General features: G+C 63.3%; 53 protein-coding genes (1 of these 53 only partly in view). 18 read left to right on the top strand and 35 right to left on the bottom strand.

The features are described from left to right. The 3 genes in view from parE to EV688_RS14490 are tightly spaced (at most 21 nt apart) and all read right to left on the bottom strand, a layout consistent with a single transcriptional unit that may run on beyond the window. Positions 1 to 88, bottom strand: partial view of a DNA topoisomerase IV subunit B gene (gene parE / locus EV688_RS14500; RefSeq protein WP_117319133.1) — the beginning only. 1,802 nt of this gene lie to the left of the window's left edge; 88 of the gene's 1,890 nt are visible here — the first part of the coding sequence; its start codon is at positions 86 to 88; its stop codon lies off the left edge, out of view. A 21-nt stretch (positions 89 to 109) separates the two neighbouring features. Then, the gene (gene cpdA, locus EV688_RS14495) at positions 110 to 937 is read right to left on the bottom strand and encodes a 3',5'-cyclic-AMP phosphodiesterase (protein ID WP_117319134.1); all 828 of its coding nucleotides are present in this window, start codon (positions 935 to 937) and stop codon (positions 110 to 112) included. 14 nt (positions 938 to 951) lie between these two features. Then, positions 952 to 1,398, bottom strand: a complete 447-nt coding sequence (locus EV688_RS14490; protein ID WP_117319135.1) for a DUF1249 domain-containing protein — start codon at positions 1,396 to 1,398, stop codon at positions 952 to 954. 171 nt (positions 1,399 to 1,569) lie between these two features. Here EV688_RS14490 and EV688_RS14485 point away from each other — a divergent pair, with 171 nt between their 5' ends. Next, positions 1,570 to 2,988 carry a TolC family outer membrane protein gene (locus EV688_RS14485; RefSeq protein ID WP_117319136.1) on the top strand — a complete coding sequence of 473 codons (1,419 nt, stop codon included), beginning with the start codon at positions 1,570 to 1,572 and terminating at the stop codon, positions 2,986 to 2,988. Positions 2,989 to 3,003: 15 nt separating this feature from the next. Here the strand turns inward: EV688_RS14485 and waaA are convergent, their stop codons facing one another. Then, positions 3,004 to 4,296, bottom strand: a complete 1,293-nt coding sequence (gene waaA, locus EV688_RS14480) for a lipid IV(A) 3-deoxy-D-manno-octulosonic acid transferase (protein ID WP_117319137.1) — start codon at positions 4,294 to 4,296, stop codon at positions 3,004 to 3,006. A gap of 116 nt (positions 4,297 to 4,412) precedes the next feature. Here waaA and EV688_RS14475 point away from each other — a divergent pair, with 116 nt between their 5' ends. Beyond that, on the top strand, positions 4,413 to 5,030 hold the full coding sequence (locus EV688_RS14475; RefSeq protein ID WP_117319177.1) for a class I SAM-dependent methyltransferase: 618 nt from the start codon (positions 4,413 to 4,415) through the stop codon (positions 5,028 to 5,030). 5 nt (positions 5,031 to 5,035) lie between these two features. Here the strand turns inward: EV688_RS14475 and EV688_RS14470 are convergent, their stop codons facing one another. Genes EV688_RS14470 through EV688_RS14460 form a run of 3 tightly spaced genes read right to left on the bottom strand, consistent with a single transcriptional unit; the run spans position 5,036 to position 8,119 of the window. Then, a complete protein-coding gene (locus EV688_RS14470; protein ID WP_117319138.1) occupies positions 5,036 to 6,118 on the bottom strand; it encodes a prenyltransferase/squalene oxidase repeat-containing protein in 1,083 nt (360 codons plus the stop codon). Beyond that, complete coding sequence (locus EV688_RS14465; protein WP_117319139.1) at positions 6,115 to 6,828, bottom strand: class I SAM-dependent methyltransferase; 714 nt, start codon at positions 6,826 to 6,828, stop codon at positions 6,115 to 6,117. The genes EV688_RS14470 and EV688_RS14465 overlap by 4 nt, the downstream gene beginning before the upstream one ends. Continuing rightward, positions 6,815 to 8,119, bottom strand: a complete 1,305-nt coding sequence (locus EV688_RS14460; protein ID WP_341539184.1) for a glycosyltransferase family 4 protein — start codon at positions 8,117 to 8,119, stop codon at positions 6,815 to 6,817. The genes EV688_RS14465 and EV688_RS14460 overlap by 14 nt, the downstream gene beginning before the upstream one ends. A 230-nt stretch (positions 8,120 to 8,349) precedes the next feature. Here EV688_RS14460 and rfbA point away from each other — a divergent pair, with 230 nt between their 5' ends. The 4 genes from rfbA (at position 8,350) to EV688_RS14440 (ending at position 14,547) form a co-directional block, all read left to right on the top strand. Further along, positions 8,350 to 9,258 carry a glucose-1-phosphate thymidylyltransferase RfbA gene (gene rfbA, locus EV688_RS14455; RefSeq protein WP_117319140.1) on the top strand — a complete coding sequence of 303 codons (909 nt, stop codon included), beginning with the start codon at positions 8,350 to 8,352 and terminating at the stop codon, positions 9,256 to 9,258. Then, the gene (rfbC, locus tag EV688_RS14450) at positions 9,248 to 9,796 is read left to right on the top strand and encodes a dTDP-4-dehydrorhamnose 3,5-epimerase (protein ID WP_117319141.1); all 549 of its coding nucleotides are present in this window, start codon (positions 9,248 to 9,250) and stop codon (positions 9,794 to 9,796) included. Before rfbA ends, rfbC begins: the two co-directional genes overlap by 11 nt. Positions 9,797 to 9,919: 123 nt before the next feature. After that, positions 9,920 to 10,861, top strand: a complete 942-nt coding sequence (locus EV688_RS14445; RefSeq protein WP_165876894.1) for an ABC transporter substrate-binding protein — start codon at positions 9,920 to 9,922, stop codon at positions 10,859 to 10,861. Positions 10,862 to 10,866: 5 nt separating this feature from the next. Beyond that, complete coding sequence (locus EV688_RS14440) at positions 10,867 to 14,547, top strand: EAL domain-containing protein (RefSeq protein WP_240624428.1); 3,681 nt, start codon at positions 10,867 to 10,869, stop codon at positions 14,545 to 14,547. Positions 14,548 to 14,550: 3 nt separating this feature from the next. On the opposite strand, the gene rfbB is transcribed toward EV688_RS14440, so the two are convergent. From rfbB to tfpB, 6 genes are read right to left on the bottom strand one after another with little or no spacing between them, the layout of a single operon-like run. Further along, a complete protein-coding gene (gene rfbB / locus EV688_RS14435; RefSeq protein ID WP_240624418.1) occupies positions 14,551 to 15,621 on the bottom strand; it encodes a dTDP-glucose 4,6-dehydratase in 1,071 nt (356 codons plus the stop codon). Beyond that, the gene (gene rfbD / locus EV688_RS14430) at positions 15,608 to 16,507 is read right to left on the bottom strand and encodes a dTDP-4-dehydrorhamnose reductase (protein ID WP_338065956.1); all 900 of its coding nucleotides are present in this window, start codon (positions 16,505 to 16,507) and stop codon (positions 15,608 to 15,610) included. The genes rfbB and rfbD overlap by 14 nt, the downstream gene beginning before the upstream one ends. A 1-nt stretch (position 16,508) precedes the next feature. Further along, the gene (locus tag EV688_RS14425; protein ID WP_240624419.1) at positions 16,509 to 17,414 is read right to left on the bottom strand and encodes an alpha/beta hydrolase; all 906 of its coding nucleotides are present in this window, start codon (positions 17,412 to 17,414) and stop codon (positions 16,509 to 16,511) included. After that, positions 17,393 to 18,319: a branched-chain amino acid transaminase gene (locus EV688_RS14420; protein WP_117319144.1), complete on the bottom strand. Its 927-nt coding sequence runs from the start codon at positions 18,317 to 18,319 to the stop codon at positions 17,393 to 17,395. The genes EV688_RS14425 and EV688_RS14420 overlap by 22 nt, the downstream gene beginning before the upstream one ends. A 10-nt stretch (positions 18,320 to 18,329) precedes the next feature. Further along, positions 18,330 to 21,227: a bifunctional [glutamate--ammonia ligase]-adenylyl-L-tyrosine phosphorylase/[glutamate--ammonia-ligase] adenylyltransferase gene (gene glnE, locus EV688_RS14415; protein WP_240624420.1), complete on the bottom strand. Its 2,898-nt coding sequence runs from the start codon at positions 21,225 to 21,227 to the stop codon at positions 18,330 to 18,332. Between the two features lie 37 nt (positions 21,228 to 21,264). Further along, positions 21,265 to 23,040, bottom strand: coding sequence for a type IV pilus assembly ATPase TfpB (gene tfpB, locus EV688_RS14410; protein WP_117319145.1), 1,776 nt, complete (start codon positions 23,038 to 23,040; stop codon positions 21,265 to 21,267). Between the two features lie 144 nt (positions 23,041 to 23,184). Between tfpB and argA the strand changes: the two genes are divergently transcribed. Beyond that, positions 23,185 to 24,507, top strand: coding sequence for an amino-acid N-acetyltransferase (argA, locus tag EV688_RS14405; protein ID WP_117319146.1), 1,323 nt, complete (start codon positions 23,185 to 23,187; stop codon positions 24,505 to 24,507). Here the strand turns inward: argA and EV688_RS14400 are convergent. From EV688_RS14400 to leuA, 3 genes are read right to left on the bottom strand one after another with little or no spacing between them, the layout of a single operon-like run. Then, a complete protein-coding gene (locus tag EV688_RS14400) occupies positions 24,496 to 25,332 on the bottom strand; it encodes a DUF6279 family lipoprotein (RefSeq protein ID WP_117319147.1) in 837 nt (278 codons plus the stop codon). The genes argA and EV688_RS14400 overlap by 12 nt on opposite strands. Positions 25,333 to 25,349: 17 nt before the next feature. Next, entirely contained in the window at positions 25,350 to 25,790 is a 441-nt protein-coding gene (locus EV688_RS14395; RefSeq protein ID WP_117319148.1) for a VOC family protein, read from the bottom strand. A gap of 51 nt (positions 25,791 to 25,841) precedes the next feature. Beyond that, positions 25,842 to 27,515 carry a 2-isopropylmalate synthase gene (gene leuA, locus EV688_RS14390; protein WP_117319149.1) on the bottom strand — a complete coding sequence of 558 codons (1,674 nt, stop codon included), beginning with the start codon at positions 27,513 to 27,515 and terminating at the stop codon, positions 25,842 to 25,844. A 191-nt stretch (positions 27,516 to 27,706) separates the two neighbouring features. On the opposite strand from leuA, the gene EV688_RS14385 reads away from it, so the two are divergent. Further along, positions 27,707 to 28,189 carry an Lrp/AsnC family transcriptional regulator gene (locus tag EV688_RS14385; RefSeq protein ID WP_117319150.1) on the top strand — a complete coding sequence of 161 codons (483 nt, stop codon included), beginning with the start codon at positions 27,707 to 27,709 and terminating at the stop codon, positions 28,187 to 28,189. A gap of 27 nt (positions 28,190 to 28,216) precedes the next feature. Here EV688_RS14385 and EV688_RS14380 read toward each other — a convergent pair whose 3' ends face one another. After that, a complete protein-coding gene (locus EV688_RS14380) occupies positions 28,217 to 29,980 on the bottom strand; it encodes a carboxylesterase family protein (protein WP_117319151.1) in 1,764 nt (587 codons plus the stop codon). 12 nt (positions 29,981 to 29,992) lie between these two features. Here EV688_RS14380 and EV688_RS14375 point away from each other — a divergent pair, with 12 nt between their 5' ends. Together EV688_RS14375 and EV688_RS14370 are read left to right on the top strand one after the other, a co-directional pair. Then, positions 29,993 to 31,294, top strand: a complete 1,302-nt coding sequence (locus EV688_RS14375; protein WP_240624421.1) for a multidrug effflux MFS transporter — start codon at positions 29,993 to 29,995, stop codon at positions 31,292 to 31,294. 30 nt (positions 31,295 to 31,324) lie between these two features. Then, on the top strand, positions 31,325 to 31,942 hold the full coding sequence (locus tag EV688_RS14370; protein WP_117319152.1) for an NAD(P)H-dependent oxidoreductase: 618 nt from the start codon (positions 31,325 to 31,327) through the stop codon (positions 31,940 to 31,942). A gap of 63 nt (positions 31,943 to 32,005) precedes the next feature. Here EV688_RS14370 and EV688_RS14365 read toward each other — a convergent pair whose 3' ends face one another. From EV688_RS14365 to EV688_RS14355, 3 genes are all read right to left on the bottom strand, one after another. Then, a complete protein-coding gene (locus tag EV688_RS14365) occupies positions 32,006 to 32,656 on the bottom strand; it encodes a thiol:disulfide interchange protein DsbA/DsbL (protein WP_117319153.1) in 651 nt (216 codons plus the stop codon). Positions 32,657 to 32,828: 172 nt separating this feature from the next. Continuing rightward, positions 32,829 to 33,458: a c-type cytochrome gene (locus EV688_RS14360; protein ID WP_117319154.1), complete on the bottom strand. Its 630-nt coding sequence runs from the start codon at positions 33,456 to 33,458 to the stop codon at positions 32,829 to 32,831. 30 nt (positions 33,459 to 33,488) lie between these two features. After that, a complete protein-coding gene (locus tag EV688_RS14355) occupies positions 33,489 to 33,788 on the bottom strand; it encodes a c-type cytochrome (RefSeq protein WP_117319155.1) in 300 nt (99 codons plus the stop codon). A gap of 108 nt (positions 33,789 to 33,896) precedes the next feature. On the opposite strand from EV688_RS14355, the gene yihA reads away from it, so the two are divergent. Further along, positions 33,897 to 34,565: a ribosome biogenesis GTP-binding protein YihA/YsxC gene (yihA, locus tag EV688_RS14350; RefSeq protein ID WP_117319156.1), complete on the top strand. Its 669-nt coding sequence runs from the start codon at positions 33,897 to 33,899 to the stop codon at positions 34,563 to 34,565. Positions 34,566 to 34,768: 203 nt separating this feature from the next. Here yihA and polA read toward each other — a convergent pair whose 3' ends face one another. Genes polA through EV688_RS14325 form a run of 5 tightly spaced genes read right to left on the bottom strand, consistent with a single transcriptional unit; the run spans position 34,769 to position 40,539 of the window. Then, entirely contained in the window at positions 34,769 to 37,492 is a 2,724-nt protein-coding gene (gene polA / locus EV688_RS14345) for a DNA polymerase I (RefSeq protein ID WP_117319157.1), read from the bottom strand. 21 nt (positions 37,493 to 37,513) lie between these two features. After that, on the bottom strand, positions 37,514 to 38,176 hold the full coding sequence (locus EV688_RS14340) for an SCO family protein (RefSeq protein ID WP_117319158.1): 663 nt from the start codon (positions 38,174 to 38,176) through the stop codon (positions 37,514 to 37,516). Positions 38,177 to 38,182: 6 nt separating this feature from the next. Further along, a complete protein-coding gene (cyoE, locus tag EV688_RS14335; protein WP_240624422.1) occupies positions 38,183 to 39,079 on the bottom strand; it encodes a heme o synthase in 897 nt (298 codons plus the stop codon). Between the two features lie 7 nt (positions 39,080 to 39,086). Continuing rightward, positions 39,087 to 39,782, bottom strand: a complete 696-nt coding sequence (locus EV688_RS14330) for a hypothetical protein (RefSeq protein ID WP_240624423.1) — start codon at positions 39,780 to 39,782, stop codon at positions 39,087 to 39,089. A gap of 1 nt (position 39,783) precedes the next feature. Then, entirely contained in the window at positions 39,784 to 40,539 is a 756-nt protein-coding gene (locus tag EV688_RS14325; protein WP_117319160.1) for an SURF1 family protein, read from the bottom strand. A gap of 102 nt (positions 40,540 to 40,641) precedes the next feature. On the opposite strand from EV688_RS14325, the gene EV688_RS14320 reads away from it, so the two are divergent. Further along, a complete protein-coding gene (locus EV688_RS14320) occupies positions 40,642 to 40,887 on the top strand; it encodes a DUF2909 domain-containing protein (RefSeq protein ID WP_117319161.1) in 246 nt (81 codons plus the stop codon). A gap of 4 nt (positions 40,888 to 40,891) precedes the next feature. Here EV688_RS14320 and EV688_RS14315 read toward each other — a convergent pair whose 3' ends face one another. The 4 genes from EV688_RS14315 to coxB are packed head-to-tail and all read right to left on the bottom strand — an operon-like array spanning position 40,892 to position 45,211. Next, entirely contained in the window at positions 40,892 to 41,863 is a 972-nt protein-coding gene (locus EV688_RS14315) for a cytochrome c oxidase subunit 3 (protein WP_117319162.1), read from the bottom strand. A 51-nt stretch (positions 41,864 to 41,914) separates the two neighbouring features. Next, entirely contained in the window at positions 41,915 to 42,475 is a 561-nt protein-coding gene (locus tag EV688_RS14310; protein ID WP_117319163.1) for a cytochrome c oxidase assembly protein, read from the bottom strand. Between the two features lie 11 nt (positions 42,476 to 42,486). Continuing rightward, positions 42,487 to 44,067 (bottom strand): cytochrome c oxidase subunit I, encoded by a 1,581-nt coding sequence (ctaD, locus tag EV688_RS14305; protein WP_117319164.1) that lies wholly within the window; start codon positions 44,065 to 44,067, stop codon positions 42,487 to 42,489. A 13-nt stretch (positions 44,068 to 44,080) separates the two neighbouring features. Continuing rightward, entirely contained in the window at positions 44,081 to 45,211 is a 1,131-nt protein-coding gene (coxB, locus tag EV688_RS14300) for a cytochrome c oxidase subunit II (RefSeq protein WP_240624424.1), read from the bottom strand. A gap of 307 nt (positions 45,212 to 45,518) precedes the next feature. Between coxB and EV688_RS14295 the strand changes: the two genes are divergently transcribed. Next, the gene (locus tag EV688_RS14295) at positions 45,519 to 46,883 is read left to right on the top strand and encodes an MATE family efflux transporter (RefSeq protein ID WP_117319165.1); all 1,365 of its coding nucleotides are present in this window, start codon (positions 45,519 to 45,521) and stop codon (positions 46,881 to 46,883) included. On the opposite strand, the gene EV688_RS14290 is transcribed toward EV688_RS14295, so the two are convergent. Further along, positions 46,791 to 47,120 (bottom strand): YheV family putative zinc ribbon protein, encoded by a 330-nt coding sequence (locus EV688_RS14290; protein WP_117319166.1) that lies wholly within the window; start codon positions 47,118 to 47,120, stop codon positions 46,791 to 46,793. The genes EV688_RS14295 and EV688_RS14290 overlap by 93 nt on opposite strands. Positions 47,121 to 47,189: 69 nt before the next feature. Here EV688_RS14290 and EV688_RS14285 point away from each other — a divergent pair, with 69 nt between their 5' ends. Further along, entirely contained in the window at positions 47,190 to 47,780 is a 591-nt protein-coding gene (locus tag EV688_RS14285; protein ID WP_117319167.1) for a gamma carbonic anhydrase family protein, read from the top strand. A gap of 32 nt (positions 47,781 to 47,812) precedes the next feature. On the opposite strand, the gene aroE is transcribed toward EV688_RS14285, so the two are convergent. The 5 genes from aroE to EV688_RS14260 all read right to left on the bottom strand — a co-directional run bounded on the left by aroE (position 47,813) and on the right by EV688_RS14260 (position 52,554). Beyond that, positions 47,813 to 48,652 carry a shikimate dehydrogenase gene (aroE, locus tag EV688_RS14280; RefSeq protein WP_117319168.1) on the bottom strand — a complete coding sequence of 280 codons (840 nt, stop codon included), beginning with the start codon at positions 48,650 to 48,652 and terminating at the stop codon, positions 47,813 to 47,815. A gap of 70 nt (positions 48,653 to 48,722) precedes the next feature. Then, a complete protein-coding gene (gene hemF / locus EV688_RS14275) occupies positions 48,723 to 49,634 on the bottom strand; it encodes an oxygen-dependent coproporphyrinogen oxidase (protein ID WP_240624425.1) in 912 nt (303 codons plus the stop codon). 24 nt (positions 49,635 to 49,658) lie between these two features. Then, positions 49,659 to 50,213, bottom strand: coding sequence for an L-threonylcarbamoyladenylate synthase type 1 TsaC (gene tsaC, locus EV688_RS14270; RefSeq protein WP_240624426.1), 555 nt, complete (start codon positions 50,211 to 50,213; stop codon positions 49,659 to 49,661). 166 nt (positions 50,214 to 50,379) lie between these two features. After that, positions 50,380 to 51,492 (bottom strand): DNA-processing protein DprA, encoded by a 1,113-nt coding sequence (gene dprA, locus EV688_RS14265; protein WP_117319171.1) that lies wholly within the window; start codon positions 51,490 to 51,492, stop codon positions 50,380 to 50,382. 75 nt (positions 51,493 to 51,567) lie between these two features. Further along, complete coding sequence (locus tag EV688_RS14260) at positions 51,568 to 52,554, bottom strand: LysM peptidoglycan-binding domain-containing protein (RefSeq protein WP_420867065.1); 987 nt, start codon at positions 52,552 to 52,554, stop codon at positions 51,568 to 51,570. A 330-nt stretch (positions 52,555 to 52,884) separates the two neighbouring features. Between EV688_RS14260 and def the strand changes: the two genes are divergently transcribed. The 4 genes from def to trkA all read left to right on the top strand — a co-directional run bounded on the left by def (position 52,885) and on the right by trkA (position 57,123). Further along, on the top strand, positions 52,885 to 53,391 hold the full coding sequence (gene def, locus EV688_RS14255; RefSeq protein WP_117319173.1) for a peptide deformylase: 507 nt from the start codon (positions 52,885 to 52,887) through the stop codon (positions 53,389 to 53,391). A gap of 19 nt (positions 53,392 to 53,410) precedes the next feature. After that, complete coding sequence (gene fmt, locus EV688_RS14250) at positions 53,411 to 54,358, top strand: methionyl-tRNA formyltransferase (protein ID WP_117319174.1); 948 nt, start codon at positions 53,411 to 53,413, stop codon at positions 54,356 to 54,358. Further along, complete coding sequence (gene rsmB, locus EV688_RS14245) at positions 54,334 to 55,659, top strand: 16S rRNA (cytosine(967)-C(5))-methyltransferase RsmB (RefSeq protein ID WP_240624427.1); 1,326 nt, start codon at positions 54,334 to 54,336, stop codon at positions 55,657 to 55,659. Before fmt ends, rsmB begins: the two co-directional genes overlap by 25 nt. Before the next feature lie 87 nt (positions 55,660 to 55,746). After that, positions 55,747 to 57,123 carry a Trk system potassium transporter TrkA gene (trkA, locus tag EV688_RS14240; protein WP_117319175.1) on the top strand — a complete coding sequence of 459 codons (1,377 nt, stop codon included), beginning with the start codon at positions 55,747 to 55,749 and terminating at the stop codon, positions 57,121 to 57,123. Positions 57,124 to 57,213: the final 90 nt, after the last annotated feature.

Genomic DNA, 57,213 nt, shown 5'->3' with positions numbered 1-57,213 from the left:
GGCTGGTATCGGTATACATCCCGGGACGCTTGCGCACCGGGTCCAGCCCTGTCAGGACTTCAATGTCTTGCGCGGTATAGTCGCTCATAATCAGGTCATTTAGGGAGAATTACAGATAACCGTTGGAGCCGAGATCGACTGCAAAGGTGACGTCGCGGACGCGCGATACCTCGCTGAGCACGCGGCCATCCGCGTGCAGCTCCAGCCAGCGATAGCCGGGGGCGCAGTCGTCCAGGGAGAAATTGCGCTGCCCGGGACGGAACTGTATGCAGGTGGAGGGGGTGCTCATCAGCCGCACGGCACCGCGCTGGCGCTCATATTGCTGGTGGACGTGCCCCCAGATGACGGCTTTCACCGCAGGGCTGGCATCGACGATACGGAAAAAATCCGCCGCGTCGTCTACCTTCTGCTGGTCGAGCCAGGTACAGCCGATCGGTACCGGCTGATGATGCAGACAGATGAGGCTGTGAAGGCCCTCTGCACGTCCCGCCGCGAGCCCGCTTTCGAGACGGGCGAGCTCCTCGTTGCCGAGGTGGCCGCCAACCTGGCCAGGCAGCTGTGAATCGAGCAGCATAATCTGCCAGCCGCCAAGGCGGATCTCGCCGGCAAGCCGCTTTTCGCCGGCTACCTCGAGCATGACGCTACGGTCATCGTGGTTGCCCGGAAGCCATACGTGCCGGCTACCGAGTCCGGCAAAATACTCGAGCAGGCGTTCGTAGGCGCCACGCTCGCCGTGGTTGGACAGGTCACCGGTGCCCAAAACCAGGTCGATGACCGGCTGCTCGCTTCGCACCAGGTCGAGCACCGCCTGCAGCGAGCGGTCCGTATCCATGCCGAGCAGCTTGCCATTGGCCTCGCCCTGCAGGTGGGTATCCGTTATCTGCACCAGCCGTACAACGTCACCGCTGTGCTCGAGCTCTCGTGCGCGCCCGGACATGGAGGCCACCTGCGTTATACCTGAGGTGTGCGGCGGAGGCTGTCGGGCAGGCTCGCGAGGCCGTTGGCAAGGCAGTGCTCCAGCCAGTCCGCCAGAAAGCGGTTCTGCTGATTTTTTTCATCCTGCTGGTGCATGGCGGGATTCGGGTAGGCGTAGCGTGCCTGGACAGTGCCGCTTGCCTGAAAGGAGCCGACCTCAAGCATTGCCGCGTCGTGGTAGGCGCGGACTTCCATCTGCAGCGGTGCGAGCCAGGCCCGGGCCACAGGGCGCGAGGCGATGCGGAATATCGTGGTGTAGCGACTGCGCTCGATCACGTCGATCGACACGCGCTCGTCAAGCAGCGCGAACTCGGTCCGGTTGCTGACTTCGTAGGCCGGGAAAACACGCATCATGCGGGCGTAGTTCGCCTCGCAGACCGCATGCAATCCGGTCAGGTCCACAGTGTAGCGCTGTCTATGCATAACAGGTGCAGATATGAGCTCTCTCCCGAGATAGGCCGCAGAAGTGTAACACCTGTCATGGGCAGCGCCAGCGGCACCCCCGGTTTTGTTAATTGCGGCACATGCGCGGCATGGCCGGTCCTGCTACACTCGGCTTCCGGATTTTTTCAGAACTCACAGGACGCACTACCGATGCCTATCCGCGCGGCGATTTTCCTTTTCCTGGGGCTGGCGAGCCTTACCCTGACAGCCCGCGGAGACTCACTGCGGGACATCTACGAAACGGCGCTGGAAAACGACGCCCAGCTCCGTGCCGAGCAGGCGCAGTACCGGGCCACTCTGGAAACCGAGAAATCGGCGCTGTCCGCGCTGCTTCCGCAGATCTCGGGCACGTACGAGATCACCAACAACGAACGGATTGCCCAGCAGGAGAACTTCTCCGTCAACCAGGATACCGGGGAGGTCGGCGTTATCGATACCGAGACCACGGTCAATACCGACGTCAAAGGCTATACCTTCTCACTGCAGCAGGCCATTTTCGATCTGCCTGCCTGGTTCATTTTCCAGTCGGGCAAGGAAATCACGCGGCAGGCGGAAGCCACATTCGCCGCCAATCAGCAGAACCTGATCCTGCGGGTGGTCGAAGCCTACCTTGCGGTCCTGCGCGCGCAGGACAACCTGGAAGCCACGAAAGCACAGGAACGTGCCTTCGAGCGCCAGCTGGAGCAGACCCAGCAGCGCTTCGAAGTGGGTCTGATCGCCATTACCGACGTGCATGAGGCCGAGGCCGCCTACGATCTGGCCCAGGTCAACCGGATCGTTGACGAGAACAACGTCGACGTGGCGCTGGAGAGGCTGTCCGTTCTCACCGGTCGCGAGCACAACAACCTTGACGTACTCGATGAGGATTTCGAGATCAAGAAGCCCGAGCCGCTCGACCGCTCGGCGTGGGTCGAGTTTGCCCTGGCCAACAACTTCAACCTGAAGGCGGCGAAGTACGCCGAGGAAGCGGCACGCCAGAGCGCAAGGGCGAGCCAGATGGCGCACGCACCCACCCTGCGCGGCCGTGCGAGCTACTCGGACCAGGAAACCACGGGTTCGCTGAATCGGGTGCCGGCGACGCCCTTCGACGCCGCGCCGGACAGCCAGGTAGAGAACACCTCGTTCGGGTTGGTTCTTGAGGTGCCGCTGTTCTCCGGCGGCGCCGTCAGCGCGGAGCGACGTCGCGCCGCGCAGGAATTCATCGGCGCACGCGAGGAGCGCATCAACCTGTCACGCAATACGGTAACCAATGCCCGCTCCCTGCACATGACGGTGCTGAGCGATGTGGCGCGGGTTGCCGCCCGGCGCCAGAGCATCGTCTCCTCACAGAGCGCCCTCGATGCCACCCAGGCTGGCTACGAAGTGGGCACGCGCAATATCGTTGACGTTCTCAACGCGCAGAACACGCTGTTCGCGGCGCAGCGGGACTACGCCAATTCCCGCTACGACTACGTACTCAACATGCTGCGCCTGAAGGAACAGGCAGGCCTGCTGAGTCCGGAGGACATCTACGCGCTCGACAGTGAACTGGAAAGCCCACCCCCACCCACCGCCTCGTCGGGAAACTGATCGCCCTTTAGACCCCTAGCGTGGCGGCAGCAGGCGCCGCACCTGGGCCTCAATCTGCGCCCGGGCGCCGCGATTGCCCGCTACCGCCAGAGACCCTGCATTGCCCATCGCCTGTCTCCGGGCCGGGTCTCGCGCCAGTTCGCACAGAACCTTCCCCAGATCTTCAGCGTCCTCCACCAGCGCCAGGGCACCGCTGGCCAACAGTAGATCGCGCACCGCGGTGAAGTTGAACAGTGATTCCCCGGACAGCACGGGCACGCCCAGCGCGGCGGGTTCCAGCAGGTTGTGTCCACCCCGCGGCACCAGACTACCACCGACAAAGGCGACATCCGCGGCACCGAGCAGCAGCAGCAGCTCACCCACCGTGTCACCCAGCAACACGGCGGTATCCGCGCCCGGCGACTCGCCAAGACTGCGACGACAGGTCTGCCAGCCGGCGGCGGTGCACAGGCCGTGAACCGCCTCGAACCGCTCGGGATGCCGGGGCACCAGTAGCAGCAGGGCATCCGGTACCTGCCGGCGCAGGGCGGCAAAGGCCCTCAGCACGGCTTCATCCTCCCCGGCATGCGTGCTCGCTGCAGCAAAAATGAAGCGCCCGGCGCAGTGCCACTCGGCCAGCAGTGCCTGAATCCGCCCCGGCAGGCTGCCGCCGACATCCAGGTCAAACTTGATATTGCCGCACACGCTGAGACGATCGGCAGGCACGCCCAGGGCCGCGAAACGGCTGGCATCGTCCTGCGTCTGACAGGCCACATGGCTGACACACGACAGCAGTCTGCGGCCGAACTGACCCAGCCGGGCATAGCCGCGAAAAGAGCGCTCGGACAGACGGGCATTGGCCAGCAGCACCGGACAATGCCGCTGACGGCAGCCATGCAGCAGGTTGGGCCACAGTTCGGTCTCGATCAGCAGCAGAAGCTGCGGCCGGTGCCGGGCCAGGAATCGACCGACGGCGCCGGGTGTATCCAGGGGTGCATAGACATGCAGCACGCGCTCGCCGAACAGTGCACGCACCTGATGCGAGCCGGTGGGCGTTGTCGTGGTGACCAGCACGGGGGTGCCGGAATATTCGGCAAGCAGGAACTCCACCAGCGGACGGGCGGCAAGTGTCTCGCCCAGCGACACAGCGTGCAGCCACAGCACGGGGCCCGGATCAGGGCGCGCCGCACGACTCTCGTTGCCGGGCGCCAGCCCGAGACGCTCACCCCAGCGCCGCCGATAGGCGGGGGTCGCACGCGAGCGCCACAGCAGACGCAGAAACACCAGGGGCAGAAGCAGGCGGAAAACCGTGCTGTACACAAGGCGCATGGGGCTTACCGGGAAACAACGTCGGGCAGCCAGCATAACGAGGCGCTGTCGCGCTTGCCAGCCTTCCGCAAAGGCGCTAGCGTGCGCCGCTTTCCGGACTTGCTGTGGACCGCCAGATGACCGTAGAACTGCCCATACCCGTCGACAGCGTCAAGGGCTTCCTGTCGATCGATGAAGGCGAGGCCCTGTATCACCACGGCAAGGCCGCCTGCGCACACGGGCCGCTGCTGGAAATCGGCAGCTATTGCGGCCGTTCGACGCTGTATCTTGCCCTGGCCTGTCGCGACGCGGGCGGCCACGTTTTCGCCGTGGATCATCATCGCGGGTCCGAGGAACACCAGCCCGGTGAAATGTTTCACGACAGCGGGCTGGTCGATCCGCGCAGCGGAACGCTGGATACCTTCCATGAATTTCGCAGCAATCTGCAGCGCGCGGGCCTTGAGGACGTGGTCATACCGGTGGTGGCTCCCGCCGGACGCTTCGCCGCGTGCTTCCAGGGATCGCTCGGGCTCGTTTTCATCGATGGCGGCCACAGCCTGGACGCCGCGCTGGCGGACTACCGGGCATGGTCAACCCGACTCAGCACCGGCGGGCTCCTTGCCATCCACGACGTCTATCCCGATGCCGCGGAGGGTGGGCAGGCACCGATCACCGTGTACCGGCTGGCGCTGGCCTCGGGGCTGTTCGAGTCTGTCGACAGCAGCGGCAGTCTGCGGATTCTGCGCCGCCACTGAGGGAATCAGAGGATTGGCTTGCTGCGGTTGGCGCGATGCCTCGCGGCGTCAGACGCCGGCAGGTCCACCCGGGTAAAGAGTGTCGAGGCCGCGGTGTGTCCGGTCAGCGCATCGGCGGCGAGCAGGATTGCAGCGGCAGTCCAGGTCGGCTTCTCCTCCGGCCAGAGCAGATCCTCGACGAACTGATAGCCGGTCCAGTAGGCACCGTCGCTGCTGCGCCAGCGGTGCAGCCAGCTGTAGAGTTCGACCGCGCGGGCATGATCACCCGCCGCCAGCAGGGCCATGACCAGCTCGCAGGATTCCGCCACCGTGACCCAGGGCTCTTCCACGACGCAGCGACAGCCAAGGCCGGTCTCGACAAAGGCCTCCCAGCGCGCGGCAAGACGCGTGCGGGCGGCGCCGCCCTGCAGGACCCCCGTCAGAATCGGGTAGAACCAGTCCATCGAGTAGCGGGACTTGGACGCCCAGGTGCGATCGAAACGTTCGGGGGCCTCACGCAGCGCCGCACCGAGGCGGCTGCGCGCCAGAACCCAGTCGGGCCGGGGGCTGCGCACGGCGTGGGCAATATTGATGGCACACTCGAGGCTTTTGTAGATGGAGCTGCAGCCGGTAATGAGGGCATCCTCGAGGGACCGGCCGGCGGCGTCCACGGCCCAGTGGATCTCACCGTATTCTGTCTGCTGTGCCAAAACGAAAGCGACGGCCCGCTGCACCATCGGCCAGCAACGCAGGAGGAACTCGCGGTCCTCGCTGATCAGGTAATGATGCCAGACGCCCGCGGCAACATAGGCGACAAAATTGGTTTCCCGGCGTCCCCGATTTTCGGCAATGTCGCCGCGATAGGCTGCCCACCAGCTGCCGTCGTCCAGCTGTCGCGCCTGCAGCCAGGCATAGGCCCGCTCTGCCGCCGCGAGCTCGCCACCGATGGACAGGCCCATCGCCGCCTCCACGTGATCCCAGGGGTCGGTATGACCGCCTTCGAACCAGGGAATATCGCCGCTGCCGCGCTGGCTTTGCAGCAGGAACTCGACCGTGGGGCGCAGGAATTGCTCGGGATAAAGACCGGGCCCGAGGTAGAGGCCACTCATGTGGCAACACGCTTGTGGAAATACATGACCACACTCTTGCCCATCCAGGGATTCAGCAGGCGTTCGAGGGTTCTCGTGACCCTGGGCTTATCGAGCATGTCCCAGACCAGTAGTCGATGATACTGGCGTATCAGGGCATTCGTCCCGCGGGTACGCCAGAACAGGCACTGCAGCCACCAGTAGGGGGCATGCAGCGCATGGGCGCCATGCCGGTAATAGCAGGCAAAGCCCATCCCCGTGATTTCCGCCTGCAGGCGACGTCTGCTGAAAATACGCAGGTGGCCGCCGGGGACGTCATGATAGGCGCGGCTCAACCACCAGCAGATACGCTCAGGCCAGGCGCGGGGAACGCTGATACACAGCAGGCCGCCAGGGCGCAGCACCCGGCGTATCTCCTGCAGCACAGCGCGGTAATCTTCGATGTGCTCCAGCACTTCACTGCAGATAACGGCGTCGAGACTGTCGTCCGCCAGAGGCAGAGCCAGCGCACTGGCATTGGCCAGCGCGAACATCGCATCATCGCTGTTACGCCGGAATTCCCCGTGCCTGCTGCGCGCCGTGAGAAGGTCGGGGAGGGACAGATCGATACCGAGAACATCGGCCCCATCGTGCAGGTGCGCCGCTACGGCGTGGCGACCCTCTCCACAGCCCAGATCGAGCACCCGCTGCCCGGGGAGCAGGGGAAAGTGGCATCGGTCAACGGTTTGCAAGGGACAGCACCCGGCGGTAATAGGCGACCATGTCGCGGGCACACACATCCCAGCTGAAGGTCTCGACAATCCGTCGGCGCGCCGCGTCACCGAGTGCACGGCGACGGGCGGGATCGCGCAGCAGGGCATTGATGGCCTGCGCCAGCGCACCGGCATCTGCTGCAGGGACCAGCAGGCCCGCATCGCCGACAATCTCGGGCAGGGCCCCGGCGTCCGTCGCCACTACGGGAACACCGCAGGCCATGGCCTCTCCCGCGGGTAGGCCGAATCCCTCGTAAAGCGAGGGTACTACCGCAACCGTGGCCCGGGCATAGTGCGTTACCAGGTCCTCCGTGCTGATGTGACTGACGAAGGTAATGGCCTGGCGCAGCCCCAGTTCATCGACAAGCCTTTCCGTCTTTCCCCCCGGCTTCGGCCGGCTGACCAGCAGCAGCTCCAGGCCGGGGTACTGTCGCCGCAGGTCGGCAAAGGCCAGCAGCAGGTAGCGCAGGCCCTTGAGTGGCGCGTCGGCGGAGGCTGTCGCCATGATGCGCAGTGGCTCGCGCTTCACCTGCTCGAGCGGGCGGAACGTTGCCGTATCAATCCCGTTGTAAACGACATCCACCTGCTCCACCGGTCGGCCGAAATCACGCGCAATATCCCGTCGCGAGCACTCCGAGACCGTAATGACGTGCTGCAGCCTGCGTGCGACACGGGTCTGCATGGTAAGAAAACGGTGCCAGCGGCGCACGAGCAGGCGCTCGGTGACGCTGTTGGCCGCATCCAGCGCAATACGCAGGTCGTTGGTAATGGGATGATGCACTGTGGTTACCAGCGGCAGGCCCGCCGCCTGCAGCGCCAGCATGCCATAGCTCAGGCTCTGGTTATCATGGATCAGATCGTACTCATGGCCGTGGCGACGCAGGTACTTCAGGGCGCGTCGGCCGAAGGTGTACGGTTCGGCGAATCCGCCGGTGAGCTTGCTCAGCCATTCCACCGTGTCAGTGTAGGAGAGCAGATGTCGCGGGCGCAGGGACTGCAGGCCGTTTTCAAACAGGTCCAGGCTCGGCAACGGTATCAGCCGCACCCGGGGATCCAGGTGCGGGTAGGGCGGGCCCGAGATCACATCGACGCGATGCCCCGCATCAACCAGCGCCTTGCTGAGATACTTCAGGTAAATGCCCTGCCCGCCGCCAAAGGGCTGTGAGCGGTAACCGAGCAGTGCGATGGACAGCGCGCTGAAACCGGCAACCGCGAGGGCACCGCCTGGCGTTGAACCCGGCATCGGTGCCGCGGTGTCGCGCCGCAGCACAGCCGCAGAAACCCCGTCCACCGGCAGGCTTGCGTCCTGAATGGGTTCAATCTGTGTGATGACAACGTCTCCGAAGGGCCCGGCGAAAGGGGTTTTTCACGAGGCGCACAATATTATCAATCGCGGTAACGGAATTCACGCACAACGCAGTTCGGGTGATCGCAGCACGGACAAGCAGAAGATATACTCTGACCACGGCGAGACAGGTTGACAGCGCAATGGCGGTATAAATGGCAGTACAAACAGCATACAAGGGCATTATTCTCGCGGGTGGCTCCGGCACCCGGCTACACCCGCTCACGAGCACCGTGAGCAAGCAGCTAATGCCGGTGTACGACAAGCCCATGATCTACTACCCCCTCGCCACGCTCATGCTCGCGGGGATACGCGACATACTGATCATTACCACGCCCCGGGACCAGCGCGCCTTTGCAGATCTTCTCGGGGATGGCTCCCAGTGGGGAATCTCCCTGCAATACACGGTGCAGCCGAGCCCCGACGGCCTCGCCCAGGCATTCATTCTGGGCGCGGACTTTATCGACAAGGCCCCCTGCGCCCTGGTTCTTGGCGACAACATCTTTTACGGCGGCGGCTTCACGCAGTGCCTGAAAAGCGCCGCGGCGCGCGATCGGGGAGCCTCGGTATTCGCCTACTACGTGCAGGATCCCGAGCGCTACGGCGTGGTGGAATTCAGCAGCGACGGTACCGCCGTGGACATCGAGGAAAAGCCGGCACAGCCGCGTTCCAACTACGCCGTTACCGGGCTGTATTTCTATGACAACGACGTACTCGATATCGCCGCGGGTATCACACCCTCGCGGCGGGGCGAGCTGGAAATTACCGACGTCAACAAGGCGTATCTTGCCCGCGGCGATCTGCAGGTCGAGGTTATGAGTCGCGGCACGGCGTGGCTCGACACCGGAACCCACAACTCGCTGCTCGACGCCGCCAACTTCATCCGTGTGGTCGAGGAGCGACAGGGGCTGAAAATTGCCTGTCCGGAGGAAATCGCCTTCCGCATGGGTTATATCAACGCGGCACAGCTGGAGAGGCTGGCCGCTCCCCTCGAGAAAAGCGGTTATGGCCTGTATCTGCAGGGTCTGCTGCGCGACGACGGCGTGATGCTGAATGAATTTTGAAGCCACAACGCTGCCCGGCGTTTATCTGCTGAAACCCCGGGTGTTCGGCGACGCGCGGGGGTTCTTCCTCGAAAGCTGGAACGCCGACACCTTCCGCAATGCCGGTTTCGAGCTGTCATTCGTACAGGACAACCACAGCCGCTCCGAGGGCGGCACGCTTCGGGGCCTGCACTACCAGACCCGACACACCCAGGGAAAACTGGTGCGCGTCACAGCGGGCAGCGTCTTTGACGTTGCCGTTGACGTACGCCGCGACTCACCGACCTTCGGCCAGTGGTTCGGCACTGTACTCGACGATATCGAGCATCACCTGCTGTGGATACCCCCGGGCTTCGCGCACGGGTTTTACGTGATATCAGACAGCGCCGACTTCCAGTACAAGTGCACCGATCGCTACCATCCCGACAGCGAGATCACCCTGGCCTGGGACGATCCGGCGATCGCTATCGACTGGCCACTGATAAACGGCCGGGGCCCGACACTCTCGGACAAGGACCGCCATGGACTGGCCCTCGCCGAGGCGCCGCTCCTTGGCTGATGAGCCGCCAGTTGGCGGCAGATGTGGACACGCGTCACACCGGGGAACAGGTCCCTGTTCAGCAACACCCGACCATGGTATGAACGGAGGATGAGGGGAACATCGCCGGAAGCAACATTCACGATGCGGCGCGGCAGTCTGGCCGCCCTGCTGCTTTTACTGTTGCTGTCGGGATGCGCCGAGGAGCCGCTCAAGGTCGGTATCCGCAGCTGGATAGGTTACGACGTCATTCCCATGGCAAGGCAGTGGGGGTGGATTGGTCCGGAAGTGGAACTGATCCCCCGGGAATCCGCTGCGGAATCGCTGTCGGGGCTCGCCAGCGGCGAACTGCAGGCGGCCTGCCTGACCCTTGACGAAGTCATACGCGGCCTCGACCAGGGGCTGTCGCTGACCATCGTCGCCGTCATGAATGTCTCCTCAGGCGCCGACTCCCTGCTGGTGCGGCCGGGCATCAACTCGGTGGCGGACCTGCGCGGCGCGCGCATCGCGCTGCAGACATCCGGCGCCAATATGCTCATGCTGACCGCGGCCCTGGCTTCCGGCGGCCTCGCGCTCTCGGACATCGAGCTGGTGGAAGCAACGCCCGCGGATCTCCCGGGCCTCTGGGAGGCAGGGGATATCGCCGCGGTGGCGACCTACGAGCCCCACGCCCGCGCCCTGCGCAACATCGGTGCCGTGACACTGCTGTCGAGCCGGGACACCCCGGAACTCATTTTCGATGTGATTGCGGTTCGCAGTGATGCGGTGAAAACGCGGAAAAAGGCGCTGGCGAACCTGGTCAGCGCGATTCTGAGAGCGCAGTCACACGTCCACGACAACCCGGTCGATACGGTCTATCGCCTGGCGAGCCTGCGGGGGAATCCCGTATGGGTCACCGAGGAAGAACTGCGCCATGTGGTGATCCCCACTCTCGACAGGCAGCATGGCTATTTCGACCGAGATTCCCCGCTGTCTGCCGCCGTAGGTCGCATCAATGAACTGTTCGTCAACGCCGGAGTGACAAACTCACCACAGGGCAACGCCGGCCTGCTGGATCCAGCGTATCTACCGGAGCTGCCAGAGTGATCGGGATGCGTCGCATCATCGCCATGCTGCTCCTTGTGACCGCGCAGGTCACGGTGGCCGCCGCGCAGGACGCACCCGGGACGCACATTCGCCTCGGCATCAGCATGGAACGCTCGTCCTCCGCGTTCAGGGAACAGATTGCCGCCATGCGTGGATTTTTTCAGGCCTCGGGGATTGACTGGATCAGCCTGCATCCGCTGCCGCCCGACGAGTTGATGCAGGCAATCCGCAACCGTCAGCTGGACGCGGCCCTGCTGAATCCCTACCAGACAGCCCAGGCCCAGCAAATCGATCAGCGGACACGTCCCCTCGTGGCTTTCCAGGCCAAGGTTCCGGGCGGCCGCGTCGGCGGCGTTGGCGGCGTGATACTGGCCCGTGCTGACGCGACGGACATCCGCGAACTCGCAGATTTGCGCGGGCGGCGGGTGGGCATCACCAGTCGCGACTCCTTTGGTGGCTATGCTGCCCCGCTCTATGAGCTGCATCTGCTGGATCCACAGCTGCCGGGTTCCCTGCAGATCACGGAGACCGGCTCGCACCGCAACGCCATTGCATCACTGCTCGCGGGAGAGGTCGATGTCGCTTTCATCGAGACCGTGATCCTCGAACAGCTGATCGCCGAAGAGGCATTTGGTGCAGACGCCCTGCGAGTGATCAATGCGCAGAACCTGTCTGCCTATCCCGTGGCAACGTCCACACAGCTGTACCCCGGCTGGGCGCTTGTCGGTCTGCCCAGCCTCACGGGCAGCCAGACCGATGCGCTTCTGCAGATACTACTGGATGTGCGTCGGCGCGAGATCAGTGGTCTGTACGGCGATTTTTCCCTCGCACCGAACTACGCGCCAGTGCATCGCATTCTCACCGAACTGGGTCTGCCCCCCTACCATCGCACTTCCGGCATTTCCTGGCTCGACATCTGGAGAAACGAACCCCTGACCATGCTGCTGTGGGTCAGCATCACTATCGCGGCGTTCCTGTTTGCGGGCTTCCTGATGGTCTACACGCGGCGCATACGCGCTCTTTTTCAGCAGGAAAAACTCAACGCGCGGCGCGAGCGCGCCCTGCGCGACATGCCCACCGACATTGATCCGGTGGACATCCGCGCCTTCGTGCGCACTCAGCTTAGCGTGATCCGCCAGCTGACCGGCAGTCACTTCGCCGGCATTTACACAATAGACCGTGAAAGTCAGCAGATCGAAGCCTATGCGCTGGACGCCGAAACACTCGACGGCAGCGCGTCAGCGTCTTTACAGAGTGAACCGCTGCTGGCCGGTGGCGGGTGGGCAGAGAGCAGCGATTGCGCACAGTCACTGATACTCAATGACTATCACCGCACCGCTCACAGGCAGGTGTTGCCCGGTGCGGATAGGGCAATGGAACGGCTGCTGCTATCGCCGGTAGAGCCCGGTTCCGGCGATATCATCATGGGCGTGGGCAACAAACGCACGACCTACTCTGCGCAGGACCTGAAGACGGTCGAACTCCTGTCGGCACAGCTCTGGCGCACGGTACGACGCAGCGAAGCCGAAGCGCTGCTCGAGGCCAAGGACCGTGAGGCACGCGCCAGCGCGGAGCTGCTGCAGGGCGTATTCGACAGTTTTGCCGGCGGTATCATTGTCTATGGCGGTGCCGGCGGCATACAGCTTATGAACCCCATGGCTTCGGAGTTCTTCGGTGTCAGCGCCAGGGATGTCATTGGCCGCGAGCTCCGGGACTTCGGCTGGACATTCTGTGACAAGGATGGCGCTCAGGTGAGCAGGGATTCCGACCCGGTGTCACAGGTTCTGGGACAACGCCGCGCTGTCAGCAACCTGACGCTCGGCGTGTCTCGCGAGGGAACCCGTGCGACCGCCTGGGTACTGATGAATATCCGTCCGCTGCTGGACAGTGCAGGCAGTATTTCCCGGATTGTCGTCTCCTTTGCCGATGTCAGCAGCATGAAGAACGCGGAAAACGAACTGCAGCTGGCAGCAGAAGTCTTCGAGACCGCGGCCGAGGGCATCATTATTGCGGATGCCGAGTGGCGCATTATCAACGTCAACCGCGCCTTCAGCGAAATCACCGGCTATACCCCCGACGAGGTGAAAGGGAAGACGCCGGCCATTCTGCGCTCCAGTGCGCACGATCAGGACTTCTACGAGCGGATGCTCGATGAGCTGCGCACCGCCGGCAAGTGGCGCGGCGAACGCACCAGCCGGCGCAAGGACGGCGCGCACTTCCACGAGATGCTCTCGGTGAATACCGTCACCGACGGCAGAGGTGAGGTGGCGCGCTACATTGCGGTATTTTCCGACATCAGCCTGCTCAAGCACCAGCAGGCGGAGCTGGAGCACCAGGCCTACTACGATGCGCTGACCGGTGTTCCCAACCGGGCGCTGGGCGTGGAATCGCTGAAGCTGGCCATGCAGCAGTGCCAGCGGCGGGGCCGCCTGGTGGCAGTCGCGTACATCGATCTCGACAACTTCAAGGAGGTCAACGACACCCACGGCCACGACGTGGGTGACAAGCTGCTGAAAATGCTCGCGGCGCGCATGCACGTCGCGCTGCGGGAGGGGGACACACTGGCGAGAATCGGAGGCGATGAATTTGTCGCCATTCTCAGTGATCTGCAGCGGGAAACCGACTGCCTGCCCATTGTTGAGCGCCTGCTGGCGCTGTCGACCGAGCCTGTCACTATCGATGGCCAGGTGCTCAGTCCCACAGCGAGTATTGGCATCAGCCACTATCCCCTGGGAGAAAACGAGCTGGACGCCGAACAGCTGCTGCGTCAGGCAGACCACGCCATGTACCAGGCCAAGACGGAGGGTCGCAATTGCTTCCGTCTGTTCGACCAGGCCAGCAACCAGCTGCTGGAAGACAAGCACCAGCTGGTCAACGAGGTGCGGCGGGGGATTGCCGCCAACGAATTCCGGCTTCACTACCAGCCCAAGGTTGACCTCAACACCGGAAGGATCCACGGTGCCGAGGCCCTCATACGCTGGCAGCATCCCGATCGGGGTTTTCTGCCACCCAACCGCTTCCTGATACCCCTGGAAAACCACAGCGTACTGATCGAGCTTGGCGACTGGGTCATCGACCAGGCCCTGCGCGACCTCAGCCTGCTTGCAGAGTCGGGTACCGACCTCTCGGTCAGCGTGAACATTTCACCGCCGCAACTGCTGGTGGAGGGCTTTGCCGAGAGCATCCGCCGCCGCCTGCTGGCGCACCCGATGCTGGAAGGACGGCAGCTCGAGCTGGAGATACTGGAGACCAGTGCACTGGAGAATACCCGCGATGTCGCCGAGGTCATCAGCGCCTGTGCCGAGTTCGGCGTGCACTTTGCCCTGGACGACTTTGGCTCAGGCTATTCGTCACTGGTCTATCTGCAGGCGCTGCCCATCGACACCCTGAAAATCGACCAGACCTTCGTTCGCAACATGACCAGTGAGAGCGCGGACATCGCCATCCTGCGCGCCATCGTGTCGCTGGCGAGGGCGCTGGACATCAAGATCGTCGCGGAAGGCGCCGAAACCGAAGAGCACTGCCGCCTGCTGCGCGCCCTCGGCTGTGAAGTCGCCCAGGGCTATGCCTTCGCCAGGCCGATGCCGCTGGAGGAACTCATCAACTGGCTGAAGGACTGGCAACCGTCACGGGCCTTCCCGGCGGACACCGCTTCCGGTCGGGATGCGGCGATGGGGTCAGGCTGACGCTCAGGCCTGCAGCAGTGGCTGCCACCATGCCGTGTGGTCGAGGTACCAGTCGATCGTGCGCGCGATGCCGCTCTCGAAGGTCTCCCGCGGCGAGTAATCCAGCTCCCTGGCCGCTTTGCCGGCGTCGATGGCATAGCGCCAGTCGTGGCCGGCACGGTCCGGCACAAAGGTGACCAGGTCACGGGCGGCGCCACCGCGTGCTGCCGGAGCATCGGGAAAGCGCTGAGCCAGCTGACTGTCTGCGAAGAAGCGCGCGTCCAATGCGTCACACAGCAGCCGCACGATATCCAGGTTGTTCCACTCGTTATTGCCGCCAATGTTGTAGACCTCGCCGACACGGCCGCTTTCCAGCACGCTATCGATACCGCGGCAGTGATCCTCGACGTAAAGCCAGTCGCGGATGTTGCTGCCGTCGCCATAGACCGGCAGCGCGCGTCCGCGAAGGATATTGGTCAGGCACAGAGGAATCAGCTTCTCGGGATAGTGATAGGGGCCGTAATTGTTCGAGCAGTTGCTGGTGGTCACCTGCAGGCCGTAGGTGTGGTGGCTGGCGCGCACCAGATGATCAGACGCCGCCTTGCTCGCCGAATAGGGCGAATTGGGCGCATAGCGATGCCCTTCGTGGAAGGCGGCCTCGCCCGCCGCAAGAGAGCCATAGACCTCATCGGTAGACACGTGGTGAAAGCGGTGTGGCCTGCCATCGCCCGCCAGCCAGACAGCTCTGGCCGCTTCCAGCAGCGTATGGGTGCCGAGGATATTGGTGCGCATGAAATCATCCGGCCCGGTAATGGAGCGATCGACGTGGCTCTCCGCCGCGAAGTGCACGATCGTGTCCACCGCGTGGGTTTTCAGGCAATCCACCACCCGCTCCCGATCGCAGATATCCGCGTGAATGAAATGAAAGTTGTCGGCCGGCTCCAGCGCGGCCAGGCTGGCACGGTTGCCCGCATAGGTCAGTGCATCATAGACAATGACCGTGTCCTCCGGGTGGGCCGTCATCCAGTAGTGGGCAAAGTTGGCGCCGATGAAGCCGGCCCCACCCGTGACCATCAGCGTTCTAGTGGCGGTCATGGGAACTGTCCTCGGGATTCCGGTTTTTGAGATCCTGCAGCATCCTGCGCAGCTGCGCGCGCCAGTGCAGCGGCTGCAGCGACAGGTCGCGCCAGGTATCGCGCTTGTCCAGAACGCTGCAGGCCGGGCGCCGTGCCGCTGTCGGGTAATCCGTCGTGGCGATGGGCAGGATGTACGGCGCCCGCTGCAGCAGTCCGAGGGCACAGGCCTCTTCTGCGATGGCAACGGCAAAATCGTACCAGCTGCAGACGCCGGCATCGCTCCAGTGGTAAATGCCACAGAGATCGGGATTTTCCGCAAAAGCCCACAGCGTCGTGGCCAGGCCGCGCGCCCAGGTGGGCGTCCCGACCTGATCTGCCACCACGCCGAGCTCGCTCTTGTCGGCCATCAGGCGAAGCATGGTCAGCACGAAATTACCGCCGTGGCGTGAGTATACCCAGCCGGTGCGAAGCACCAGGCCACCCGCATCACCGCTGCGCAGGCGCGTCTCACCGGCCAGCTTGCTGGCGCCATAGACGCCCAGGGGGCCGGTGGTGTCTGTGGGCTGGTAGGGCCGGCCTGAGGCCCCATCGAAAACAAAGTCCGTGGAGACATGCAGCATCCGGATATCGCGCTCGCGGCAGGCGGTCGCCAGCAGCCCCACGGCGACATCGTTGACCGCATGGGCAGCCTCGCGATCCGTTTCCGCGCGATCGACCGCGGTATAGGCAGCGGCGTTGATCAACGCCGCTGGGCGTACCCGCGACAGCGCATCGGCAATGCTCGCGGCATCGGTGATATCCAGCGCGTCACGCTCGAGGGCGACACATTCGACACCCTGCGGCACGCTGAAACCCAGTTCGCGCCCGAGCTGGCCGTGGGCCCCGGTAACGAGAACGCGCAACATGTCAGCCGTCGACGCCGTGCGCCCGCAGCCAGTCGTACAGATCGTCGAGGACGGCCTCACGTTCGGGCTCGTTGAATATCTCGTGGTAGAGGCCCGGATAGATTCTCAGCGTCACATCGCTGCTGCCCACCCCGTCAGCGAAATGCCGCGAGCCGTCCACGGCGGTCATGACGTCGGCGTCGCCGTGCATGACCAGCAGTGGCAGGCGGATAGTGTCCCGTCCGCGCACGACATCCTGCATGGCGCCGAAGAGCTCCGTCACCAGGCGCGCGCTGAACTTGCCGCTGTGCACCAGTGGGTCGGCACGATAATCCGCAACCACCTGCGCGTCGCGGCTGATACCGGACGCATCCAGCTGCATCACGCCAAGGGTCGGCCACACGAGGGAAATGAGGCGGTTCACCCAGATCGCGATCGGTGAGGGGGGATCCGGCACCTCCAGCGCCGGCGCGGACAGCACCGCACCGGCGAAATTGGCCTGACGCGACAGCAGATACCGGGCCGCAATCAGCCCCCCCATGCTGTGGCCGACAAGAAATACGGGCAACGACGGATACTGGCGCCGTATCTGCTCGAACAGGACGTCCAGCGGTGCAAAAAACTCACTGAAGCGGCGGATGTGGGCCCTCGGGCCCGGCGACTCGCCGTGACCGCGGTGATCCGGTGCCACAACGGCTATGTTGCGAGCGCAAAAATACTCGGCAAACGCCCGGTAGCGGCCACAGTGCTCACCGGCACCGTGGGCCAGCAGAAGAACTGCCACGGGGGCCGGCGGGGACCAGTGGCGATAAAAAATACCGTCCTGCAGGCGGTTCTCCACCAGCCTCGCCGCTGTGCCCTCTCCCGACGAGGTTTCGCCGCCCGTGGCCGGAGAGTCGCCGGACATCATTTGACCGGCGTCAGCCATTCGCTGTTCTGCCGTCGGTTGCCACGCACGGAGTCAAAATACATGGCCTGCAGCTTTTCCGTGAGTGGTCCCCGCGACCCACTGCCGACAACCCGGCCGTCCAGCTCACGGATGGGAACGACCTCGGCCGCGGTGCCGGTGAAGAAAGCCTCGTCCGCGATATACAGCTCATCGCGGGTGATGCGTCGCTCCTCGATGGCATACCCCAGCTCGGCGGCCAGCGTGAAGATCGTATCGCGGGTGATACCATCCAGGCAGGATGTCAGGTCCGGCGTGAAAATGCGGCCCTTGCGCACCACGAAGACGTTCTCCCCACTGCCCTCGGCGACATAGCCCTCGTTGTCGAGCATCAGCGCCTCCTCGGCGCCGGAATCCAGGGCCTCGCGCAGGGCCAGCATGGAGTTGATGTAATTGCCGTTGGCCTTGGCCTTGCACATGGTGATGTTGACGTGGTGTCGCGTGTACGAGGAGGTGCGCACCTTGATGCCGTGGTCACGGGCCTCCGGGTTCATGTACGAGGGCCACTCCCAGGCCGCCACCATGACATGGGTTTTCAGGCTGTCGGCACGCAGTCCCATGCCTTCCGAGCCGTAAAAGGCCATGGGGCGCAGATACGCTTCATCAAGATTATTCTCCCGCACCACCGCGCGCTGTGCCTCAAGCAGCGTGGTCTTATCGAAAGGCATGGGCATGCGCAGGATTTTTGCCGAGTTGAACAGGCGGTCGGTATGCTCGCGCAGACGGAATATGCAGGCACCGCGATCGGCTGTGGCGTAGGCGCGCACGCCCTCGAAAACACCGAGCCCGTAATGCAGCGTGTGCGTGAGCACGTGCACTTTCGCTTCTCGCCAGGGGACCATTTCCCCGTCCAGCCAGATTGTTCCGTCGCGATCCGCGAAACTCATGCCCGCACTCCTACTTGTTCTCGTCGCTGGATGATAACGCGGTTACGCCGCCAAAAACCGTCTGCCACTGGGCCTGAACGGTATCGATATGCTGCCGGTAATCCGCCGCTGCAACAATTCCCTTCGCCTGCTGCAGCGCAAGCTGATGAGACGCAGAGCGGAACGCTATATAGGCCTTGATCAGCGCGTCACAGACGGACTGCGAGAACAGGCCCTGCTCTCCGAGGCTCTCGAGAATACGGATGTTGTCTGACCAGCGGGTAAGACCCGGCATCTGATGCGACCACGCGAGCACGGCGTATTGCACCATAAATTCGATATCAACGATACCGCCGGGTGACTGTTTGAGCTCGAACCGGTCCTCGCCGAGAGACGTCGGCAACAGGTGTTCGCGCATTTTTTCCCGCATGGCGACTACCTCACCGGCCAGCGTCGCCGCATCCCGGGGCTGGCAGAGAATGTCGCGTCGAACCTCGTCCAGCGCCTCGGCCACCCGGCGATCCCCCGCGACCGATCGGGCCCGCACCAGGGCCTGGTGCTCCCAGGTCCACGCCGTGTCACGCTGGTAGGCAGCAAAGGCCTTCAGCGTGGACACCAGCAGACCGGATGCCCCCGAGGGGCGCAGGCGCATGTCTATCTCGTACAGCTTGCCCAGCGGCATGCGGGTCTCGAGGATGTGTATCACCTTCTGCCCGAGGCGGGTATAGAACACGCTGTTGTCGATGCTGCGTTCACCGCTGGTCACGCCGCTGGCGTCGGCATCGTAGATGAAGACCAGATCCAGATCCGAGGCATAGCTGAGCTCAATGCCACCCAGCTTGCCGTAGCTGTAGATGACAAAGCCGGAATCCTCGCCGTCGCGGGCGGGCTCACCGTAGCGGGATACCAGCTGCGCCCAGGCCACCCGCAGCACCTGCTCAAGGACCACCTCGGCGATGAAGGTGAGCTTGTCGCTGACCTTCATCAGCGGCAGCCGGCCAAGGCGCTCGCTGGCGGCGACCCGCAGCACGTGCGCCGCCTTGAAGTAGCGCAGTGCATCCATCTGCGCCTCGAGATCCGTAAGCGGCAGGCGATCGACCTGACGTCGCAGCTCTTCCTGGAGGCGTTCACGATCCGGGGCGGAGTAGAGACTGGAGCGGTCAAGCAGTTCATCCAGCAGGACGGGCTGCGCCGCCAGCAATTCGGCAACCCAGGGGCTCGCCTCACACAGGGCGACCAGCTCTGCCAGTGCCGGTGGATTCTCCATCAACAGCATCAGGTAGGCGCTGCGCCGGAGCACGGCACGCACCAGGGGGAGAATGCGCTGCAGCGCCAGGTCGGGCTGCCCGACGCCGGCACAGGCCTCAAGCAGCAGCGGCATGAACTGCTCCAGGCGCTCCCGGCTTTCCCGCTGCAGGCCGCGCAGGCGCGTCACATCCCGCAGGTCCGCCAGGCGCTCCAGGGCGTCCTCAGCCTCGGCGTAGCCCAGCCTGCTCAGGACACTGGCATCGAGGGCATTCCACGGTGCCAGCGCCGGTTCGGCCTCGGCGTCCTCGGGAGCCGCAATCAGATCGTTGAAGTGAGCGGCCACTCGCTGCCGGTGCCCTGCCAGAGCCGCGCTGAAGCTCTCCCAGTCGGGGTAAGCCATGACCTCGGCCAGCGCCGCACGACCCAGGGCGTCGTCGGGCAGCTCCTGGGTCTGCCGATCGGCGTAGCCCTGTATCGCGTGTTCGGTATCGCGCAGGAAACAATAGGCCTGGCGCAGCTCCTCGACGACATCAGCGGGCAGACAGCCGAGTTCAGCGCAGCTTGGCAACACCTGCAGCAGCTCTCGCTGCTGCAGAGCCCTATCCCGACCCCCGCGTATCAGCTGCAGACACTGGGCGATGAATTCGATCTCGCGAATACCGCCGGAGCCCAGCTTGACGTTGTCGTCAAGTCCCCGACGCGCCACCTCCGCCACAAGCATGCGCTTCATCCCGCGCAGACTGTCGATCACGCCAAAGTCCACATAGCGGCGGAACACGAAGGGGCGCAGCATGCGCATGAGCGCGGCACTGTGACCCGCTCCGCCGGTGATCGGCCGCGCCTTGACCAGGGCATAGCGCTCCCAGTCACGACCCTGCTCCTGGTAGTAGGCTTCCAGCGCGGCAAAATTGTGCACCAGAGCCCCACTCTCGCCGTAGGGCCGCAGCCGCATGTCCACCCGGAACACGAAGCCATCAGCGGTCACGGTATCGAGTGTGTTGATCAGTGCCCGCCCCAGCCGCGTGAAAAACTCTTCATTACTCAACGGCCTGCGCTCGCCGTCGGTCTGTCCCGCCTCGGGGAAGGCAAAGATCAGGTCGATGTCCGAGGACACGTTGAGCTCACGCGCTCCCAGCTTGCCCATGGCGATCACGATCAGCGGCTGCCGCTCACCGGAACGCCGGCCGATCGGTCGGCCAAAGCGCTCCACCAGCTGCGCTTCGCACACCTGGAGCGCGTGATGCACACAGGCCTCGGCGAGCAGCGAGGTATCGCGCACGGTCTCCAGGGTATCGGCGAGGCGGTTGAAGTCGCGCCAGAGAATACGCAGCATGTGGTACTGGCGGAAGCGACGCAGGGTCACGGCAAGATCGGCGGCAGGTTCTGCAAGGTCAGCCCCGAGGCGCTGCAGCCAGGACCCTTCGGGCAGCGATGCATCCAGATCGCCACTGTGCGCTGCTCGCAGCAGCAGACCCGGACGACGGCGCAGCAGTGCCGCCACATACTGGCTGCAGGCGAGCATTCGGGCGAGCTGCGGTCCGCGTCGGGCATCCGCAGCCAGGGCCTCGAGGGGCGCACGCTCATGGCTCTCCGCGTTTTCCAGCACCGCGTCCCAGGCCGTCCCGGCGGCCTGGGCCAGGCCCGCAGGCAGTGTCTGCACCTGTTGGCTCAGGTCATGCAATTCCTGTACTCCATCGCCCGCTGCCGTGGCGGGTTGATCAGCGGTTACCCGCCGGCGCAACGCGCAGGACCTCTTCTATGGTGGTCTCACCCCTCAGCACGCGCTGTGCACCCGACTCGCGCAGGGACTGCATACCCTCGGCTGCGGCAGCGCGGCGTACCGCCGCGGTATCGATGCGGGTCACAATGGTTTCTTCCACCGCGGGACTGTTGAGCAATACCTCGTAAATTCCACGGCGCCCGACGAACCCGGTCTGGCGGCAGGCGCGGCAGCCCACCGGCGCGAAAACCTGCGCGGGGGCGGGTCCGGCGTGGCCCACCAGCGCCGCCCAGGCCTGGGGATCTGCCGCCTCCGGCACCTTGCAGTTTTCGCACAGGATACGCACCAGACGCTGGGACATGACACCGCGTACCGTTGCCCGAATCAGGTAGGCCGGCACCCCAAGCTCGAGCAGGCGTGACAGTGACGAGGGCGAGTCATTCGTGTGCAGGGTGGACAGCACCAGGTGTCCCGTGAGCGCCGCCTGCACCGCCATGTTGGCGGTTTCCAGATCGCGGATCTCGCCAACCATGATGATGTCCGGGTCCTGGCGCAACAGCGTGCGCACGCCGGTGGAGAAATCCAGGTCGATGCCATGATTGACCTGCATCTGGTTGAAGCGGTCCTCCACCATCTCGATCGGATCCTCGATGGTGCAGACATTCACCTCGTCGGTGGCGAGCTGACGCAGCGTGGAATACAGGGTGGTGGTCTTGCCGGAGCCAGTCGGTCCGGTCACCAGCGCGATGCCGTTACCGGCACCGGTCATGCTGTTCCAGCGCACGAGATCATCTGCCTCAAGCCCGAGCTCAGCAAAGCCCTTGTGCAGTACTTCGGGGTCAAATATTCGCATCACCAGCTTTTCGCCGAAGGCGGTGGGCAGGGTGGACAGGCGCAGCTCGACCTCGCCGCCGGCCGGGGTGCGGGTTTTCAGGCGGCCATCCTGGGGCCGGCGCTTCTCGGCAACGTCCATGCGGCCGAGAATCTTGATGCGGCTAGTCATGGCCGCACACACGGCCTGCGGCAGCTCGTAGACAGGATGCAGGACACCATCGATGCGAAAACGCACCTTGCCCACCTCCCGCCGGGGCTCGACGTGGATGTCACTGGCGCGCTGCTCAAAGGCATACTGCAGCAGCCAGTCGACGATGCTGACCACGTGCTGATCGTTGGCGTCGAGCTCCTGGCGCGAGCCCATGTCGAGCAGCTGCTCGAGGTTGTTGACCGCCGGCGGCTGACTGCGGCCCGTGTTGCCGGCACCGGCGCCGCGCACAGAGCGTGCCATGGTGTAGAACTCGGCGGTGAAGCGCACGATGTCCCGTGGATCGGCAAGGACCCGCGTTACCGGCCGCCGCGCCACGTGTTCCAGATTGCCCTGCCAGCCATACAGAAACGGTTCCGCGCTGGCCACAACCACGCTGTCGCGATTGGCCTCGACGGCCAGGATCCGGTGACGTTCGGCAAAGGCGCGGGACATGACCTCGGCGACAGCGCCGACGTTGATACGCAGCGGATCGATCTCGTAAACCGCCTGGCCGACCCGATTGCCCAGCCAGGACAGCAGCCGGTCCATGGTCAGCGCCGTTCCCGGTCGCGACGCATCCGCCAGCCGCTGCTCGGCGAGAAACACCAGCGGATGAACCGAACCGATAGTGACGCCGCCCAGACGGCGCGCCTCCGCCTCGGACAGGCAGCCGTCCCGGCGCAGCAGCGCGACGAGTTCTGGCAGGCTGAGCTTGCGCTCGCGCTGCAGTGCGGCATCCGGCGCGGTCATTGACGTATCCTGCTCGGGTAGCATGAAACAGACTTCATGCTAACACAGGCCCACGTCCTCTAGCCCTTCAGGAGCGCGCAGGCGTGGAAGAAATTGGCGCCGTTTTTGGTTAACCTTGGCGATCACAACCGACAGGATTGACACGTGACCGAGCACGGCAGCGGAGACTTCGACTGGTTCCGCAATACAGCCCCCTACATCAACTCACACCGCGGCAAGCGCTTCGTGCTCATGATCGGTGGGGAGGTTGCCAGCGAAGGTGCACTGGCGGGCCTCATTCACGACATTGCGCTGCTCAGCAGCCTCGGCGTGCACCTGGTGCTGGTTCACGGCAGCCGTCCGCAGATCGAAATCCGTCTGCAGCGCGCCGGCATTCGCACCGATTTCCATCGCGGCATGCGCATCTGCGACAGCGAGGCAATGGCCAGCGTCCGCGACGCGGCGGGTGCACTGCGCGTGGACATAGAGGCACTGCTTTCCATGGGGCTGCCGAACTCACCGATGCAGGGCGCGGATCTGCGCATCTGCTCCGGCAACTTCGTCACCGGTCGTCCGATCGGCGTGCTCGACGGCGTCGATCATCACCTGACCGGTCGCGTTCGCAGCATCGACGGCGATGGCATCCGCCAGCAGCTCAGCGCCGGATCCCTGGTACTGCTCTCACCCCTTGGCTACTCACCCACCGGGGAGGTCTTCAACCTGTCACTGGACGATATCGCCGTCCACACGGCGGTCGCCATTGGCGCCGAGAAGCTGATCATGTTCGGCGCCGGCGCCGGCGTTCATGACGGGGAAGGCAGGCTGGTAAGGCAGTGCGCGGTGGAGGAAATTCCACAGCTGGCAGTGGCCGACGCGACCCAGAAAGCACTGGTGGACACTGCCGGGCGCGCCTGCCGCCAGGGCGTGCCGCGCTGCCACATCATCAGCTACCGGGAAGACGGGGCCCTGCTGCGTGAGCTGTTCACCCACGACGGCAGCGGCACACTGATCACGCGCCGCCCCTGGGAGCAGTCGCGGCGGGCGCGCATCGACGACGTCGGCGGCATACTGGAGCTGATACAGCCGCTCGAGGAGGAGGGCGTACTGGTGAAGCGCTCACGCGAGATGCTGGAGGCCGAGATCGAGCGCTTTCGCCTGCTTGAGCGCGACGGCCGCATCATCGCCTGCGCAGCGCTGTATCCCTGCCCCCCGGATGACTGTGGCGAAATTGCCTGTATTGTCTCGCACCCCGACTACCGCGGCGAGAGCCGAGGCCGGCGACTGCTGGGGGAGCTTGAGCAGGAGGCGAGGAGCATCGGACTGAACCGCGTGTTCGTCCTGACCACCCAGACCGCACACTGGTTCATCGAGCAGGGCTTTGAGGAGGCCTCCCGGGATGCACTACCGCCGCAGCGTCGCGACCTTTACAACCTGCAGCGCAATTCCAAGGTCTTCTTCAAGCGCCTGCGCAGCCCCTCAGGGCGCTGACAGCCGGGTGAAATCCTCTCGCAGGCCCGACAGCTTGCGTCTCAGGTAGCGGTCCTGTCGCTCGCTGCGAGCCTCCACCGCCGCGGCCACGGCGCGGTAGATCAGCGTCGAGTTGTGCGCGTAGATGCTGAGGTAGTCCGGGGACACCGTGTCTTCCCAACCCGTCACGCGCTGGCGGAGTTCTGTCTGCCACCCTGGGCGGCGCTGCAGCACCTCCTCCAGCCAGTCGATCCAGCGCTGGCGCTCCGAGAGCCAGGCGACATCGGCGCGGCGCAGGTCTGTCAGCATGGCACAGATCTCACGCTGCCTGCCTCGACCCAAGCGCCCCAGGTAGTCTTCCAGGTTATCGGTCAGGCTGTCGCAGGCCTCTTGCCGGTATTCGTCGCTGTCGCGATCGAGATATTTTTCTTCGTACTCGCGCTGGCGCTCGCGAAGATTGCCGATAAACTCCGCTAATTGTTCGTCGTCCAGTGCCTCGCCCACCACCATCAGCTCGTCGAGCGCGCGGTCGCGCAGGCGCAGCCATTCCTCCTCTGCCGACAGCGCCAGCTCCTCTACCGTCGCCGCGGTAACCGGACTGTCCAGCGACGCTTCTGCACGCGCCAGCAGCGCGGCGTAGCGCGGCAGCTCCGAGCGACGGTGCCAGCCAAGAAAGGCGTCCACCTGGTCCTTGAGAAGCTGGCGCTGATCGCGCTCGAGATCCACGTAGCCCGACAGATACCAGGGAATGAGGAAATCCAGTCGATTGTAGAAGAACTGCGTGCTGCTGCAGGCGGCGATCAGCGCGAGCAGCAGACAGGCAATTACCGCACGGCATCGGCGCACAGGCGGCGCAGCGGACGTCAGGGGTAATCCAGCCCGTCGGTGGCAAACAGCATCTCCGGATTGCGGAAGCACTTGAATTCGAGGTAGTTGCCCGCCGGGTCGCGCACAAAGCAGGTGCGCTGTTCGCCGCGGCGCCCGGCAAAGCGCGTATGCGGTCCTATGGCGTAATCGATGCTGTTGGACTGCAGGCGGGACAGGAGCGCGTCGAAGTCATCCCAGGGCAGCACCAGGCCGAAGTGCGACGCGGGTACCTGCTCGTCATCCACCGGGTTGGTGGCGACCACGGGCATGTCGCGCGTCTCCACCTTGTGTACCACCAGCTGGTGACTGCCGAAATCGTAGTCTATCCAGCGCGAGGACGAACGGCCGCGCCGACAGCCGAGCACGTCACCGTAGAAAATGGCGGCGGCGTCGAGATCGTCCACCGGCAGGGCAAGATGAAAAATACCGCTTTGCATGGTTCAGGCTCCGAGTTTCAGACAACGGCCTGCCGCGCTCCGGCGGTGGCGTCAGGCCGCCGCGATGGCGTCCTGTCCGACCGCGCGGTTGATGGCGCAGAGAATGCCGTTCAACGACGCCTGTACTATATCGTGACTGACGCCGACACCACAGTGGCGCCCGCCATCAATATTGAGCTGTATGTAGCACACCGCTTCAGCGTCGGCACTCTGGCTCAATGCGTGCTCGCTGTATTCCACGAGCACCAGCTGCCTGCCGGTAAAGCGCTGCATGGCATCCACGAACGCGGCGACCACGCCGTTGCCGCTCCCGGTGAGGGAATGGCGCTGCCCGCCACGGGCAAGAATCACCTGCAGCTGGTCGACGGCGGCGGCCCGGCTGATCTGGTAGTCCCCCAGCGTCCAGCCCCCGGACACATTCAGGTAGGTATCTCGAAACAGGCCGAGAATGGCCTCCGAGTCGACTTCACCCTCGGCGGCCTCGGCGTGAGCCTGCACCGCGGCACTGAAGTCGATCTGCAGCCAGCGCGGCAGGTCGTAACCGTGGTCACGCTGCAGCACGTAAGCGATGCCACCCTTGCCGGACTGACTGTTGATGCGGATGACTTCCTGATAGGAGCGACCGATGTCAGCAGGATCGATCGGCAGGTAGGCCACCTGCCAGGGCTCGGCATCGTCGCGCCGCGCCAGGCACTTCTTGATCGCGTCCTGGTGACTGCCCGAAAACGCCGTGAACACCAGCTCGCCGGCATAGGGATGTCGCGGGTGCACCGGCAGCTGGGTGCAGTCGCGCACCGTCTGGATGATTTCGTCCATGTGTCCCAGCTGCAGTTCGGGATCAATGCCCTGGCTGTACAGATTCATGGCCATGGTCACGATATCCATATTGCCGGTGCGCTCCCCGTTGCCCATCAGGGTACCTTCCACCCGGTCGGCGCCGGCGAGCACACCGAGCTCGGCGGCGGCGACGGCACAGCCGCGATCGTTGTGCGTGTGCAGCGAGACGATCAGACCCTCGCGACGGCGCACATGGCGGCAGAACCACTCGATCTGGTCAGCGTAGACGTTGGGCGTGCTCATCTCGACCGTCGCCGGGAGATTGACGATGGCCGGTTTCTCAGGCGTCGGCTCCCAGACATCCATGACCGCATCGCAGACCTCCACGGCAAAATCGAGCTCGGTACCGCTGAAGCTCTCCGGGGAATACTCGAACAGCCACTCGGTATCCGGATAGCGCGCGGCACAGTCGAGCACCAGCCGGGCACCGCTGCGGGCGATGTCGACGATTCCACTGCGCTCCATGGCGAACACCCGCTCGCGCTGTACCGTGGACGTGGAGTTGTAGACATGCACGATGGCCCGGTGGACGCCCTCAAGCGCAGCGAAGGTTTTCTCGATCAGGTCTTCCCGGGCCGGTGTGAGTACCTGAATGGTGACATCTGCGGGGATACGATCATTCTCGATCAGATCGCGCACGAAATTGTAGTCGTGGCTGGACGCCGAAGGGAAGCCGACCTCGATCTCCCGGAAGCCGATCTTCACCAGCTGATCCCACAGCAGGGACTTCTGCTGCGCGGTCATGGGCTCGATCAGCGCCTGGTTGCCATCCCGGAGGTCGACGCTGCACCAGCGTGGCGCACGTTGCAGGCGACGATCCGGCCACTGCCGGTCAGGAAGACTGACGGTCGGGAACGCCGGATACCTGCGATGATCAAACTTGCCCATGTCGACTGACTGCCTGTGCCATTCACCTGAGTGAAAGTGTAACGCCCCGTGCCGGGTGAAAGGCTGCAAAGTCACCCATTATTCAGTCACTAATTAGAGGTTTTTATTAATAATTTGCCTATTATTGGCTATTATCTTCAAAAAGATACAAAAGGCTCTCTCTGCACTCACTTCAATCACGGGCACCGGACATGCCAAAACTGGATCGCATCGATCGTCGAATACTGCAGGCGCTGCAGCGCAACGGGCGCATCAGCAATCTGGACCTCGCCGATGCCGTGGGCCTGTCGCCCACGCCCTGCGCACGCCGACTGAAACGTCTGGAGGACAGCGGCATTATTCGCAACCACGTCGCGCTGCTGGACCAGGAGGCACTGGGGTTGAAGCTGACCGCATATATCGGCATCAGCATGGACCGCCACACCCCGGACCGTTTTGCCGCCTTCGAGGAGGAAATCGCCAGCTACCCCGAGGTGATCGAGTGCTCGGTGGTCACCGGTCAGTCGGCGGATTACCTGCTGAAGGCCGTGCTTGTAGACATGCAGCACTACGAGCGCTTTCTGCTTGGCAGATTGACCCGTATTCCCGGGGTCACCGGCGTGCACTCCAGCTTCGAACTGCGCCGGGTGATCCAGCGCACCGACCTGCCGCTGTCCCATCTGACCGGGAACTGAGCGCTCTCTGGTTAGCTGCGAGACCCATCAGACGCTGCCGCCGAGCAGGGCCCAGGGCAGGAAGCCCTCACAGCCGAGGTCACGGTAGTCGCGGCGCGAGAAAAAGTCCGCGTTGCCGCTGTTGTCGAGAAACAGATCCACGTAAAGCGCGCAGCGAAAGCGGCCAGGCTCCAGCGCCGGGTCAGCGATCAGCCGCTGCCGGATTCCCTCTGCGGAGAGCGTTTGTCGAACAGTACCGACGCCGCCGTCATCCGGGCTGTCCAGCAGCATCAACGAGGGAGCCTCTGCGCTGTGCGCGGACCACAGGGGATAACTTCCGCCATGGCCACGCCCGGGGTCGCCGGTATGGGCAAAAGCCCCCCAGTAGCTGCGCATGGCCTTGCCCAGCGCCTCGCGACCAGCGGCGTTCTCCTCGGTCTGAAGCCCCGGCAGGAGCCTGCTGAATACCGGGCGAAACAGGAAATCGAGTTCAAGCCCGTGGGCAGCGCCCAGCAGCGTCGGCAGATCCACCCACAGGTCATCGCGACTGTCATCCCAGTCGAAGCGGTACAGGTACACCGGCGGCGCATCCGGCGCCGCCTGCACCCTCGCGGCCACCTCATCGACAGCGAGCGCCTTCCAGCGGTCACTGTGATAGCTCGCCAGCAATTCATAGCGCCGGGGATCCCGGACACGCGGCAGAACACCGAACCAGCGCTTGACGTGATCGGGGTTCAAGGCGAGAAACAGCTTCATCTCGTCGCGGTTACTGCGCAGCAGCTGTGGCGCGCGGTACATACCTCCGCTGTCTGCGGCCGGCGCCAGAATGGTCTCTACCGGGAGCGAGCGCATGAAGGTGGCCAGCGCATCGCCAGAGAGGTCTTCGACGAGGCGGCGTGCGGCATCGCGGTCCCGGGCGCGACCCTCCGCCTGCAGCCAGTCAACCAGCAATTCCGCCGAGCTGAAAGCCGCACCGGGTTCCGGCGCGTCGCGATAGTGCTCCGCCCGCTCTTCGGTAAAGGTGGCAATCGATCCGCTCTGCACAATGGCCCGGTGGAACAGTCCACCGGCCAGCGGGGAAGCCAGCAGTCCCATGACGTTGCGTCCACCCGCCGACTCGCCGAACAGGGTGACGCGGTCCGGATCGCCGGCAAAACTGGCGATATTGTTCTGCGTCCAGTGCAGGGCGCGTATCATGTCGAGCAGCGCAAAGTTCCCGGATGCTTCGGCAGGGTTTTCTGCCCCAGCGCGCAGGGCTTCATGCCCCAGCCATCCGAGAAAGCCCAGCCGGTAGTTGATGCTGACAACAACCACGTTCTGCTCCAGCGCCAGCCGGGAGGCGTCGTAGCTGCTGCCACTGCCGATGCTGTTGCCGCCACCGTGAATCCAGAACATGACCGGAAGCAGCGGTTCGTCCAGCGGACGTGGCGGCGCGTAGACATCCAGCGTCAGACAGTCCTCGTTGCCGATACTGGGACGGCTGCCTGCGTCCACGCCCGACAACAGACTGGGTAACTGGGGACACACGTCGCCGTGCGTTACCGAGACCCGCGGCTCGGACCAGGGCTCCGGGAGGTGGGGCGCGCGCCAGCGACGCTCGCCGACCGGTGCGGCGGCATAGGGTATGCCCAGCCAGGCGTAGGCGCCGCTTGCAGCCACGCCGCCCACCACAGGGCCTGCGGTGGTGACGCGGACAGTCGCGGGGGCGGGCTCGAGCTCGGGCACTTCCTCCGGCGCTTCGTCGCCCAGCCACTGCATCGAGACACCTGACACGACGAGCAGGCACCCGAGAATCAACAACCACCGCGCCATGCGGACTCTCCCGTGGACAAAGAGGCTGTCACTTTACGCAAGGCTCGCAGGAAACACACGCTGGCGCCGACAGTGGTGTACCATGACGCCGCCATGTCCGCCACGCCACATCCCAACGATTCCACCAGAATGCTGGTGTTCCTCGCCGCCCTGGTTGCTCTCGGGCCGCTGAGCATCGATATGTACCTGCCCGCCATGCCGTCGATGCAGCGTGCTTTTGCCACCGATATCGCCAGCATGCATCTGACGGTTAGCGCCTACCTCTGGGGGTTCGCCCTGTTTCACCTCGCCTGCGGCCCGCTGGCGGACCGTTTCGGGCGACGTCCGGTACTTCTCGCGGGAACCGTGCTGTTCATTCTCGCTTCCATCGGTTGCGCGCTCTCCACGGATGTGTCGCAGCTCAGCACCTTCCGCTTCGTGCAGGGCATTGGTGCCTGCGTGGGTCCCACCCTCGCGCGCACGATCACCCGCGACGTCTTCGGGCCCACCCGCGCGGCACGGGCGCTGTCGCTGATCGCCATGTTCATGGCGCTGGCCCCCGCAGTCGCGCCAGGACTTGGCGGCATCATGCTGCGCTACGTTCCCTGGCCCAGCATTTTCCTTTTCCTGGCTGTTTACGGCGCCGCCATCGGTCTGCTGGCCTGGCGCTTTCTTCCGGAAACGCTGCCGCTGCGCCAGAGCCTTCGGCCGCGGCATATCGCTGCCAACTACCTGACGCTGCTGCGGCACCCGTCATTCCTCGCGGTCTGCAGCGCCGGCGCACTCATGTATGCCGGGCTGATGGTATACCTGGCTTCCTCGGGATTCGTCTTCATCACCATGCTCGGCGTGCCCACGGAATACTTCGGCCTGATTTTCCTCACCTCGGTAGCGGGCTACATGGCCGGCAGCGCCTGGAGCGCCAACCTCGCGAACCGGCTGACCTCCGAACAAGTAATGTTCCTCGGTACCGCAGTCGCACTCACCAGCACGGTGGTCATGCTCGGCGCGCATCGCTGGCAGCCATCGAGCGTGCTCGCACTGGTGCTGCCGATGACCTTTTTCGCGCTGGCGCTGGGGCTGGTGATGCCACATGCCATGGCGATTGCGCTGAAACCCTTCCCGACACTCGCGGGCACGGCATCGTCGCTGCTGGGCTTCATCCAGATGAGCCTGTCAGCGCTCATCACCGGCGCAGTGGGCCATTTGCTGGCTGACTCGCCCGAGCCGCTCATGGTGAGCATGCTGGCAATCACCGCGGCGGCCGCGGCAGTGGCCGGATGGGTGCTGTTGAGACAGCGTCAATCAGACCCCGCCGTGCTGCAGGACACATAACTCATTGACAACGCAAAGGGAGACCTTGAGATGAAGACAGGAATTATCAGCGGCAGCCATCGCCCACAGTCGCAGAGCGAGAAGGTAGCGCGCTACATCGACCGCCAGCTTGAGGACAGTGCGTGGTGCGAAAATCGCTGGCTGCTGACGCTGGCCGACAATCCGCTGCCATTCTGGGACGAAAGCGTCTGGTCTGGCGGCGGCGCATGGCAGGAGCACCTGCCCGCTCTGCGGGAGCAGGTCAATTCCTGTGATGCCTTTGTTGTGGTCACTCCGGAATGGCACGGCATGGTGCCTTCAGGTCTGAAAAACTTTTTCCTGCTGTGGGCCGCGGGAGGAGAGCTGGCACACAAGCCCGCTCTGATCGTCTCGGTGTCAGCCAGCGACAATGGCGCCTATCCCATCGCCGAACTGCGCATGAGCAGCTACAAGAACAGCCGTCTGTGCTATCTGCCAGAACATTTGATTGTCAGGAACGTGGCGCAGGTATTCAACAGCGACGCTGCCGACAACGATGCCGAAGCACACAGCTACCTGGCGGGCCGACTGACCTACTGCCTTGACATGCTGGGTGAATATGGCAATGCATTCCGACAGATCAGGGCGAGCGGAAAAGTGTCGCTGGAAACCTACAGTAACGGCATGTAAGCAAAGCGAATCAACCGGACAGCGGCAGGATGCCCGTCCGGTTGAAAGAGGAAAGCCTGGAAGTCAGGAACCGGCGTTGCTGGCGGTGAGTACGGAACGTTCCTTTTCTATGAGAAAGTCGGCGATTTTCAGCATGTTTGCCTGACTGCCCGCCTTTCGCGTGGTGATGCGGTACTTGCCGTTTACCATCATCTCCGGCGTACCGGTTATCTTTGCGGCTCGCGCGCGGGCATTGGCCTGACGCGTCATGCTGCCAACGCCAAACGAATTGAAGGCCTTGGAAAAGTCCTCCCGATCAACGCCGTGCTTTTCAAACAGATTGCCGATTTCCTTTTCCGACTGCAGTCGCTTGCCATCGACATTCAGGGCCTGGAACAGGGGCAGATGCACATCATCCAGCACACCGAGAACCTCCGCGGTGTAAAAAGCCTGTGCATGAAGCTCCATCGGCTTGTTCCATATTGCCGGCGACCCCTTCACCACGACATCTTCAGGCAATGTCTTCTTCCACTGCACCACCAGGGGCTCAAAGTTATAGCAGTGGCCACAGCCGTACCAGAAGAACTCGTGCACCTCGACCTTGTCGGGCTCGGACGTTCGGATGGCCGGGGAAATCACATCATAGTCTTCACCGGCTTTCCAGGTGTCCTGTGCCAGTGCAGAGGCAGTGACCGCCAGTACCAGGACCACGGTAGAAACACATTGCTTGAACATAGTTACTCTCTCTGATTGCGCCGTTGGCTTGTTATCGCGTGTACTCTGACAGCAGGAAGAGGCACGAGTTCGGCGTCACGGGCCGCACGCACGCGGCGTTTGTGGATTTTCATACGCCATAAAAAAGGTGGCCAGCAATGGCCACCTTCCCAGACGGGCACCCGACACGCTGTCAGCGCAGGCCGGAAGCGTAGCTGGATACCGCCTCGATTTCCATGTCGCTCAGACCGAAGGCATTGCTGCGCATGATCTTGATGTCACCATCGGTCACGCGCCCTTCAGGATCCTCGTAGCCCTTGCGGTACATCTCCAGCTGCTGGGCGATGTATTCCGCGTGCTGACCGCCCAGGGCAGGAAAGCCTGCAGGGTCGTTTCCGGCGCCGTTGGGTGAATGGCAGGCGATACAGGCAGCTACGTTGCGCTCGGGAATGCCTGCGCGGTAGACCTGCTCTCCCAGCTCGACGAGATCCGGGTCTGCGGTGCTGCCGGAACGCGTCTTGCTGTCGTAATACGCGGCAAGATCGGCAAGATCCTGATCGCTCATGTTGTCGACCTGGCCCGCCATCTGGGCCACGGGGCGCACACCGTCACGGATATACTGCAGCTGCTGGAAAAGATACTTTTCGCCCAGCCCCGCCAGCTTGGGAAAACTCGGGACCGCACTGTTTCCGTCCTCCGCGTGACACGCGGCGCAGGTTGCGGCCTTGGTTTTTCCCGCATCGGCATCACCACGGGGAGCCGTGGCGGCAGTGGCTACCTGTGCTGTGCACAGCAGGCCAAACGCTAGAATCGCATATTTCATGTCAGTTCCCAGTCTGCTGCCAAGCGCGGACTATTCTGCCGGCTTGGACATGTAGTTGATGAGCTCCATGTACTCTTCGTCGCTGCAGTCAAAGCACATGCCTTTGGGCGGCATCGCATTGAGACCGCCCTTGACGGAAGCGACCAGCGCGTCCATGCCCTTTTCCAGGCGGGGCGCCCAGGCTTCGGCATTGCCTGTCTTCGGAGCACCGGCCACACCTGCCGCATGACAGACAGCACAGCTCTTGTTGTACTTGTCCATGTTCGGCTCGGCGACAACACCGTGAGTAGCACCAGCGGCCAGAAGGGCTGCAAACAATACTTTTTTCATGTCGTACCTCGTTTTTAAAAGTAGGCTTGATGCCACACCGTTTATGGGAGGCAAAAAACGTGTGGCATTATATACGAGATACGCAGCCCGACAAAGCAGGACAACAAAATGTCAGAAGCGCCCGGCGACACCGCCATGGCAGCACCGGATTATCGCAAAGCCACATTCCTGCAGAGTGCGGGCAAGGTGTCACAGTGCCCGACAGATACCGGTTGGGAAGTGGCATTTGCCGGTCGCTCCAACGCGGGGAAATCCAGCGCCATCAACAGCCTTACGGGGCAGCCGAAGCTGGCGCGCACCTCGAAAACGCCCGGGCGCACGCAGCTGCTCAATTTTTTTGCGCTGAGTGACCGGCAGCGTCTGGTAGACCTCCCGGGCTATGGCTTCGCGCGGGTGCCGAAGGCCGTCAAGGACGCCTGGACGCGTCAGCTGGAGAAATACCTGCAGGAACGGCAGAGCCTGCGCGGGCTGATTTTGCTGATGGATATCCGCCGCCCGTTTCAACCTTTCGACCTGCAGATGCTGGAATGGGGGAGCGCGGCGGGTATGCCGGTACACATGCTGCTGACGAAGGCCGACAAGCTAAAGCGTGGTCCCGCCGAAGCCACATTGCTGCAGGCGCGCAAGCGTGCGGAAACCTACCCCGAAGGGATGTCCGTTCAGCTCTTCTCGTCCCTCAAGCATACCGGCCACAAGACACTGGTGGGGGTTCTCGATGCCTGGCTCACGGACACCAGTGTGCTGTATGACAGTGAGGGCGATGAAGAAAGGCCGTAATCCCCAGGCCAAAAAAAAGCCCGACCAACGCAGAGGGGGAGCGCGAGTCGGGCACATGGCTTTCTCAGGGGAAGAGAAAGTGATGTCGCACCGGGGAAGTGCAGACATCATGCGTGGCAATTGCCACACGTAAGTAGACCGGGTGCTGACATGCGAGTTCCATAACCGTGGAAATTTTTTTCCCCACGCCGCACACCCGCTGATCAGTGCGCCTCGTCCCAGTTGCTGCCAGTGCCCGCCTCTACCAGCAGAGGCACGGCAAGCTCGGCTGCGGCGGACATGCGCTCGCAGACCGCCGCACTGATCTCTTCCACCACATCCTCTCGAACCTCAAGCACCAGTTCGTCGTGCACTTGCATCACAAGGTAAGCGGGCACTGACTCCGCGTCCAGCCATTTGCTCACGGTAAGCATCGCCTTCTTGATAATGTCCGCCGCGCTGCCCTGCATGGGCGCATTGATGGCCGTACGCTCCGCGCCCTGCTGTCGCATCTTGTTGCGCGCATTGATCTCGGGCAGATACAGCCGTCGACCAAACAGCGTCTCGACGTAGCCCTGCTCGTGGGCCAGCGCACGCGTACGATCCATGTAGTCCTGCACCCCGGGATAGCGCTCGAAATAGCGGTCGATATAGGCCTGGGCCTCCTGACGACCCAGGTGGAGCTGGCGCGCCAGACCAAAGGCCGACATGCCGTAGATCAGGCCAAAATTGATCGCCTTGGCCTTGCGCCGCTGCTCGGATGACACCGAATCCAGCGCCACATCAAACACCTCGGACGCCGTGGCAGCATGCACGTCCAGGCCTTCGTTGAAAGCATCCAGCAGCCCGGCGTCGCCAGACAGGTGCGCCATGATGCGCAGCTCAATCTGAGAGTAATCCGCCGCCAGCACCCTCCAGCCCTCAGGGGCAATGAAGGCGCGGCGAATGCGCCTGCCGTCCTCGCTGCGGATGGGAATGTTCTGCAGATTGGGGTCGGAGGAAGACAGTCGGCCGGTGGCGGTAACCGCCTGGTGGTAGGACGTATGCAGGCGCCCGGTCTCGGGATTGACCATGGTCGGCAGCTTGTCGGTGTAGGTGGACTTCAGCTTGCTCAGGCCACGGTATTCCAGCAGCACCCTGGGCAGCGGGTAATCCAGCGCCAGCTCTGCGAGCACTTCTTCTGCAGTGGACGGTGCGCCTTTGGGTGTCTTGCGGATGACAGGCAGGCCCAGCTTGTCGAACAGGATCTCGCCCAGCTGCTTGGTGGAACCGAGGTTGAACACCTGGCCCGCAAGATCATGGGCCTCCCTCTCCAGCATGCCGAGCCGCTCGCCCAGTTCCTCGCTCTGGCGCCCGAGCAGGTCGCAATCGAGCAGGGCACCCTGGCGCTCTATTTTCGACAGCACCGACACCAGCGGCAGCTCGATGTCCTCGAACACCGAGCGCAATCCCGGCTCCGCCTCGAGCCGGGGCCACAGCACCTCGTGAAGTCGCAGGCAGATATCCGCATCCTCGGCCGCATAGGGTCCCGCCTGCTCGAGCGCCACCTGATCAAAGGTAATCTGTTTTACTCCCTTTCCCGCCACGTCCTCGAAGTGAATGGTCTTGTGCCCGAGATATTTCAGGGCCAGGCTGTCCATATCATGGCGGGTGGCCGTGGAATCCAGCACATAGGACTCCAGCATGGTATCGAAGCGGATGCCGCGCAAGGTGATGCCGTAGCGCGCCAGAACGCTGCTATCGTACTTCAGGTTCTGACCGATCTTGTCCCGGGCCGGGTCCTCCAGCAGGGGGCGCAGCTGCTCCAGCACCGACTCGCGATCAAGTTGCTCCGGCGCGCCGGCGTAGCTGTGGGCCAGCGGCACATAGGCGGCTTCGCCGGGTGTTACCGCAAACGAAACGCCGACGATGTCCGCCAGCATGTAGTTGAGGCTTGTGGTCTCGGTATCAAAGGCAAACAGCTCCGCCTCCTTGAGGCGGGCGATCCAGCTGTCCAGCTCGGGCTGTGTGGTCACCAGGGCATAGGCGTCGCGGTTGATGCCCGACGCGTCATCCCCTTCAGCCAAGGCACCGGCGACCAGCAGCTCTTCCAGCCAGGCCTTGAATTCCATGCGCTGGAACAGTTCCACCAGGCTGTCCGTATCCGGCTCCCCGGGTGCCAGGTCCTGCGCCGCGAAGGGCAGTTCGACATCGGTCTTGATCGTCGCCAGCTGGTAGGAAAGACGGGCCGACGCCTCCTCCGCCTCAAGCTTTGCAGCCATGGTTTTTGCGCCGCGAAAAGACAGGCCTGCCACACGGTCGAGTGAGCGATAGATATCGTCCACGCCGCCGAGCCCCTGCAGCAGCGCCAGGGCCGTCTTTTCGCCCACGCCGGGTACGCCGGGAATGTTGTCGACCTTGTCACCCATCAGCGCGAGGAAGTCGATGATGAGCGAGGGTGGCAGACCAAATTTCTCGCGCACACCCGCTTCGTCGAGCACGGTATCCGTCATGGTATTGACCAGCGTCACATGGGCGTTGACGAGCTGCGCCATGTCCTTGTCGCCGGTAGATACCACCACGTGCTGCCCGGCACCTGCGGCCTGACGCGCCAGGGTGCCGATCACGTCATCCGCCTCTACACCCTCGACGCACAGCAGCGGCAGCCCCATGGCGCGCACAATGTTGTGGATCGGCGCCACCTGCTCGCGCAGATCGTCGGGCATCGGTGGCCGCTGGGCTTTATAGGACTCGAACAGCTCATCGCGGAAGGTCTTGCCCGGCGCGTCAAACACCACGGCAACGGTGCTTCCCGGATAATCCTTGTACAGTCGGCGAATCATGCTGATCACGCCCTTGACCGCGCCCGTGGGTTCACCGCGGGAATTGTTCAGAGGCGGCAGGGCATGAAAGGCACGGTAGAGATAGGATGAGCCATCTACCAGGACCAGCGGCGCGGTATCGGACATGGTGCGTGGTTCTCCGGCGTGTCAGTGATCCCAGCGGTAGCGGGCGGATCGATACGTCACTTTCATCTTTGCCATATCCAGCGGCGCCTTGAAGAAGCCGTGGTAATCGCCGCGGGGATTGATCAGGATGACATTGGCACTGTGGTCCACCACGTAATCGTCGTCCTGCCCGGGGACCTTGCGAAAGGGCGTATTGAGGTTGGTGGCAAAGCGGAACAGATCGAGAAACTCGCCGGTCACGCCGGTGAAATCCTCGTTGAAATAGGGCACATAGGACGCCAGCTGCTCCACGGTATCGCGCGCCGGATCCACCGATATCATCACCACCTCGGTATCCTCGGCTTCGGTGCCGTCGAGCTCGCCGATAAAGCGATCAAGGAAGGCCATGGTGGTGGGGCAGATATCGGGGCAGTGGGTGAAACCGAAAAATACCAGGGTCCACTCACCCTCAAGGCGCGCCGGGGTAAACGGCTCGCCGCGATGGTCGACCAGTGAAAACTCACCGACGTCCCGCGGCGTGTCCATGAGATACAGGCCGTTCGCCTGCATCTCCGAGGTCGTCATGATACGCGGCTGCTGTACGCGATACACGAAGCCCGCCACAATAATGAAAATGAAGACCAGCACGCCGATGATCGTGTAGCGCACACCGGCAGGCCTCGAAGATCCGTCGCGTCCACTCATCGTCAATCAGCCCTGTATCGGAAACACGTAGTGATCAACCAGCATGACCACAAAGAGCAGCATGAGATAGTTGATGGAATATTTGAAGGTCATGATGGCGGCCCTTTCCTGGGTGCCGCGCATCAGGACAATGGCCCAGTACAGGAAGCGACCGCCGAGAATCACGGCACCCGCAAGATACAGCGGGCCCGAAAGCCGCGTCACAAAGGGCATCAACGTGATAAGAAACATGATGATGGTGTATAGCAGTATGTGCAGCTTGGTGAACTCATCACCGTGGGTCACGGGCAGCATGGGTACATCCACCAGCGCGTATTCCGCCTTGCGGTGGATGGCAAGGGCCCAGAAGTGCGGCGGTGTCCAGGCAAAAATGATCAACACCAGTAACAGCGCATGTCCGTGAATTTCTCCCGTGACCGCGGTCCAGCCCAGGAGCGGCGGCGCAGCGCCGGCCAGTCCGCCAATGACAATGTTCTGGGGCGTGGCCCGCTTCAGGAACAGCGTGTAAATGAAGGCATAACCCACCAGCGATGCCAGGGTCAGCCAGGCGGTCAGCGCGTTCACCCAGATCAGTAATATCAGCATGCCGGACACGCCGAGCGTCGCTGCAAACAGGCCGGCCTGCAGAGGTGACACGCGACCCTGTGCCATGGGTCGGTTTCGCGTGCGCGCCATGCGCTGGTCGATCTGCTGGTCAACCAGATGATTGACGGCCGCGGCGGCGCCGGCACAGAGTGCAATCCCGAGGTTGCCCAGAATCAGGGCATCCAGGGGCACCATACCGGGCACGGCCATGCACATTCCGATCACCGAGGTGAGGATCATCAGTGCCACGACACCGGGCTTGGTCAGTTCCCGATAATCCCGCCATGTCGCCCGACCGGGCTGAATCCTGTCTGTCACCGCAGCATCACCCATTGGAGTTCTTCAGCAGAAACTTGAGGTCGGAGATGACGTTCTTGTAAGAGATGTCCGGTGAATAGGACATCATGATCCAGCCGGCGGGGTCCACCAGATACCAGGTTCCGGGTTCCTGCGCGAGCTCGGGGAACAGCGTCTGCATCGCGGCAGGGGTAGTGGTTACCGCGGCAAGTCCCGGGTGCTCCGCGCGCAGGTAGGTTTCGAAGCCCTCTGGCACAGGTTTGTCGTCGCTCAGTGCCGGCACGGTCAGGCGTATCTCTGGCATCGCCGCATCGGCAATGAAGACACGACGAATGCGATTCATTTCCTTGCCCATGGCGATGTGAATCTGCCGGGTCAGGTACAGCCGCTCCTCGCAGGACTCTGCGCAAGTCGCCCCGGCCTGGGGCACGAGGAAGGTCCACTTGGGATTACTCACGGGAAAAGCCAGCGTCGCACCCAGGGCGTCCGCTGCGTCTACGGCAGCGAGATCCCGCGGCGGCTGCACCAGTTCGCCCTGGTTGGCAGTGCCGAGTGCGCCCACCACATCGAGATCGCCTTTGACCACGAAGTACCACAGCCAGCTGGCGGCGAGGATCATGGTCACCGGAATACCGGCGATCAGCAGCAGGATGAGGCGTCCATTGCGCGCACCGCCGGTCACCGCTTCGGCATTGCTGGCTCTGTCTGGCGTCGACCTTGTCACTTCAACTCTCCCGTCGCGCTCGATGACGCAGCACGTCCCACAGGTTACTGCTGCGGAACACAAAAAATAACAGTAGCACAGCGGCCATGGTGAACCACTGCACGGCGTAGCCACGATGGGTCTGGGGACTGAGATTCACCACCTGCCAGTCAATCGACAGCGCGCCGGGCTGATTGGCGTCCAGTCTCACCGCGTGCGGAAACACGGGGGCATCCAGTCGACGCTCCAGCGCCGGTACCAGCGGCCCCGTCTCCAGCGCCTGTATGACGCTCGGCCAGTTGTCCGCGGGCACTGCCTGCTCCGCCAGCAGGTAAGGTGGGTCCGGGGGAATGTAGACCTGGCCGCGCAGGTCAACAACCCCCGGGGGCTGCGTAACCTCCGGCAGCGTCCGCCTGGCAGCGTCACCGGCGATCCATCCCCGGTTGACCAGCGCATAGCCTGCGCCACCGGCCAGGCGGAACAGTCCGATAATCTCGTAACCGAACTGGCCACGCTGTATGCGGTTGTCCTGCAGCAGGTACTGTCCAGGCACGAACTGCCCGCGCAACTCGACCGGCAGGTAAGCGAGATCATCACGGTCCGGGTCGAGGCCGGCAAGGTCCGTCGCGGGTCTTGCCTGTCGTTCCGCAAAGCGCGCCGCCAGGTCACGTTTTTCCGCCTCGCGATCCAGCTGCCAGAGCCCCAGACTGACCAGCAGCGGCAGCAACAGCAGGGTGAGCGCCGTCATGCGCCACTCGAGATCGAAGGTCAGCCTCATATCCGCAACAGACGGAGGTGATCGACAGGGCGTCGGCTTCCCCGCGGGTTGTGCAAGGCAACTGCGCTATACTCGACGCAAACACACCGGGGGGAGTCCGCTTTGCTGAAAATCCTGATTGTCATACTCATGGTCTGCCTCGTTGCCAGCCTCGGCAGCGGTTTTTACTTCCTGATGAAAGACCAGGGAGACAAGAACAGTCGTCGCACCTTCCACTCACTGGGCGTGCGCCTGGGCCTGGCGCTGGGCCTGGCGCTGCTGATTGTATACGGCGTGGCGTCAGGCCAGCTCGGCCATCGCAACCCCTGGGATGCCGGGCCAGTTGGCCAGACATCCCTGGAGAGCTGACGCGTCAGAGAATATAGACAAACAGGAAGAGGAAGACCCAGACCACGTCAACAAAGTGCCAGTACCAGCTCGACGCCTCGAAACCGAAATGGTCATCCGACGTGAAGTGGCCACCGCGCATGGACCGCAGCAGTTGAATCCCCAGCATCGTGGTGCCCATCAGTACGTGAAAACCGTGGAAACCGGTAAGCATGAAGAACGTCGAGCCGTAGATGCCCGAGTTCAGCGTCAGACCGAAGTGTGCGTAGGCCTCGTAATACTCGGCAATCTGCAGGGACAGGAAGATGACGCCCAGCAGGACCGTCAGCCCGAGCCACTTGTGGAATTTCCGGCGATCGCCATCCAGGATGCCCATATGGGCGATGTGCACCGTGACGCTGGATGACAGCAGGATGATGGTGTTCCACAGCGGCAGCCAGGCGTACCAGGCTGAGGCCTCAGCGAATGCCATACTGGTCCTGGCGCTGGTAAAGGAGCCGTTATTGGCTATCACCTGGCTCCCGGCGCCACCGACCGCTTCCTGGGGCGTCTGTGTCATCGGCCAGGAGAACTGGAAGCCCTCCCAGAGCAGCCCATTCATGCGCCCCCCGTCACCCTCACCGCCGAGCCACGGGCCTGCGAGGTTGCGCACGTAGAACAGGGCGCCGAAGAACGCCACGAAGAACATGAACTCCGAAAAGATGAACCAGAACATGCCCAGCACGTAGGATTTTTTCAGCTGAGCGCTGTTCATGCCGGCAATGTTTTCCCGGATCGCCATGCGGAACCAGATAAACAGCGTCGCGATGAAGACGAGCAGGCCGATATTCATGACTGTCCAGGACGCGGGCTGATCCGGTTCGCCGAACGTCAGATCGTTGATGCCCGTGGCGGCGCCGAATACGCTGAGGACAAGACCGATGGTGGCAAAGACCGCCATCTTGCTTTGCTCAGGAACGTAATAGGGTTCGTGGCCGGGCGAGGATTGAGCTGTCATCGTTGTTCTCCGTAAAAAGCGCAAGCAGGCCGAGCCGGCCCCGTCAGTCGCCTAGCGTGCTGCGACGGCATCGCCAGCCATCGCAGTCACGTCAAACAAGGTATAGGAAAGCGTGATTGTGCGGATGTCCCTGGGCAGATCACGATCGATGATGAACTGCAGCGGCATCTCCGCGGAGGTCTCGCCGTCGAGTGGCTGCTGGTTGAAGCAGAAACACTCTGTCTTGTGGAAATATTCCGCCGCCCGGGATGGCGATACGCTGGGTATCGCCTGGGCAACCATTGCCTTCGGCAACGGGTTCCGGGCGTGGAAAATGGTGGTGTTGGAGGCGCCGGGGTGAACCTTCATGATGCGGTCTTCGGGGCCGAACTCCCAGGGCATGCCTTCATTGTTCGTTGCCACGAACTGAATCGTGATCTCCCGTGACTCGTCAACCCCGGCCTGCACCGCCGTGTAGGCCTGTCCGCTGGTCTTGCCGTTGATGCCAAGGGCGTCGCAAAGCACATTGTACAGTGGCACCATGATCACGAACACAAAGGCGAACATGGCCACCGCAACGACAACCAGCTTGGCTGTCGTATCGATGGCGGGGTTACGGCTGACACGGAACATGGCGTCTGACCTCAGGTATGTGCGTGGGCCGGATCGATCTTCGGCGGCACTTCAAAGGTGTGGTAAGGCGCAGGTGTCGGCACCGTCCACTCGAGTCCCTCGGCACCGTCCCAGACCTTGTCATCGCTGACCGGCTTGCCGGAGACGATGGTCGCGACAACATTGTAGAGGAACAGGATCTGGGACGCGCCATAAATGAACGCACCGATGCTGGACATCATGTTGAAGTCGGCGAACTGCAGAGCGTAGTCGGGAATGCGGCGCGGCATGCCCGCCAGACCCACGAAGTGCTGCGGGAAGAACGTGATGTTGAAGCCGATAAACGAGATCCAGAAGTGGGTCTTGCCCATGGTCTCGTTGTACATGCGGCCGCACCACTTCGGCAGCCAGTAGTAGACCGCCGCGCTCATGCTGAACACCGCACCGGCAACCATCACGTAGTGAAAGTGGGCTACCACGAAGTAGCTGTCGTGGTACTGGAAGTCCGCCGGGGCGATAGACAGCATCAGGCCCGTGAATCCACCAATGGTGAACAGGATAAGAAAGCCAACGCAGAACAGCATGGGCGTTTCGAAGGACAATGACCCGCGCCACATGGTGGTGACCCAGTTGAACACCTTCACGCCGGTGGGAACAGCGATCAGCATGGTTGCGTACATAAAGAACAGCTCGCCCGCGATCGGCATGCCCACGGTATACATGTGATGGGCCCAGACGATGAACGACAGGAAGGCGATCGCTGCGGTCGCGTAGACCATGGAATCGTAGCCAAACAGCGGCTTGCGTGAAAACGCGGGGATGATCTGGGAGACCACGCCGAAGGCCGGCAGGATGATTATGTAGACCTCGGGGTGCCCGAAGAACCAGAAGATATGCTGGAACAGCACCGGGTCACCGCCACCGGCAGCCGAGAAGAAGCTCGTGCCGAAGTGGATATCCATAAGCATCATGGTCACCGCACCCGCAAGCACGGGCATCACTGCCACCAGCAGGAAGGCCGTGATCAGCCAGGTCCAGACGAACAGCGGCATCTTCATGTAGCTCATGCCGGGGGCGCGCATGTTCATTACCGTGGCAATGATGTTGATGGAGCCCATGATGGATGACAGGCCGAGAATGTGGATCGCGAAGATGAAGAAGGTCACCGACGGCGGCGCGTAGGTGGTTGAAAGCGGCGCGTAGAAGGTCCAGCCGAAGCCCGGCGCGCCCCCCTCCATGAAGAGGGTGGAGGCGAGCATCAGGAATGCCGGCGGCAGTATCCAGAAGCTCCAGTTGTTCATGCGCGGCAGGGCCATGTCCGGCGCGCCGATCATCATCGGGATCATCCAGTTAGCCAGGCCGACGAATGACGGCATAATTGCGCCGAACACCATGACCAGGCCGTGCAGGGTGGTCATCTGGTTGAAGAAGCCGGGCTCGACCAGCTGCATGCCAGGCTGGAACAGCTCGGCACGGATAATCATGGCGAAGCTGCCGCCAAGAATGAACATCGCGAAAGAGAACCACAGGTACATGGTTCCGATGTCTTTGTGGTTGGTGGTGAAAAGCCACCGCGAAAGGCCCTTGGCCGGACCGTGAGCGTGATCTCCCATCGTAAACTCCCCCTCAGCCTTTCTTGTGATTGAAGACGTCAATGGGCTGCACCATGTCGCCCATGTTGTTACCGAATGCGTTGCGCTGGTAGGTGATGACCGCCGCCATCTCGACGTCGTTCAACTGACCGCCGAAGGCCTGCATCGCCGAACCCGGCACGCCGTTGATGCCGATGTTGAGGTGACCGGCGATTTCGCCCGTCGCCACGTCGCTACCCGCAATGGCCGTGCCCACGCCACCTTCGCCGCTGGCGCCGTGACAGGCCTGGCAGGCGCGCTGGTATACCGCCTTGCCGCGGCTCATCAGTTCATCCATGCTGAAATTCTGTGCCATCAGGGACTTGATCTCTTCGGCCTCCGCCTGCTTTTCCGACATCCAGCTGGCGTAGTCTTCCTTGCTGACCACCTCGACGACGACCGGCATGAAGCCGTGATCCTTGCCACAGAGCTCCGCGCACTGGCCGCGGTAGGTGCCGATTTCGTTGGCCATGGCCCAGGTCTCGTTGATGAAGCCGGGAATCGCATCTTTCTTGACCGCCAGTTCCGGCACCCACCACGAGTGAATGACGTCATTGGCGGTAACCAGGAAACGCACCTTGGTGCCGACCGGAATCACGACCGGCTCGTCCACTTCCAGCAGGTAGTTGCTGTTCTTGGTCTGAGTGTTGTAAATCTCGCTCTGCGGCGTGCTCATATTGCTGAAAAAGCTGACATTCTCACCGTCTTCATTGAGATATTCGTACTTCCACTTCCACTGATAGCCGGTAATGAGAATGTCCATTTCGGCGTCGTCGAAATCGTAGATATCAATCAGGGTGGATGTCGCAGGGACCGCCATGCCGATAAGAATGACGAAAGGCACCACGGTCCAGGCAATTTCGACCTTGGTGCTCTCATGGAAGGAGGCGGCTTTCGCACCGCGCGACTTGCGATGGTAAATAATGGAGTAGAACATCACGCCGAAGACCAGTGCGCCAATCACGACGCAGATCCAGAGGATGATCATGTGCAGATCGTAGATGGACTTGCCCACGTCCGTCACACCCACCGGCATGTTGAGCTGATTCATCTTGTCGTCAGCCGCCAGCGCCAGCCGCCCGGACATTGCCATCACCAGGGCAGCGAAGCCAGGTGCAGCTCTCATCAGCCGTTTCGTTTGCAAAGACATTTACCGCGTCTCCAATCCGTCACTTTGTAGGGTCGAAACCGCCCCGATGGTGATCCTGATAGCCGTTACGCAACGTATGGACTTGGGCGTGTTGGATCAGGGTGGGCCTACTTTATCCTGGCACCATCAGCAGGTTGTCACGTGCGCTGCCTCCGCGGGAATCTGACGCGGAAAAAGCGGAGCGGATTATAACGAATCCGCACTGCAAAACAATCTAAGACCCTGATATCGCAGAGTTTCATCTGCTCTCACAGACAGCCGGAAATGCGGCAAATGCCTACATATGGATGCCATACGTAACCTCGACCGCAACATATGGATGATTGCCTGGCCGGCCATCCTGTCAAATATATCGATTCCCATTCTCGGCCTTGTCGATGCCGCGATGCTTGGCCACCTGCAGGACACCCGCTATCTTGCTGCCGTGGCACTGGGCGGGGCGATTCTCTCTTTTCTTTACTGGGGCTTCGGCTTTCTGCGGATGGGTACTACCGGACATGTCGCCCGGGCCCGCGGCGCAGGCGATGACAGCCTCGCATTTCTGGTGCTGGCACGTTCTGCTGCACTCGGACTCGCCATCGCCCTCGTCGTCATGCTGCTGGGGCCCGCCTGGATCCGGCTCGGGCTAGCGGTCATGCAACCCGCGGAGTCACTGTCAGGGCACGCCAGCGCCTACATGGGAATCCGGCTGCTGAGCGCCCCGGCGGTACTCATCACCTACGCCATTGTCGGCTGGTTCATCGGCTGCCAGAACACGCGCTGGCCGATGGTGATCCTGCTCCTGACCAATACGGTGAACATTCTGCTGGATTCCCTGTTCATCATCGGCATGGGCCTCAACAGCGATGGCGCAGCCATGGCGACGGTCTGCGCCGAGTACTGCGGACTGTTGCTGGGCCTGTTTGCGGTGTATCGGGCGGCCCCGCAGTTCCCGGGCATCCGCGAACTGCGCGCCGGCATGACCGACCGGCGAGCCTATGGCACCCTCTGGCGCAGCAATCGCAACCTTCTGGTGCGCACGCTGTCCCTGCTCGCGTGTTTCGCGTTCTTTACCGCGATGGGCGAAAAACTGGGTCAGGACGTGGTGGCCGCGAATGCGTTGATGCTGCAGTTCCTGCTGTTCGCGGCCTTTGCCCTCGATGGTGTTGCCTACGCCGCCGAAGGCATGGCGGGAAGCCGGCTGGGGGCGCGGGACCTCGCGGGCTTCTACCGCGTCGTATCGCGCTGCGCCCTGTGGAGTGCCGCCGGTGCCGGTATCATCAGTCTGGTGGTTGCCATGGCTCAGCCTGTCCTGCTGCCCTTATTGAGCGATATCGACGGGGTCCGGCAGATTCTCGCCGACGTGCATGTCTGGCTGATACTGCTGCCCTTGCTGGCAGCGCCGAGTTATCTGCTGGATGGCGTGTTTATCGGTGCTGCCGAGACTCGCCCCTTGATGACGACCATGCTGTTCAGTGCACTAATGGTATACCTGCCTGTCTGGTACTTCACCCGTGAATTTGGCAATCACGGGCTCTGGCTGGCGTTCGCCCTTTTCAATGCCGCTCGCGGCGTGTCACTTGCCTGGGTCTTCAGGCGCTTTTCCCGGCGCGGGCGCTGGCTCGCGGGCACCGATGCCGCGCGATCCGTCACCCCCCTCACGGGGTGAGGGATCAATCAGCGTGACCGCCTCAGCTGCGGTCTCCGTGCGGCGGGCCGACGCGCGCGTGACCCGGGTTCCCGGCTCACTCGGCGCCGGCCCCGCCGGTCTGGCATCGCTGAAGCCGCAGGCGACACATTCGCGCTGGTCGCTGTCAAGATCGACGACAATCCTGTCCATGGCCGCGCAGCGCGGGCACACTGCACCGGCAATGAAGCGGCGGGTAGTCTTGAAAGGGGGTTGCATGATGCCGACTTGTACCTCGCTGGCGATTCGCGTTTACACTAGTGTAACAAGTTCACAGAGACCGCCGGCATGCACCACTACACTGCGACCAGCCTGAGAGCCTTCGGCAACCATCGTCCGGTTGTCGGCGCACGAGTACTGATAGATCCCTCGGCCGTGGTGCTGGGCGACGTTACCCTCGGTGACGATGTTTCCGTGTGGCCCACCGCGGTTGTGCGGGGTGACATGCACTGGATCCGGATTGGCGATCGCACGAGCGTGCAGGACGGCAGTGTCCTTCACATTACCCACGCAGGCCCCTTCAACACCGATGGCTGGCCACTCGATATCGGTGCCGAGGTCACCATTGGCCACAACGCCACCCTCCACGGCTGTCGCATCGGCAATCGCGTTCTCATCGGCATGGGGGCAACGGTGATGGATGGCGCTGTCGTGGAGGACGACGTGGTGATTGCCGCGGGGGCACTGGTCACCCCGGGCAAGCGCCTCGAGTCAGGTTATCTGTATGCCGGTTCACCCGCGCGCCAGCTGCGGGAACTGTCAGAGCGGGAAATGGACTTCTTCAGCTACAGCGCCAACAACTATGTGCGCCTGAAGGATCAACATATCCAGGAGCTGGAACCTGCCGTTGACACGCCGCGAGGACAGATGACGACCTGAACGAGACCCCCTCCCGCCCGCCACGATGAGGCTCAGGCCGCAACGCCGAGGGCATCGCGCACGCGACGTATCACGGGGGCGGTCTCCGGTCTGGCACCGTACCAGCGGAAATAGGACTCGGCGGCCTGCTCAACCAGCATGCCGGCGCCGTCCGCCACTGCCCACGCCGCATGCTGCGCCGCCCAGCGCATGAAAGGCGTGGGCTCTGGACCGTAAACCATGTCGTAGCAGCAGCTGCGCTCATTGAGCAAGGCTGGCGCCAGCGAGAGCGTCTCACCGCTCAGGCCGGTGCTGGTGGCGTTGATCACGATATCGAAGGTCCGCTCCTCAATCCCGCTGATATCACCACCGCGGACATCACCCAGTCCGCCAAACTCCTGCGCGAGCTGCGCTGCCTTGTGCGCAGTGCGGTTGGCAATGAACAGGCTGTGAGGCCTTTCCTGCAGCAGGGGGCCAGCCACGCCGCGCGCTGCGCCACCAGCGCCAAGCAGGAGAATTCGCGCGCCCTGCAGCAACCAGCCCTGATTGACCACCATATCGCGCACCAGGCCAAGGCCATCAGTGTTGTCTGCGGCGATCCGGCCCTGCTCGTCGAGGACGAGGAAGTTTGCAGCGCCTGCCAGACGTGAGTGCTCACTCTGGATGTCCGCAAGGTCGCTGGCCTGGGTCTTGAAGGGAACCGTCACGTTGAGGCCGCTGCCCCCCGAGGCGAAGAAGCCGCGCACCGCCCGTTCAAAGCCATCGAGTTCCACGCGTACAGCGCGATACTCCAGGCTGTGGCCGAACTGCTCGGCAAACGCGGCATGAATCAACGGCGACTTGCTGTGCTTGATCGGATTGCCAAATACCGCGAATTTCCGGGTTTGCGCCATACTCAGACCTCCGTGAGTCGCGGTGCCCTTGCGGGCCTGCAGGCGTAACGCCCCGCCATCGTGCTGTTCGCTACGGCGTCAGCCAGTCGCGATCAACAAGGTAGTTTGTCATCAACGCCTCTTCGGGAGTTCCCGGCTGCGGATGATAATCGTACTCCCAGCGCACCAGCGGCGGCAGGGACATGAGGATGGCCTCGGTACGGCCCTCTGACTGCAGGCCGAACAGCGTCCCCCGGTCGAACACCAGATTGAACTCGACATAGCGTCCACGTCGGTACAGCTGCCACTGCTTTTCCCGCTCGCCCCAGGGCGTATCCTTGCGCCGCGCCAGAATCGGGCGGTAAGCGGCAAGGTAGGAATCGCCCACCGACCGCATGAAGGCAAAGCAGGTATCGAAGTCCCAGGTGTTAAGATCATCATAGAACAGACCACCGACACCGCGCGGCTCCGCGCGGTGTCGCAGGTAGAAATACTCGTCGCACCAGCGCTTGTAGCGAGGATAGACATCATCGCCGAAGGGAGCGCAGGCATCGGCGGCGGTCTGGTGCCAGTGACGGCAGTCTTCCTCGAAGCCGTAATAGGGCGTCAGGTCGTAGCCGCCGCCGAACCACCATACCGGTTCCTCGCCAGGTTTCTCAGCGATAAAAAGCCGGACATTCGCATGCGACGTCGGCGCGTAGGGATTCTCCGGATGGATGACCAGAGAGACGCCCATGGCCTGAAAACTGCGGCCAGCCAGTTCCGGTCGTGCCGCTGTCGCCGAGGGTGGAAGGCCCGTCCCCATGACATGGGAGAAATTCACCCCGGCCTTCTCGAGCACGGCGCCCCCGGCCAGCACGCGACTGCGTCCGCCGCCACCCTGGGGGCGATCCCACTCGTCGACAATGAAATCGGCGCTACCGTCTTCAGCGGCGAGTTCTCGGCAGATACTGTCCTGCAGATCCAGCAGGTAGGCTTTAACGGCGTCTATGGAAACTGTCACGGGTAATGGCATCCTCGGTTGGGGTCATGAGCGTAGCACGCGATCACTGTGGACATCTCGGATCACCGAGGGTCGAGCGGCGCGGTTCACAGTGCCAGGTACGACCGCATCCAGGCCTGTGGGAAAATAACGTCTCACCTGGAACAGATCACGCGGCGCCTGCCGGCCGGCCCGGTTCGCCGACGTGGAGACCAGCGGCCCGCCCCAGGCGCGGCACAGGGCAGCAAGCATCGGGTGCGCGGTCACGCGTATCGCAACCGTGTCATGCTCACCCGTTACAAGCTCTGGCAGGAGATTGCGGTGCGGCAACAGCCAGGTATTGGGACCCGGCCAGGACAGCATCACCTTGCGCTGCAGCGCGGGTGCCAGCGACTGCAGGAACGGCGCTATCTGTACCACATCACCCGCCACCAGAATCAGCCCCTTGTGTTCCGGTCGCCGCTTCAGCGCCAGCACCCGCTCGACCGCGTCGACATTCCAGGGATCGCAACTGAGACCCCAGACAGCCTCAGCAGGACAGGCAATGACGCCGCCGTCTGTCAGAGCCTCGATAGCAAGGCGCAGGCGAAATGGGATCACCGCCCTGCGCTCCGGACGGGGATACCTGCTTCTGACTGTGTGACCGGCGTTAGCATTAGGAAATATCGAGGACGGCATTGATGAAAGTGCGGGGATTCTAGCAACTGCGCCGGAGGTGGCAAGTGGCATCTGCCGGCTTGCGTCACAGCGGGAGATACAGAGGGCGTCAGCGCTTGCGCACATAGCCGCCGGCACAGCGCTGTACGCTGCCCGCCATTTCAAGCTCGGTCAACGCCGCGATCACCGACTGCAGAGGCAGGCCGACAACGGCGGCGAGACTGTCGGCGTCAATCGCGACTTCGTCCAGCCGGGCGACAAGCTGGCGGGCGCAGGCGGAAAGCTCCTCATTCTCTGCGTCGGCGGACGCAGGCTGCACCTCGGGCGGCGGCAGCCTGCCCAGGGCGTCCGTGATATCCCGGGATGTCTGCACCAGGACGGCACCATCATGCAGCAGCTGCAGACAGCCGCGGCCATTGCCGTGATAGATGGACCAGGGCAGCGTTAGCACTTCCCGACCCTGGTTGAGCGCGGTATTGGCGGTGATCAGTGACCCGGATGGCAGGCCGGCCTCGACAACCAGGGTACCGAGCGCGAGTCCACTGATCAGCCGGTTGCGGCGCGGAAAATGATCGCGCCGGGGCGGCGTACCCGGCGCGAATTCGGACACCAGGCAGCCGGATTCACAGATGGCGTCAGCGAGGTCCCGATGCTGCGCCGGGTAGAGCCGATCTATGCCGGTTGCCATCACCGCCACCGTCCGGCCGCCCGCATGTATCGCACCCCGATGCGCTGCGCCGTCGATACCGAGCGCGAGACCACTGGTGACACACAGGCCTGCCGCAGCCACGTCGCCGGCCAGGTCACGCGCGGCGCGAACGCCCAGCGCACTCGCCCGGCGGCTGCCGACAACGGCAAGCTGCGGGCACTCAAGCGTATCGGGCGCGCCGCGCACATAAAGAAACGGGGGAGGGCTGTCGATGCTGCGCAGCAACGCGGGATAACCGGGGTCACAGAGTGACACGGCAGAGACGTCCAGCGACGCAAGATGTTGCCGCAGGGCGAGCAGTGGCGTGCCGGGCCCACCCTGCAGATCATCCCGTGCCCGCTGCAGTGCATCGACGGCGATGGATTCGAGACCTGCACGGCGCCAGGCCCGGGCGTCCGCTGCGATACAGGCGTGTGTCGAGGAAAAGGCCGACAGCAGGCGACAGCTCTCGGCGCGCGAGAGGCCCGCGGCAACCTGCAGCAGCAGGCAGTGGGTAACGACGTCGGCATCCATGCACTCACCCTGCAAGCCCTGTCGGTGTGCCGCAGGGTATCGGCGCCACATCCGTGTGGCACCGGCAAGTGTAGCTCAGGGATTCTTGACTTTGTCCATCACTTTCAGCGCGCGGTCAGCCTTGAGCACAACGGCATAGCTGGCCTTCTCGGCGACCTCGAACACCATGCACAGCCCGGCGCGACTATCGGGCAAACGCACATTGTCACCGGCGACCTCATCGAAGACCAGCTCGCCCGCCTGGTAGATCGCCAGGACATGACCGATTTCAAGGCCGTCCCGGGCGCCGCGGTTGAGGACCACAATGTCCATGGTCCCGATCTGGCTGACGCCGCCGTCAACCGCGATCATGTAGCCGTTTCGAATTTCCTGGTCCGGGGCCCGGGGCTGGAAAGTGGCGTCAAGAATGCGTTCTTCCGGCGGCAGCAGGCGGTCAGCAATACGCACTTCTTCCGTGACCCGCGTGACCTCGAGCTCAACCACATCGGCCCGATTGCTCCCGAGCAGCTGTGCGTTACCGATATCCTGTGCCTGATAGCCCAGGACTTCCTGCGTCACTGGATCCCGGTAGATCTCACCGGCACGGAATATGCCGTAGGTGGGCTCATCGTCGGGAAAGCGCCCCCGACCGTACACGGTGTCGCCGGCGCCGGAGACGAGGTGGCTCTGGGCGGCGGCGACAATGTAGGCGGATTGATTGATATCATCGGCGGACAGAATACGGTGCCGGCGCAGGAAAGCGCCGATTTCATCCAGCGGAATCATGGGAATCGCGAGGTCCAGGGGCGAAACGCGCATCTTCGGGGTCAAGGTGACGTCGCGGCTGCGCTGCACCCCGAGACGTGGCTCACCCTCGACCCAGGACAGGGTCAGGCGATCGCCCGGGAAGATCAGGTGCGGGTTATCGATCTGTGGGTTGACGTCCCAGAGTTCCGGCCAGCGCCAGGGCTGTTCGAGATACATCCCGGCAATTCCCCACAGGGTGTCGCCCTTCTTGACCACATAGGTATCAGGCGCGCCTTCCCGGACCTCCAGCGAAAGCGCCGGCAGTGCCAGCAGCATGGAAAGCCCGATGACGGCGACCGCGCAACGCAGAGCGCGGCTGTGAATACTGGATAAACCCTGCTGCTGCATGCTCATCATCTGTTCCGCCCGCCTCCGGATTGCCTGCCCTGTTATTCGTAGCGCGTCAAAGCTTACCACCATTCAGCAGCGACAGCGCAGCGCGAAAACATCCACCGCCCGCAAACATCGCTGCAGACGCACCGGACCAGTATAATGCCGGGTTTGCGGCGGTGCCGCGGCGCTGGCAATAGCCCGTCATCGCTACGGCGGCACCACGCCTGCGCATTGCCGCAGCTCATTTTTCAAGGCAGGGAAGACACGACAGTCATGGCTATTCTGGAAATACTCGAATTCCCGGATCCCCGCCTGCGCAAACAGGCGCAGGCAGTGACGCGGGTGGATGACGCGCTGCGAACGCTGATCGACGACATGCTCGAAACCATGTATGACGCGTCGGGTATCGGTCTCGCCGCAACGCAGGTCAACGAGCATCGCCGGCTACTGGTGATGGACACCTCGACAGAGAGAAATCAGCCGCGCGTCTACATCAATCCTGAGGTCGACGTGCTGGACCCGGAGCTGGGCGAATACGACGAGGGCTGTCTTTCCGTGCCGGGCTTCTACGAAACCGTGCATCGCCCGCGGCGGGTTCGCGTCACCGCCCTTGACCGCAACGGCGAGACCTTCAGTGAAGAACTCGACGAACTGGCAGCAATCTGTCTGCAGCACGAGATCGATCACCTCGACGGCAAGCTGTTTGTCGACTACCTGTCCCCATTGAAGCGTCAGCGCATCCGCAAAAAGCTCGAAAAATCGCAGCGTCAGCACGCATGATGGCTCCGGGTAAGCCGGCATGAGGGTCGTCTTCGCCGGCACGCCGGAGTTTGCGGCCGCGCATCTCTCGGCCCTGCTGGAGGCCGGGCAGCAGGTGGTGGGTGTGTTTACCCAACCCGATCGCCCGGCGGGCCGCGGCAAGCGCCTGCAGGCAAGTCCGGTCAAGCAGCGCGCACTCGCGGCAGATCTCCCGGTCTTCCAGCCCGCGTCGCTGCGCAACAAGGCGGCCCGGGAGTCGCTGGCGGCACTGCAGCCGGAGGTGATGGTCGTTGTCGCCTACGGACTGATTCTGCCAGCGACGGTACTGGAGATACCGGCACAGGGCTGCCTCAACGTGCACGCCTCACTGTTGCCGCGCTGGCGCGGCGCCGCCCCGATACAGAGGGCAATCGAGGCGGGAGACACGCGCAGCGGCATCACCATCATGCAGATGGACGCCGGCCTCGACACTGGCGACATGCTGGCAACGGCAGGCTGCGAGATCGATGCGCAAACCACCGCCGGGGCCCTGCACGACCGGCTCGCGGCGCTCGGTGCGCCGCTGCTGCTGTCTGTCCTGAATGACCTCCCCGCGGCGCGTGGGCGTGCCGCAAGGCAGGACGATGCCGATGCGACCTACGCCGCAAAGATCGACAAGGACGAGGCTCGCATCGACTGGTCCCTCCCGGCCATTATCGTTGCGCGGCGTGTGCGTGCCTTCAATCCGTTCCCCGTGGCCTACACCTTTATCAACGGAGAGCGGATCAAGGTTTGGGGGGCTCACTCCCTCGACATCCGTCACCACGCCGCTCCGGGAACACTGCTTGAAAGCAGCGAAAACGGTCTGTGGGTGGCCTGCGGCAGCGGCGCACTGGCGGTGGATGAACTGCAATTCCCCGGCGGCCGGCCTCTGCCGGCGGTCGAGATCATGAAGTCCCGCAGCAGCCTGCTGGCGCCGGGGCAGTGCTTCGCGAACACCGCCGCGTGACCGCACCCTCGGCTTGCGGGGTCCGCGCCACCGCCGCTACCGTCCTCGCCCAGGTGCTTGCGGGCAGCACGCTGGACGGGCCACTGGCCCAGGCCATGCCGGGGCTTGCAGAGCGCGACCGACCACTGCTGGCACAGCTCTGCTACGGCAGCCTGCGCCTGGCTCCGCGCCTGCAGGCATTGCTAACACAGCTGCTCGACAAACCCCTGCGCGAACGCGATAGCGACGTACAGGCACTGCTGATGCTGGGTCTCTACCAGCTGAGCGACAGCCGCATCCCCGACCACGCAGCGGTGGCGGCCACTGTCGAAGCCACCCGCGAACTGGGCAAACCCTGGGCAAAAGGCCTGGTAAATGCCGTGCTGCGGCGTTACGGGAGGGAGGCCGAGGCGCTTGCCGGCAGTCTGTCCCCGGCGGCGGCCGCCGCTCATCCGCAGTGGCTTTATGAGGCGCTTCACGCCGCCTGGCCGGATTACGCCATTTCGCTGCTGGCGACAAACAATCAGCAGCCGCCCATGGTACTGCGGGTCAATCGGCTCAAGGTCAGCCGCGACGACTGGATTGCACAGCTCGCCGCATGCGGCATCCCCGCAAGGGCCGGAATACTCACCCGCGAAGCGGTTTATCTCGCGCAGCCGGTGGGCGTGGATCAGCTGCCGGACTTCGCTGCGGGCGCCGCCAGTGTTCAGGACGAGGCCGCGCAACTCGCCGCACAACTGCTGGGAGCGAGACCCGGGGATCACGTACTCGACGCCTGCGCGGCGCCCGGTGGCAAAACCTGCCATCTGCTGGAAGCCGTACCCGACATCGGCAGTGTGACCGCGATGGATATCGATGCCGAGCGACTGCGCCGGGTTCGCGAGAACCTGAACCGACTTCAGCTGGATGCAAAACTGGTGACGGCGAACGCCGCCGAGGCGACCACCGTCCTGGCAGACAGGCAGTTCGACCGCATCCTGGTGGATGCCCCCTGTTCGGCGACGGGCGTTATCCGGCGCCATCCGGACATCAAGCTTCTGCGCAGGGCGCAGGACATAGCACAGTTCGCCGCGCAGCAGCTGCAGATCCTGAGCGGCGTCTGGCCGCACCTGCGCCCGGGGGGTAGACTGCTCTACGTCACCTGCTCCGTGCTGCCTGAGGAGAATCAGGCGGTAGTGGCTGGCTTTCTGGCGCGGCAGGACAACGCCGGTGAAGTGTCCCTGCCCGACATAGGTCTCCCCTGCATGCACGGCCGACAGATCATGCCCCGGCACGATGGACCCGACGGCCTGTACTTCGCCCTTCTGGAAAAACACCGCTGAGTCAGCGCCCAATAGCGACGAACAGGCTTACAATCCCTGCGTGAATTCTTTACTGTGCGCACTCGCAGGACTGACGGGCGTGCGAACATGAAGATCATCATTCTCGGGGCGGGCCAGGTCGGCGGCACGCTTGCCGAGCATCTGGCAAACGAAAAGAACGATATCGTTGTTGTCGACACCGACAGCGATCGTCTGCGCAACCTCAAGGACAGGCTGGATATCGCCGTGATTACCGGTCAGGCATCCCACCCGGATGTGCTTGCCCGAGCCGGTGCCGATGACGCGGAAATGATTGTCGCGGTGACCAACAGCGACGAGATCAACATGATGGCCTGCCAGATTGCGCACACGCTGTTCCACACGCCGCGCAAGATCTCGCGGGTGAGGTCACCCTCCTATCTGGTGCACCAGGAGCTCCTGTTCCAGCGGGACAACATTCCGGTGGACGTGATCATCGGCCCAGAGCAGCTCATCACCGACAGTATCCGCCAGCTGATCATCAATCCCGGCGCGCTGCAGGTCATGGACTTTGCCGAGGGCCGCGTGCAGCTCGTCGCCGTGCGCACCATTCACGGCGGCCCGATGCTAGGCCAGGCGCTCAGCGAGATACGCAAGCACATGCCGCGGGTAGACACCCGCGTGGCGGCCATTTTTCGCCGCAACCGCCCGATCATTCCGGAAGGCGACACCGTTGTGGAAGCCGACGACGAGGTTTTCTTCATTGCGGCGCGCGGCAATATCCGCAAGGTCATGTCAGAGCTGCGGCGCATCGACAAACCCTACCGCAACGTCATGATCGCGGGCGGCGGCAACATCGGTGCCCGACTTGCCCAGACCATCGAGGGTGACTACGCGGTCAAGCTGATCGAAAACAGTTACCTGCGCTGTCGGGATCTCGCCGAACAGCTGCGTCATACGCTGGTTATCGAAGGCAGCGCGGCGGAACCGCAGCTGCTGCACGAGGAAAACATCGAGACGATGGACGTTTTCTGCGCGCTCACGGCCAATGACGAATCCAACATCATGATGTCCATGCTGGCGAAGCGACTGGGCGCCAAGAAAGTCATCACCCTGATTACCAACCCTGCTTATGCGGAGCTGGTGGGCGATGAGATCGACATCGCCATTTCTCCGCAGCAGATCACGATCAGCAGCCTGCTGGCGCACGTCCGCAGAGGCGACATCAGCAGCGTTCACTCCCTGCGTCGGGGGGCCGCCGAGGCTATCGAGGTGATCGCGCGTGGCGATGCGTATTCCTCCCGCGTCATCGGCAGGGAACTGGACCAGATCAGCCTGCCGCCGGGCGTGACCATCGGCGCCATCGTTCGCGGCGACAAGGTCCTCATCGCCCACGGCAATGTCGTGGTGGAGCCCGACGATCATATTATCCTGTTCCTTGTCGACAAGACGAAGCTCGCGGCGGTAGAGAAACTGTTCGCCGTTGGCTTCGGATTTTTCTCCTAGCAGCCTGTCGGACTTAACCGAATAGTATCGACGTGGGATAATCCATGTCACGTGCAGTGATCGGGGCGCAATGATGGCAAACTTCGTAAA

The organism is Chromatocurvus halotolerans (assembly GCF_004340525.1).
In the GTDB taxonomy this organism is placed as follows: domain Bacteria; phylum Pseudomonadota; class Gammaproteobacteria; order Pseudomonadales; family Halieaceae; genus Chromatocurvus; species Chromatocurvus halotolerans.
The sequence above is the reverse complement of the archived record's forward strand: the minus strand, read 5'-3'. Positions and strand labels throughout refer to the sequence as shown.

Excerpts from the sequence above, each read along its gene's own strand:
- aroE (WP_117319168.1), bottom strand. The coding sequence starts at position 48,652 with ATGGCGCAAACCCGGAAATTCGCGGTATTTGGCAATCCGATCAAGCAC.
- EV688_RS14370 (WP_117319152.1), top strand. The coding sequence starts at position 31,325 with ATGAAGACAGGAATTATCAGCGGCAGCCATCGCCCACAGTCGCAGAGC.
- rfbB (WP_240624418.1), bottom strand. The coding sequence starts at position 15,621 with ATGACCGCCACTAGAACGCTGATGGTCACGGGTGGGGCCGGCTTCATC.
- EV688_RS14425 (WP_240624419.1), bottom strand. The coding sequence starts at position 17,414 with ATGGCTGACGCCGGTCAAATGATGTCCGGCGACTCTCCGGCCACGGGC.
- dprA (WP_117319171.1), bottom strand. The coding sequence starts at position 51,492 with ATGGATGCCGACGTCGTTACCCACTGCCTGCTGCTGCAGGTTGCCGCG.
- EV688_RS14360 (WP_117319154.1), bottom strand. The coding sequence starts at position 33,458 with ATGAAATATGCGATTCTAGCGTTTGGCCTGCTGTGCACAGCACAGGTA.
- EV688_RS14315 (WP_117319162.1), bottom strand. The coding sequence starts at position 41,863 with ATGACAGCTCAATCCTCGCCCGGCCACGAACCCTATTACGTTCCTGAG.
- EV688_RS14385 (WP_117319150.1), top strand. The coding sequence starts at position 27,707 with ATGCCAAAACTGGATCGCATCGATCGTCGAATACTGCAGGCGCTGCAG.
- EV688_RS14475 (WP_117319177.1), top strand. The coding sequence starts at position 4,413 with ATGACCGTAGAACTGCCCATACCCGTCGACAGCGTCAAGGGCTTCCTG.
- EV688_RS14470 (WP_117319138.1), bottom strand. The coding sequence starts at position 6,118 with ATGAGTGGCCTCTACCTCGGGCCCGGTCTTTATCCCGAGCAATTCCTG.
- rfbA (WP_117319140.1), top strand. The coding sequence starts at position 8,350 with ATGGCAGTACAAACAGCATACAAGGGCATTATTCTCGCGGGTGGCTCC.
- EV688_RS14325 (WP_117319160.1), bottom strand. The coding sequence starts at position 40,539 with ATGAGGCTGACCTTCGATCTCGAGTGGCGCATGACGGCGCTCACCCTG.
- EV688_RS14365 (WP_117319153.1), bottom strand. The coding sequence starts at position 32,656 with ATGTTCAAGCAATGTGTTTCTACCGTGGTCCTGGTACTGGCGGTCACT.
- EV688_RS14420 (WP_117319144.1), bottom strand. The coding sequence starts at position 18,319 with ATGAGTTTCGCGGATCGCGACGGAACAATCTGGCTGGACGGGGAAATG.
- yihA (WP_117319156.1), top strand. The coding sequence starts at position 33,897 with ATGTCAGAAGCGCCCGGCGACACCGCCATGGCAGCACCGGATTATCGC.
- tfpB (WP_117319145.1), bottom strand. The coding sequence starts at position 23,040 with ATGACCGCGCCGGATGCCGCACTGCAGCGCGAGCGCAAGCTCAGCCTG.
- fmt (WP_117319174.1), top strand. The coding sequence starts at position 53,411 with ATGAGGGTCGTCTTCGCCGGCACGCCGGAGTTTGCGGCCGCGCATCTC.
- EV688_RS14310 (WP_117319163.1), bottom strand. The coding sequence starts at position 42,475 with ATGTTCCGTGTCAGCCGTAACCCCGCCATCGATACGACAGCCAAGCTG.
- ctaD (WP_117319164.1), bottom strand. The coding sequence starts at position 44,067 with ATGGGAGATCACGCTCACGGTCCGGCCAAGGGCCTTTCGCGGTGGCTT.
- EV688_RS14485 (WP_117319136.1), top strand. The coding sequence starts at position 1,570 with ATGCCTATCCGCGCGGCGATTTTCCTTTTCCTGGGGCTGGCGAGCCTT.
- EV688_RS14295 (WP_117319165.1), top strand. The coding sequence starts at position 45,519 with ATGGATGCCATACGTAACCTCGACCGCAACATATGGATGATTGCCTGG.
- EV688_RS14440 (WP_240624428.1), top strand. The coding sequence starts at position 10,867 with ATGCGTCGCATCATCGCCATGCTGCTCCTTGTGACCGCGCAGGTCACG.
- EV688_RS14285 (WP_117319167.1), top strand. The coding sequence starts at position 47,190 with ATGCACCACTACACTGCGACCAGCCTGAGAGCCTTCGGCAACCATCGT.
- EV688_RS14340 (WP_117319158.1), bottom strand. The coding sequence starts at position 38,176 with ATGAGTGGACGCGACGGATCTTCGAGGCCTGCCGGTGTGCGCTACACG.
- EV688_RS14380 (WP_117319151.1), bottom strand. The coding sequence starts at position 29,980 with ATGGCGCGGTGGTTGTTGATTCTCGGGTGCCTGCTCGTCGTGTCAGGT.
- trkA (WP_117319175.1), top strand. The coding sequence starts at position 55,747 with ATGAAGATCATCATTCTCGGGGCGGGCCAGGTCGGCGGCACGCTTGCC.
- polA (WP_117319157.1), bottom strand. The coding sequence starts at position 37,492 with ATGTCCGATACCGCGCCGCTGGTCCTGGTAGATGGCTCATCCTATCTC.
- EV688_RS14445 (WP_165876894.1), top strand. The coding sequence starts at position 9,920 with ATGCGGCGCGGCAGTCTGGCCGCCCTGCTGCTTTTACTGTTGCTGTCG.
- waaA (WP_117319137.1), bottom strand. The coding sequence starts at position 4,296 with ATGCGCCTTGTGTACAGCACGGTTTTCCGCCTGCTTCTGCCCCTGGTG.
- rfbC (WP_117319141.1), top strand. The coding sequence starts at position 9,248 with ATGAATTTTGAAGCCACAACGCTGCCCGGCGTTTATCTGCTGAAACCC.
- leuA (WP_117319149.1), bottom strand. The coding sequence starts at position 27,515 with ATGGGCAAGTTTGATCATCGCAGGTATCCGGCGTTCCCGACCGTCAGT.
- EV688_RS14260 (WP_420867065.1), bottom strand. The coding sequence starts at position 52,554 with ATGCTGCTGGCACTGCCGGCGCTTTCGCTGGAGGTCCGGGAAGGCGCG.
- coxB (WP_240624424.1), bottom strand. The coding sequence starts at position 45,211 with ATGAGAGCTGCACCTGGCTTCGCTGCCCTGGTGATGGCAATGTCCGGG.
- cpdA (WP_117319134.1), bottom strand. The coding sequence starts at position 937 with ATGTCCGGGCGCGCACGAGAGCTCGAGCACAGCGGTGACGTTGTACGG.
- def (WP_117319173.1), top strand. The coding sequence starts at position 52,885 with ATGGCTATTCTGGAAATACTCGAATTCCCGGATCCCCGCCTGCGCAAA.
- EV688_RS14490 (WP_117319135.1), bottom strand. The coding sequence starts at position 1,398 with ATGCATAGACAGCGCTACACTGTGGACCTGACCGGATTGCATGCGGTC.
- EV688_RS14355 (WP_117319155.1), bottom strand. The coding sequence starts at position 33,788 with ATGAAAAAAGTATTGTTTGCAGCCCTTCTGGCCGCTGGTGCTACTCAC.
- rfbD (WP_338065956.1), bottom strand. The coding sequence starts at position 16,507 with ATGTTGCGCGTTCTCGTTACCGGGGCCCACGGCCAGCTCGGGCGCGAA.
- EV688_RS14395 (WP_117319148.1), bottom strand. The coding sequence starts at position 25,790 with ATGCAAAGCGGTATTTTTCATCTTGCCCTGCCGGTGGACGATCTCGAC.
- EV688_RS14290 (WP_117319166.1), bottom strand. The coding sequence starts at position 47,120 with ATGCAACCCCCTTTCAAGACTACCCGCCGCTTCATTGCCGGTGCAGTG.